The sequence below is a fragment of the Flavobacterium seoulense genome (assembly GCF_000695795.1).
Taxonomy (GTDB): domain Bacteria; phylum Bacteroidota; class Bacteroidia; order Flavobacteriales; family Flavobacteriaceae; genus Flavobacterium; species Flavobacterium seoulense.
Genome location: NZ_JNCA01000010.1, coordinates 1 through 53117 on the forward strand (window position 1 = coordinate 1; position 53117 = coordinate 53117).

53 protein-coding genes are annotated in these 53117 nt (G+C 33.2%); 32 read left to right on the plus strand and 21 right to left on the minus strand.

What is annotated here, in order from left to right:
• From FEM21_RS05490 to FEM21_RS05525, 8 genes are all read right to left on the minus strand, one after another.
• On the minus strand, positions 1-1116 hold a 1116-nt coding region (locus FEM21_RS05490), incomplete at its 3' end, for an aldose epimerase family protein (protein WP_035658754.1).
• A gap of 95 nt (positions 1117-1211) precedes the next feature.
• A complete protein-coding gene (gene araA, locus FEM21_RS05495) occupies positions 1212-2720 on the minus strand; it encodes an L-arabinose isomerase (protein ID WP_035658755.1) in 1509 nt (502 codons plus the stop codon).
• A gap of 91 nt (positions 2721-2811) precedes the next feature.
• The gene (locus FEM21_RS05500; protein ID WP_035658756.1) at positions 2812-3510 is read right to left on the minus strand and encodes an L-ribulose-5-phosphate 4-epimerase; all 699 of its coding nucleotides are present in this window, start codon (positions 3508-3510) and stop codon (positions 2812-2814) included.
• 9 nt (positions 3511-3519) lie between these two features.
• Positions 3520-5187 (minus strand): ribulokinase, encoded by a 1668-nt coding sequence (locus FEM21_RS05505; RefSeq protein ID WP_035658757.1) that lies wholly within the window; start codon positions 5185-5187, stop codon positions 3520-3522.
• 125 nt (positions 5188-5312) lie between these two features.
• Positions 5313-7298 carry an alpha-L-arabinofuranosidase C-terminal domain-containing protein gene (locus FEM21_RS05510; RefSeq protein ID WP_035658758.1) on the minus strand — a complete coding sequence of 662 codons (1986 nt, stop codon included), beginning with the start codon at positions 7296-7298 and terminating at the stop codon, positions 5313-5315.
• Positions 7299-7341: 43 nt separating this feature from the next.
• On the minus strand, positions 7342-8313 hold the full coding sequence (locus FEM21_RS05515) for an arabinan endo-1,5-alpha-L-arabinosidase (protein WP_035658759.1): 972 nt from the start codon (positions 8311-8313) through the stop codon (positions 7342-7344).
• Positions 8314-8317: 4 nt separating this feature from the next.
• Complete coding sequence (locus tag FEM21_RS05520; RefSeq protein WP_035658804.1) at positions 8318-9307, minus strand: glycoside hydrolase family 43 protein; 990 nt, start codon at positions 9305-9307, stop codon at positions 8318-8320.
• A 4-nt stretch (positions 9308-9311) separates the two neighbouring features.
• Positions 9312-10859, minus strand: coding sequence for an alpha-N-arabinofuranosidase (locus FEM21_RS05525; RefSeq protein ID WP_035658805.1), 1548 nt, complete (start codon positions 10857-10859; stop codon positions 9312-9314).
• Between the two features lie 324 nt (positions 10860-11183).
• On the opposite strand from FEM21_RS05525, the gene FEM21_RS05530 reads away from it, so the two are divergent.
• Positions 11184-11873 (plus strand): NUDIX hydrolase, encoded by a 690-nt coding sequence (locus tag FEM21_RS05530; RefSeq protein WP_035658760.1) that lies wholly within the window; start codon positions 11184-11186, stop codon positions 11871-11873.
• Positions 11874-11960: 87 nt separating this feature from the next.
• On the opposite strand, the gene FEM21_RS05535 is transcribed toward FEM21_RS05530, so the two are convergent.
• Complete coding sequence (locus FEM21_RS05535) at positions 11961-13541, minus strand: NADP-dependent glyceraldehyde-3-phosphate dehydrogenase (RefSeq protein ID WP_035658761.1); 1581 nt, start codon at positions 13539-13541, stop codon at positions 11961-11963.
• Positions 13542-13585: 44 nt separating this feature from the next.
• Entirely contained in the window at positions 13586-13897 is a 312-nt protein-coding gene (locus tag FEM21_RS05540; RefSeq protein WP_035658762.1) for a rhodanese-like domain-containing protein, read from the minus strand.
• A 322-nt stretch (positions 13898-14219) separates the two neighbouring features.
• Here FEM21_RS05540 and FEM21_RS05545 point away from each other — a divergent pair, with 322 nt between their 5' ends.
• Positions 14220-14897: a hypothetical protein gene (locus FEM21_RS05545; protein WP_035658763.1), complete on the plus strand. Its 678-nt coding sequence runs from the start codon at positions 14220-14222 to the stop codon at positions 14895-14897.
• Between the two features lie 3 nt (positions 14898-14900).
• Here FEM21_RS05545 and cydB read toward each other — a convergent pair whose 3' ends face one another.
• Both cydB and FEM21_RS05555 read right to left on the minus strand, forming a co-directional pair.
• Positions 14901-15977 (minus strand): cytochrome d ubiquinol oxidase subunit II, encoded by a 1077-nt coding sequence (gene cydB / locus FEM21_RS05550; protein ID WP_035658764.1) that lies wholly within the window; start codon positions 15975-15977, stop codon positions 14901-14903.
• A 3-nt stretch (positions 15978-15980) separates the two neighbouring features.
• Positions 15981-17312, minus strand: a complete 1332-nt coding sequence (locus FEM21_RS05555; protein ID WP_035658765.1) for a cytochrome ubiquinol oxidase subunit I — start codon at positions 17310-17312, stop codon at positions 15981-15983.
• Between the two features lie 182 nt (positions 17313-17494).
• Here FEM21_RS05555 and FEM21_RS05560 point away from each other — a divergent pair, with 182 nt between their 5' ends.
• The 9 genes from FEM21_RS05560 to FEM21_RS05600 all read left to right on the plus strand — a co-directional run bounded on the left by FEM21_RS05560 (position 17495) and on the right by FEM21_RS05600 (position 25433).
• Positions 17495-18913, plus strand: coding sequence for an MBL fold metallo-hydrolase (locus FEM21_RS05560; protein WP_035658766.1), 1419 nt, complete (start codon positions 17495-17497; stop codon positions 18911-18913).
• A gap of 81 nt (positions 18914-18994) precedes the next feature.
• The gene (locus tag FEM21_RS05565; protein WP_035658767.1) at positions 18995-19207 is read left to right on the plus strand and encodes a YgaP family membrane protein; all 213 of its coding nucleotides are present in this window, start codon (positions 18995-18997) and stop codon (positions 19205-19207) included.
• A 127-nt stretch (positions 19208-19334) separates the two neighbouring features.
• On the plus strand, positions 19335-19910 hold the full coding sequence (locus tag FEM21_RS05570; protein WP_035658768.1) for a Crp/Fnr family transcriptional regulator: 576 nt from the start codon (positions 19335-19337) through the stop codon (positions 19908-19910).
• A gap of 68 nt (positions 19911-19978) precedes the next feature.
• Positions 19979-20413, plus strand: coding sequence for a carboxymuconolactone decarboxylase family protein (locus FEM21_RS05575; RefSeq protein ID WP_035658769.1), 435 nt, complete (start codon positions 19979-19981; stop codon positions 20411-20413).
• Between the two features lie 286 nt (positions 20414-20699).
• Positions 20700-22082: a glycoside hydrolase family 28 protein gene (locus FEM21_RS05580; protein ID WP_035658770.1), complete on the plus strand. Its 1383-nt coding sequence runs from the start codon at positions 20700-20702 to the stop codon at positions 22080-22082.
• Positions 22083-22089: 7 nt separating this feature from the next.
• On the plus strand, positions 22090-23502 hold the full coding sequence (locus FEM21_RS05585) for a family 43 glycosylhydrolase (protein WP_081824647.1): 1413 nt from the start codon (positions 22090-22092) through the stop codon (positions 23500-23502).
• A 65-nt stretch (positions 23503-23567) separates the two neighbouring features.
• Positions 23568-23861 carry a type II toxin-antitoxin system HigB family toxin gene (locus tag FEM21_RS05590; protein ID WP_035658808.1) on the plus strand — a complete coding sequence of 98 codons (294 nt, stop codon included), beginning with the start codon at positions 23568-23570 and terminating at the stop codon, positions 23859-23861.
• 5 nt (positions 23862-23866) lie between these two features.
• Positions 23867-24223, plus strand: a complete 357-nt coding sequence (locus FEM21_RS05595; RefSeq protein WP_035658771.1) for a helix-turn-helix domain-containing protein — start codon at positions 23867-23869, stop codon at positions 24221-24223.
• Between the two features lie 268 nt (positions 24224-24491).
• The gene (locus tag FEM21_RS05600; protein ID WP_152547374.1) at positions 24492-25433 is read left to right on the plus strand and encodes a DUF4238 domain-containing protein; all 942 of its coding nucleotides are present in this window, start codon (positions 24492-24494) and stop codon (positions 25431-25433) included.
• 198 nt (positions 25434-25631) lie between these two features.
• Here FEM21_RS05600 and FEM21_RS05605 read toward each other — a convergent pair whose 3' ends face one another.
• Both FEM21_RS05605 and FEM21_RS05610 read right to left on the minus strand, forming a co-directional pair.
• Positions 25632-26675: an RluA family pseudouridine synthase gene (locus FEM21_RS05605; RefSeq protein WP_035658773.1), complete on the minus strand. Its 1044-nt coding sequence runs from the start codon at positions 26673-26675 to the stop codon at positions 25632-25634.
• The gene (locus tag FEM21_RS05610) at positions 26665-27285 is read right to left on the minus strand and encodes a PASTA domain-containing protein (protein WP_035658774.1); all 621 of its coding nucleotides are present in this window, start codon (positions 27283-27285) and stop codon (positions 26665-26667) included. The genes FEM21_RS05605 and FEM21_RS05610 overlap by 11 nt, the downstream gene beginning before the upstream one ends.
• Before the next feature lie 212 nt (positions 27286-27497).
• Between FEM21_RS05610 and FEM21_RS05615 the strand changes: the two genes are divergently transcribed.
• The 4 genes from FEM21_RS05615 to FEM21_RS05630 all read left to right on the plus strand — a co-directional run bounded on the left by FEM21_RS05615 (position 27498) and on the right by FEM21_RS05630 (position 30494).
• The gene (locus FEM21_RS05615; protein WP_035658775.1) at positions 27498-28469 is read left to right on the plus strand and encodes a D-alanine--D-alanine ligase; all 972 of its coding nucleotides are present in this window, start codon (positions 27498-27500) and stop codon (positions 28467-28469) included.
• Between the two features lie 176 nt (positions 28470-28645).
• Positions 28646-29338, plus strand: a complete 693-nt coding sequence (locus FEM21_RS05620) for a DUF421 domain-containing protein (RefSeq protein ID WP_035658776.1) — start codon at positions 28646-28648, stop codon at positions 29336-29338.
• Between the two features lie 9 nt (positions 29339-29347).
• Positions 29348-29803: a pantetheine-phosphate adenylyltransferase gene (coaD, locus tag FEM21_RS05625; protein WP_035658777.1), complete on the plus strand. Its 456-nt coding sequence runs from the start codon at positions 29348-29350 to the stop codon at positions 29801-29803.
• A 112-nt stretch (positions 29804-29915) separates the two neighbouring features.
• On the plus strand, positions 29916-30494 hold the full coding sequence (locus tag FEM21_RS05630; protein ID WP_035658778.1) for a PhnA domain-containing protein: 579 nt from the start codon (positions 29916-29918) through the stop codon (positions 30492-30494).
• A gap of 134 nt (positions 30495-30628) precedes the next feature.
• On the opposite strand, the gene FEM21_RS05635 is transcribed toward FEM21_RS05630, so the two are convergent.
• The gene (locus FEM21_RS05635; protein ID WP_035658779.1) at positions 30629-31981 is read right to left on the minus strand and encodes a DEAD/DEAH box helicase; all 1353 of its coding nucleotides are present in this window, start codon (positions 31979-31981) and stop codon (positions 30629-30631) included.
• A 190-nt stretch (positions 31982-32171) separates the two neighbouring features.
• Here FEM21_RS05635 and FEM21_RS05640 point away from each other — a divergent pair, with 190 nt between their 5' ends.
• Positions 32172-32699, plus strand: coding sequence for a superoxide dismutase family protein (locus FEM21_RS05640; RefSeq protein WP_035658780.1), 528 nt, complete (start codon positions 32172-32174; stop codon positions 32697-32699).
• Positions 32700-32817: 118 nt separating this feature from the next.
• A complete protein-coding gene (locus FEM21_RS05645; protein ID WP_035658781.1) occupies positions 32818-34017 on the plus strand; it encodes an LETM1-related biofilm-associated protein in 1200 nt (399 codons plus the stop codon).
• 30 nt (positions 34018-34047) lie between these two features.
• Here FEM21_RS05645 and FEM21_RS05650 read toward each other — a convergent pair whose 3' ends face one another.
• Both FEM21_RS05650 and FEM21_RS05655 read right to left on the minus strand, forming a co-directional pair.
• Positions 34048-35685, minus strand: coding sequence for a SulP family inorganic anion transporter (locus FEM21_RS05650; RefSeq protein WP_035658782.1), 1638 nt, complete (start codon positions 35683-35685; stop codon positions 34048-34050).
• 85 nt (positions 35686-35770) lie between these two features.
• The gene (locus FEM21_RS05655) at positions 35771-36055 is read right to left on the minus strand and encodes a hypothetical protein (protein WP_035658783.1); all 285 of its coding nucleotides are present in this window, start codon (positions 36053-36055) and stop codon (positions 35771-35773) included.
• 249 nt (positions 36056-36304) lie between these two features.
• Here FEM21_RS05655 and FEM21_RS05660 point away from each other — a divergent pair, with 249 nt between their 5' ends.
• On the plus strand, positions 36305-37246 hold the full coding sequence (locus FEM21_RS05660) for a LysR substrate-binding domain-containing protein (RefSeq protein ID WP_035658784.1): 942 nt from the start codon (positions 36305-36307) through the stop codon (positions 37244-37246).
• A 39-nt stretch (positions 37247-37285) separates the two neighbouring features.
• Here FEM21_RS05660 and FEM21_RS05665 read toward each other — a convergent pair whose 3' ends face one another.
• The 3 genes from FEM21_RS05665 to mnmD all read right to left on the minus strand — a co-directional run bounded on the left by FEM21_RS05665 (position 37286) and on the right by mnmD (position 38714).
• Positions 37286-37486, minus strand: coding sequence for a hypothetical protein (locus FEM21_RS05665; RefSeq protein WP_035658785.1), 201 nt, complete (start codon positions 37484-37486; stop codon positions 37286-37288).
• Positions 37487-37717: 231 nt separating this feature from the next.
• On the minus strand, positions 37718-37915 hold the full coding sequence (locus tag FEM21_RS05670) for a hypothetical protein (protein ID WP_035658786.1): 198 nt from the start codon (positions 37913-37915) through the stop codon (positions 37718-37720).
• Between the two features lie 139 nt (positions 37916-38054).
• Positions 38055-38714 (minus strand): tRNA (5-methylaminomethyl-2-thiouridine)(34)-methyltransferase MnmD, encoded by a 660-nt coding sequence (mnmD, locus tag FEM21_RS05675; protein ID WP_035658787.1) that lies wholly within the window; start codon positions 38712-38714, stop codon positions 38055-38057.
• Positions 38715-39013: 299 nt separating this feature from the next.
• Here mnmD and FEM21_RS05680 point away from each other — a divergent pair, with 299 nt between their 5' ends.
• On the plus strand, positions 39014-40081 hold the full coding sequence (locus tag FEM21_RS05680) for a branched-chain amino acid aminotransferase (RefSeq protein WP_035658788.1): 1068 nt from the start codon (positions 39014-39016) through the stop codon (positions 40079-40081).
• 71 nt (positions 40082-40152) lie between these two features.
• Here FEM21_RS05680 and FEM21_RS05685 read toward each other — a convergent pair whose 3' ends face one another.
• Positions 40153-40542 carry a pyrophosphohydrolase domain-containing protein gene (locus tag FEM21_RS05685; protein ID WP_035658789.1) on the minus strand — a complete coding sequence of 130 codons (390 nt, stop codon included), beginning with the start codon at positions 40540-40542 and terminating at the stop codon, positions 40153-40155.
• Positions 40543-40622: 80 nt separating this feature from the next.
• Here FEM21_RS05685 and FEM21_RS16680 point away from each other — a divergent pair, with 80 nt between their 5' ends.
• From FEM21_RS16680 to FEM21_RS05750, 13 genes are all read left to right on the plus strand, one after another.
• The gene (locus FEM21_RS16680; RefSeq protein WP_035658790.1) at positions 40623-40811 is read left to right on the plus strand and encodes a hypothetical protein; all 189 of its coding nucleotides are present in this window, start codon (positions 40623-40625) and stop codon (positions 40809-40811) included.
• 199 nt (positions 40812-41010) lie between these two features.
• Positions 41011-42153, plus strand: a complete 1143-nt coding sequence (locus FEM21_RS05695) for an SRPBCC family protein (RefSeq protein ID WP_081824648.1) — start codon at positions 41011-41013, stop codon at positions 42151-42153.
• 54 nt (positions 42154-42207) lie between these two features.
• The gene (locus FEM21_RS05700) at positions 42208-42750 is read left to right on the plus strand and encodes an RNA polymerase sigma factor (RefSeq protein ID WP_035658791.1); all 543 of its coding nucleotides are present in this window, start codon (positions 42208-42210) and stop codon (positions 42748-42750) included.
• Positions 42751-42784: 34 nt separating this feature from the next.
• Entirely contained in the window at positions 42785-43207 is a 423-nt protein-coding gene (locus FEM21_RS05705; RefSeq protein WP_035658792.1) for a hypothetical protein, read from the plus strand.
• Between the two features lie 17 nt (positions 43208-43224).
• Positions 43225-43683 (plus strand): hypothetical protein, encoded by a 459-nt coding sequence (locus tag FEM21_RS05710; protein WP_035658793.1) that lies wholly within the window; start codon positions 43225-43227, stop codon positions 43681-43683.
• Positions 43684-43862: 179 nt separating this feature from the next.
• Positions 43863-45236, plus strand: coding sequence for a hypothetical protein (locus tag FEM21_RS05715; protein ID WP_035658794.1), 1374 nt, complete (start codon positions 43863-43865; stop codon positions 45234-45236).
• Between the two features lie 119 nt (positions 45237-45355).
• Positions 45356-47332, plus strand: coding sequence for a KUP/HAK/KT family potassium transporter (locus FEM21_RS05720; RefSeq protein WP_035658796.1), 1977 nt, complete (start codon positions 45356-45358; stop codon positions 47330-47332).
• 197 nt (positions 47333-47529) lie between these two features.
• A complete protein-coding gene (locus FEM21_RS05725; protein WP_035658810.1) occupies positions 47530-48204 on the plus strand; it encodes a TIGR02117 family protein in 675 nt (224 codons plus the stop codon).
• A gap of 311 nt (positions 48205-48515) precedes the next feature.
• The gene (locus tag FEM21_RS05730) at positions 48516-49058 is read left to right on the plus strand and encodes a LemA family protein (RefSeq protein ID WP_035658797.1); all 543 of its coding nucleotides are present in this window, start codon (positions 48516-48518) and stop codon (positions 49056-49058) included.
• Positions 49059-49229: 171 nt separating this feature from the next.
• Positions 49230-50099, plus strand: coding sequence for a hypothetical protein (locus tag FEM21_RS05735; RefSeq protein WP_035658799.1), 870 nt, complete (start codon positions 49230-49232; stop codon positions 50097-50099).
• A 171-nt stretch (positions 50100-50270) separates the two neighbouring features.
• The gene (locus tag FEM21_RS05740; protein ID WP_035658801.1) at positions 50271-51032 is read left to right on the plus strand and encodes a hypothetical protein; all 762 of its coding nucleotides are present in this window, start codon (positions 50271-50273) and stop codon (positions 51030-51032) included.
• 171 nt (positions 51033-51203) lie between these two features.
• A complete protein-coding gene (locus FEM21_RS05745; RefSeq protein WP_035658802.1) occupies positions 51204-51686 on the plus strand; it encodes a hypothetical protein in 483 nt (160 codons plus the stop codon).
• Between the two features lie 106 nt (positions 51687-51792).
• Positions 51793-52710, plus strand: a complete 918-nt coding sequence (locus FEM21_RS05750; RefSeq protein ID WP_201448273.1) for a sugar phosphate isomerase family — start codon at positions 51793-51795, stop codon at positions 52708-52710.
• Positions 52711-53117 lie beyond the last annotated feature (407 nt).

Sequence of the window (53117 nt, forward strand, 5' to 3'; positions counted from 1 at the left end):
TGATGGGAAAGATTTTTGATTTGGCGAATCAGGATAATGCTGTGTTTCTAAACAAAGCCCTGTTCTGTGTGCATACGTTTTACCATCTCTTGTTGGCAAAGTTCCATCTAAGAAGTTCCCTGTGTATAATTGGATTCCCGGCTCATCAGTAAATACCTCCATAACTCTTCCGCTGGTTGGCTCGTAAACTGAAGCCGCTAAACGGAATCCTTTGTCCTGATTATTCAACACCCAGCAGTGATCGTAACCTTTACCTCTTTTCAATTGCTCATTGGCAACTTCAATATCTTTTCCAATTGCTTTTGGTTTTCTGAAATCAAACGGTGTATTAGCCACATCATCTAATTTACCTGTTGGAATCAATGTTTCATCAACCGGAACTAATTTATCAGCATCGATAGTTACTTCGTTATCCAAAATTGTTTTAGAAAAATCTCCCGAAAGATTAAAATAAGAGTGTTGCGTTAAATTCACTACCGTTTTCTTATCAGTAGTAGCTTCGTAATCTACTTCTAAAGTATTATCAGCAGTTAAAGTATAGGTTACAAAAACAGTTAAGTTTCCAGGAAAACCTTCTTCCATATCTTTAGAAACATACTTTAATTTTAAAGTAGCATTCGCACCACCTTTAGCTTCTTCAGCCGTCCAAATTGCTTTATGAAATCCCATTGGTCCTCCGTGTAAACTATTTGGTCCATCATTAGCAGCTAATTTGTACTCTTTTCCGTCTAAAGAGAATTTAGCCTTAGCAATACGGTTTCCGTATCTTCCAATTAAAGCCCCAAAAAACGGATTATCCTTAGTATATTGTTCGAAATTATTAAAACCAAGAACTACATCTTCTGAAACCCCTGCTTTGTTAGGCACTTTTAAAGAAGTGATAATTCCACCATAAGTCATGATATCTACTTCCATGCCTTTTTGATTTTTCAACTTGTAGCTGTAAATCTTTTCACCTTTAGCAGTAGTCCCATACTCTAATTTTTCAATAGTCAAACTATCTTTTTGAACAGCAACCTGCTCCTGATTTTCTTTTTTATCACCTTTACATTGAACAGAAAGTCCGGCTGTGGTAATAACAGCTAATCCTAAAACGCAACTTTTTAATAAATTCATACTTTTTATTTTTATTGGTTAATAGAGAAGTCATAAAGTCAAAAGATACAATAACTTTTGACTTTATGACTTGGTAAATTTGTTTCTAAAAAAGATTACAATCCAGTTTGAAATAAATGGTAATAAGCTTCATTTGCATTCAAAGTTTCTTTGAAAGAACGGATTTTTGTATCATTATCAATAACTACTAATTCGATTCCTGCAATATCAGCAAAATCTTCCATAAACTCAGTAGTAACCGCCTGACTGTATACTGTATGGTGAGCACCACCAGCTAAAATCCAGGCAGTAGCAGCGATATCCAAGTTAGGTTTACAATCCCAAAGTACACGTGCAACAGGTAATTTTGGTAAATCAGCCATAGGCTTTACAGCAGTTACTTCGTTTACGATTAAACGGAAACGAGTTCCCATATCTACTAATGACACATTGATAGCATCACCAGCAGGCGAATTGAATACCAAACGAACAGGATCTTCTTTTCCACCAATTCCTAACGGGTGAATTTCACAAGATGGTTTTCCGTCAGTGATAGAAGGACAGATTTCTAGCATGTGAGAACCTAAAACGTATGATTTCTCAGGTGTGAAGTGGTAAGTATAGTCTTCCATGAAAGAAGTTCCTCCTTCAAGACCGATGTTCATTACTTTCAAAACACGAACCATAGCAGCTGTTTTCCAGTCACCTTCTCCACCAAAACCATAACCATCAGCCATTAAACGCTGAGTTGCAATTCCTGGTAATTGTTTTAATTCTCCTAAGTTTTCGAAAGTATCAGTAAAAGCACCAAAACCACCTTCTTCTAAGAAAGCTCTCATACCTAATTCGATTCTTGCAGCATCTCTTAATGATTCTCTTTGCTCTCCTCCTTTTTGCAATTTTGGAGCTAAATTATAAGACTCTTCGTAAACTGCTACTAAAGCATCAACATCTGCCTCAGAGAATTGTTTCATTTTGTTCACAATATCAGAAGAATCGTAACCGTTAACAGCAACACCAAAACGAATTTGAGCCTCAACTTTATCTCCACAAGTAACTGCAACTTCACGCATGTTGTCTCCAAAACGCGCTACTTTTAAGTTTTGCATTTCGTCCCAACCTAAAGCTACTCTAGACCAGTTTCCTAATTTAGTCTGAACTCTCACGTCTTCCCAGTGACCTACAACCACTTTACGTTTTTTACGCATTCTTGACATGATGTAACCAAACTCTCTGTCTCCGTGAGCTGATTGATTCAAGTTCATGAAATCCATATCAATAGAAGCCCATGGAATTTCAGCATTGTATTGTGTATGTAAGTGACATAATGGTTTTTTAAGAATACTCAAACCATTAATCCACATTTTAGCCGGTGAAAAAGTGTGCATCCAAGCGATGATACCGATACAGTTTTTGCTTGAATTAGCCTCCATGCAGATATCAGTAATCTCTGTTGGTGACTTAGCCACAGTTTTGTAAACCACTTTTACAGGAACTTTACCAGAAGCATCAATTCCTTTTGCAATTGCCTGAGAGTGTACCGCAACCTGCTTTAAAGTTTCTTCACCATATAAGTTTTGGCTTCCTACTACAAACCAAACTTCTTTTTTAGAAATATCAATCATTATTTTTTTGTTTAATTGTTTAATGTTTATTTGTTAAACTGTTTAATCGTTGAACTGCTGAATCGAATAAACGATTCCCCGAATAAACTTTTTATTGTCCGTAATAAGCATCTTTTCCATGCTTACGATCGTAATGTTTTTTAATCAAAGAATCTTTCAATCTTGGAGCTGCCGGATTAATTTGTAATGTCAAATAAGCCATTTGAGCCACAACTTCTAATACTTTAGAATTATAAACTGCTTTAGCAGCATTTTTCCCCCAGGCAAATGGACCGTGGTTCCCTAACAAAACCATTTCTGTTTCTTCATAAGAAAGATTTTTTTCTTTGAAACAATCCAAGATTTGGATTCCTGTATTGTGCTCGTAGTTTCCTTCGATTAAATCATCAGCCATTGGCGCAGCACAAGGAATATCTGAAGTTAAATGATCGGCGTGAGTTGTTCCAAAAATTGGAATATCTCTTTGCGCCTGAGCCCAGGCTACTGAATAAGTAGCGTGAGTATGAGCAACACCGCCAATGTTTGGCCAGTGTTTGTACAAATAAGCATGAGTTTTAGTGTCAGAAGAAGGACGTTTATCCCCTTCAATAATATTATTATCAAAATCAACAATAACAATATCCTCAGCTTTCAACTCTTCATAAGGTACACCACTTGGTTTTATCGCAAAAACGCCATTTTCTCTATCAACAGCACTTACATTTCCAAAAGTATATACTACTAAATTCAATTCATTTAGTTGCATATTAGCTTCGTAACATTCTTGTTTTAATGCTTGGTATTTACTCATTTTACTTAATTATTTTGTTATAGATTCAACGAATTGACTTAATACAGAATACGAATCCATCAATTCCTGGTATTTTTCAATTTTATCAGCCTGTGGGAAATATTCGCTTTCAAAATCACTTCCCATTTTTTTAGCCGCTTCAATTACATTTGGATAAATTCCCGCAGCAACCGCAGCATAAATAGCAGCTCCTAAAGCTGGTGCCTGATCAGAAGCACAAACTTTAATTGGCTTGTTCAACACATTAGCCAAAGTTTGCATGATAAATGGTGATTTTCTGGCCACACCACCAATTCCGATTACAGAATCAATACGAACACCTTCTTCCTCAAAACGATCTACAATTTTCTTAGATCCAAAACAGATGGAGTTGATTAAGGCTTTGAAAATATGAGGCGCTTTTGTTCCTAAAGAAAGATTAGTCATCGCACTCTTCAATCCTTGATTAGCATCCGGAGTTCTACGGCCATTTACCCAGTCCAAAGCAGTTGGGATACTTTCTGACAACGGAATTGCCTCAGCTTGCTCTGTTAAAGTCTTGATGAAATTAGATTCTACTTCTTCTTTTAATTGTGCTTTTTGCTCTTCAGATAAAATAGTTGAGTTGTAAACCAAATTATCTAACGGCCAAGATAAAGTATCTTTAAACCAAGCCAAAACATCTCCAAAAGCAGATTGTCCGGCTTCTAAACCGATGTATCCCGGAATTACAGAACCATCTACTTGTCCACAAATTCCTTTTACAGTTTTGCTTCCTACAGCTTCATTAGAAGCTACGATGATATCACAAGTTGAAGTTCCCATTACGCGAACTAAAGCGTGCTCATCAATTTTAGCACCTACAGCTCCTGAGTGAGCATCAAAAGTTCCAACAGCAATGATTGTATCGGTTGTTAGTCCTAATTTTGTTGCCCATTCCTGGTTTAATTTACCGGCAACTAAATCAGATGTATACGTTTCATTGTATAATTTCCCTCTCAATTGAGCTAAATAAGGATCTAACTTAGTTAAGAATTCTTCAGCTGGTAAACCATTCCAGTCCGCATGCCACATCGCTTTGTGTCCTGCTGCACAACGGCTTCTTTTGAAAGTAGCTAAATCTTTGTCGTCAATCAATAAGAAAGTCATGTAATCACAGTGCTCCATCCAAGAGTGAGCTGCATTTTTTACAGCCTCATCTTCACGAACAATGTGTAAAATTTTTGCCCAAAACCACTCAGAAGAATAAATTCCTCCTTCGTATTTAGTGAAATCCTCACCACCCCATGAAGCAGCCAATTCATTGATTTCGTTAGCTTCGTTGATAGCAGTGTGATCTTTCCACAAAATCATCATCGCATTTGGATTGTGCTCAAATTCTTTGGTTAAAGATAACGGAGTACCATCGGCATTTACAGGAATTGGTGAAGAACCTGTAGTATCGATACAAATACTTTTTATTTCTGACGGATTAACATTTGCCTGAGCAACAACCGATTTAATTGTTGATTCCAATCCTTCAATGTGATCCAAAGGATGCTGACGGAATTGATTAATTGATGGGTTACAATATTCATTGTTTTTCCATCTCTTGTAATGACAAACATCTGAGGCTAATTCCTGCCCATTTTCGGTATCAATTAATACGGCGCGAACTGAGTCTGACCCGTAATCTAAACCTATTACATAATTTTTCATCTTCAGTATTTAAAATATGGCTACAAATATAGAATAAAATAACATGAAGTGTAACACTCACACTTCATATTATTTTATTAATTTTTGATTTATTTAGTTATAAAAATATTTCTCTAAAAAACTTCTTATTTCATTTTCAATTTCAACACTACAAAAGAATAAGCAGGTAAGCTTACTGCTGCTTTTTTCCCTGTTAGTTTAAAATCTTTTTCGCTAGGAGTAATTTTTGTTGGCTCAGCCAATGTGTTATAATCTTCTAAATTTTGATGAGTCAACAAAATCATTTTTCCTTTTGAATCAACATTTTTTCCTGATAAATTCACTTCAAGATCTTGTGCTTTTCCTGAAGTATTTACTAATTTTAAAATCAGTTCTTTTTTATCAGTGTCTTTTGCTGCTGTAGCATACAATTCCTCTTGTCCAGTTAACGGTTTTCCATCCTTCGTTATTGCCAATACATCAGTACCTCTATTATTAGAATACATTTTTTGCACATAATAGTTAGCCGTTCCATAAGAATTTAAATTGTCAAACCAAATCATATCCGGAGCCCATTGAAATGCATCTACGTGAGCCATTAGAGGCGCATACGAAGTTAAATGAACCACATCAGCATTACGCTCTAAACCGGTCATAAATGCTGCTTCAGAAACTGCCGATAACCAGTTATTTTCTTTCAACCCATCTTCAACTCCTTTTGGATGTGCTGCATATTCTCCAGCAAAAATCTTCGGTCCTTTTCTATCGTATTTATCATAACGTGCCGCATTTTCTTTAAACCATTCCGGATTTTTGTAATAATGCTCATCTACGATTTCAGCATTTAACTTTTTAAGTTCTTCCCATCCGTAATCAAACATTGCCCCGTCAGGCGAAGGTCCTGAACCGGAGACAATAGTCATGTTAGGATATTTTTCTTTTATCGCTTTTGCAAAAATCTTATATCTTTCGATATATTGTGGTCCCCATTGTTCGTTTCCAACTCCAATAAACTTCAAATTAAACGGTTTTGGGTGTCCCATATCTGACCTTAATTTACCCCATTTTGTAGTTACAGCTCCATTGGCAAATTCGATTAAATCCAATGCATCCTGAACATAAGGATCTAATTCTTCTAACGGAACCAATTCTCCTGAATTGTACTGACAAGCAATTCCACAGCTCAAAATAGGCAATGGTTCTGCTCCAATATCTTCCGAAAGTTGGAAATACTCATAAAATCCTAAACCAAAAGACTGGAAATAATCTGGGGCTTGCTTGTTTTTAAACTCCACATTCCAACGGTTAATCATTGTTTCTCTATCTTCAACAGGACCAACGGTTTTTTTCCATTGGTATCTGTTTTCCAAAGTTCTTCCTTCAACAATACATCCTCCCGGGAAACGTACAAATCCTGGTTTTAAATCATATAATAATTGTACAATATCTTTACGTAAACCATTTTTTCTATTTTTCCAAGTTTCCTCAGGAAACAACGAAATCATATCTAAATCAATAGTTCCTGTTCCTTCAAAAGTGATTTTTAATTGAGCCTTAGCCTCAGTTCCAGTAGCGACAATTTGTGTCGAATAATCTTTCCAACCAGTTGATGAAGGAACAATCGAAGTTTCTCCCAAGACTTTTTTGTTCGCATCAACAAATTGCACAATGATTTTTTTGATCTCATTATTATGATTAGCCGCTTTTAAAGAAAGATTGTATTTAGCATCTTTCTTAATTCCCATACCTCTAAATCCTTCGTTTAAAATTTGGTATCCTTTATCATTATTGATAATTACTCTGCAAAAATCAGGATTATTAGGATTTTCAGAAGTACGCATAGGCGTTGCAATCCCGGAATCTTTATTAAAAGAATGTACATTACTATTAGGCTGCAGCCATCCCATTAATGGCGCATCAAAACCAAAAGTTCTGTTCTTAACCATTTCGGCATACAAACCTCCATCGGCAGCAAAATTGATATCTTCAAAAAAGACACCATACATTGTCGGCTGAATTTTAGTAATCGATTTAGTTAAATCTACTTCTAATTTTGTTTTTTGGGCTGTTGCCAAGAAACTACTTAATAGTAAACCGCAAACGGTACTTTTAGTCATTAAATTTAATTTCATTTCTTTATTTTAGTTTGGTTAATGTCTTGTGTTATTCTTTCAATTATTCTGTTATTACTGGCCATAAATCAGCATCCCATTGCAACTCTTTTACTATTAGCATAGGCTTTCCATTTTGCTGTGCATCATAACCATGATAAAAAAGATAATCTTTTCCATCAAAAGTATAAGCGCTGTTATGGCCTACGCCAAAATAGTTTTCATTTCCTTTAGTTACAATGCTTCCGCCTCCCTGAGCCAACAAATTCCCTTGTTTGTCAACATAAGGACCAGTAACATTTTTAGCTCTTCCTACTACTACTTTATAAGTACTTTCTTTTCCTTTGCAACACAAATCCCAGGAAGTAAACAAATAATAATAACCATTTTTCCTGAATATAAAAGGCGCTTCGATTGCCGAACTTCCTCCGGACAATGGCGTATTTTTTCGTTTTGCAATGCTGTGCCATTCTTGCGGCTCAGCAATCGATTTTAAATCGGGACTTAATTTAAACATTTTTATTCCATCCCAAAAAGAACCAAATGAAAACCATGCGGTATTATTTTCGTCAATAATTACATTAGGATCAATGGCGTTCCATTCGTCTCTGTTTGAATGAGACTGCACTACAATTCCATGATCTGTCCATTTGTAATTTTTGTCTTTCGGATTTAAAGTAACATTTGTAGCGACACCTATTGCCGAAGTATTTTTACCAAAGGCGGAAACCGAATAGTACAAATAATATAAATTGTTATAGAATAGAATATCGGGAGCCCAAATATGATTATCAAAATTTGGAACCACTGATGTTGCCCAAACTGGTTTTTCTGTAAAAACTGCTGGTTCCGGTTTCCAATTTTTCAAATCCTTAGAACTATACGTCTTAATTCCTTTTCCTGTACAAAAAAGATAATAAGTGTCTTTTTCTTTGATTACCACTGGATCGTGTACCGAAATATTTTGTGCATTTGATTCGAAAACAATCAAAAACAGCAATAAGAACGAGCTTAACTTAGTTTTAAAAAACGGCATTTTCTTATTTTTGAATTCCTTCTGATGTCATCACCACACGTTTCATAGTTCCGTCCGGATTGTAATACAAACGGTCTACACAAACTGATCTTCTAAAACTTCCGCCATCGGTAGGAATAGATCCATTATGGTAAATAAAATACCATTTGCCTTTAAATTCAATAATCGCCTGATGATTTGTATTAGAATTTCCGGCAACTTCATTCAAAATACCCTTATATTCCCAAGGTCCTGTAATCGATTTACTCATGGCATAAGCAATTTTTTCAGGAAATTGATACGCATAAGACAAATAATACCAGTCTTTACGTTTATGAATCCAGGGTGCTTCGGTAAAATTAGGTAAGTCTATAGTTTGAATTGGTCCATCCATTTCAATCATGTTATCTTTTAATTTCACATAATTACAAACCGTATTTCCCCAAATTAAATAAGCCTGACCGTCATCATCTACCATTACTGTTGGATCAATATCATCCCAACTAATTTTAGTTTTAGTAGTCATATCATTCGTAATTAATGCTTTTCCTAAAGCATCTTTAAAAGATCCTGTTGGACTATCAGCAACTGCAATTCCGATGGATTTTCCATGAATCGTTCCGTGAGAAACGGTTACAAACCAATAGAATTTTCCGTTTTTTTCAATCACTTGTCCTGCCCATGCATCACCTTTAGCCCAGGAAAAATCAGTAGGTTTTAAAGGAACTGGATGTTCCTGCCAATTAACCATATCTGAAGACGAATATACTAGCCATTCGTTCATTCGATACGAATTCACATCTTTTGGCGGTACATCGTGTCCTGCATAAAGATACACCTTGTCTTTGTACACAATGGCAGCCGGATCAGCAGTATATTTATCGGTAATAATAGGATTATTCATTTTCAGCGAAGGCTGATTTTGTTTAGCAACTGTATCTTTTACAGCAGCTGTTTTACAGGAAACAACTGCTGATAAAAGACTCACACTAAATAATAGAGTTCTGATTTTCATAAATTTATTTCCCTTCAAATACTACAACAGAAAACGCAGGAATAGTTATTTCTAATTTCCCTTTAGCATTTTTAAAGCCTTTGAATTCCTTAGGTTCAATTGCATTTGGTTTATCAAATGAATTATAGTCCTGTAATTTTTTAGAAGTCAAAATGGTTGCAGTAACATTTTTCAATCCCAATTCAGCCAAATCAATTTCGATTTTATTTTCTTTCTTAGAATCAACATTTACTAATGAAATATGTACAAAACCGCTTTTATCTTTTGATGCCGAAGCCGAGATTGCAGGCAAACTTTTACCTCCTAAAGTGTACATTGGCGAAGTAAAGTTAACAGGCAACAACTCAGCGTCCTGATGCACACGGTACATTTTCATAACATGATAAGTTGGCGTCAAAATCATTTTAGCCTTATCAGTCAAAATAACTGCTTGCAATACATTGACACATTGCGCTAAATTAGCCATACGAACTCTATCGGCATGGTTATTAAAAGTATTCAGCGTTGTCCCAGCAATCATAGCATCACGCATAGTGTTTTGTTGGTACAAAAATCCAGGATTAGTCCCTTTTTCTACTTCATACCAGCCACCCCATTCGTCTACAGCCATGGTTACTTTTTTCTCAGGATCATATTTATCCATGATAGCAGCATGCTTAGCAACTAATTCTTCCATTTTTAAAGCCGATTTCATAGTTTCGAAATATTGACTTTCGGTAAAATCAACTGCATCACCTTTTTTCTTCCAATTAATTACAGCATAATGATGTACTCCTAATCCGCCCAACATATTTGTTGGAATGTTTTTCATCAAAACTTCTGTCCAGTTATAATCGGCACCATTTGAACCAGATGCAATACGTGTAATTCCACCTGTATTTTCCCAATCTGACATAAAAGTGGCATATTTACGATACTCTCCTGAATAATATTCCGGTGTCATATTTCCTCCGCATCCCCAGGCTTCATTTCCTACTCCCCAGAATTTCACTTTCCAAGGTTCGATTCTTCCGTTTTGTTTACGCAAATCACTCATTGGACTTTTTCCTGCAAAATTTACATATTGAACCCAGTCAGCCAATTCCTGAACTGTTCCGCTTCCTATGTTTCCAGCTAAATAAGGTTCTGCACCAAGTACTTCACATAAATTCAAAAAATCATGAGTCCCAAAACTATTGTCTTCAGTTGTTCCTCCCCACCATTGATTTACAATTGTTGGTCGGTTTTCTTTTGGACCAATACCATCTTTCCAATGATAAGTATCGGCAAAACAACCTCCTGGCCATCTTAAATTTGGAATTTTTAATTCTTTTAATGCAGCAATAATATCATTTCTAACACCGTTTGTATTTGGAATTTTAGAAGTGTCACCTACAAAAAAACCTCCGTAGATACATCTCCCTAAATGTTCTGCGAAGTGACCATAAATATTTTTATTGATAACAGTAGGCTTCTCAGCTTTTTTAATACTAAGAATTGTGGTTTCTTTTTGTGAAAAAATAAGTTGACTACAAAAAGTAAAAATCAACAATAAGAACAGATTTTTTTTCATTCTGGTTGCTTTTTTATTGGTTATAAGTGTATGTTTAACATTTGTAAATATAAGTAAAATAAAAAGATAAAAACAAACTAAAAGAAAGAAATAAGTATCAAATACTAAGGTATTTATTAACAAACTGACAAGTAAATTGAGACGTCACAACGAAAATAAATATTGTAGCAAAATAGACTTAAAATTATCTAAAGTTAAATCATTGAATTATCAATAATGATTTTAAATAAATCGACTCGTTTTTTGTAGAAAAATGAAAATTAATTAAATTATGATACTTTTTTAGAAAGTGACTATATTTACCCAAAAAATAAACAAACTAAGATGTTAAATAATTATAGCGCCGAGGACAAAGTCTTACTATCTGTCGATTGCATCATTTTTGGTTTTGACAAAGAAGGCTTAAAGATATTATTGATCAAAAGAGATTTTGCTCCCGAGAAAGGAAAATGGTCTTTAATGGGAGGTTTTTTAAAGAAAAGTGAGTCTTTAAATGGTGCTGCAATTAGGGTTCTAAATCGTTATACCGGACTTCAGGATATTTACATGGAGCAATTGTATGCTTATAGTGAAGTAGACAGAGACCCGGTTGACCGAACTATTTCGGTAGCTTTTTATGCACTGATTAATATTGAAAATCACGATACTGATTTAATAAAAGATCACGAGGCCGAGTGGTTTAGCATTTCTAAAATGCCTAATCTAATTTTTGACCATAACGAAATGGTAAATCATGCTGTGAGAAGATTACGCTACAGAACCTCAACAAAACCGGTAGGATTTGAACTTTTGCCTGAAAAATTCACCATGCGCCAGTTACTGGAATTGTATGAAGCAATTTTAGACAAAGAATTAGACAAAAGAAATTTCATTAGTAAAATCAATTCCTTAGACATTTTAGTGAAACTAAATGAGAAAGACATGCTTTCGTCCAGAAAAGGTTCTTATTTATATATGTTTGACAAAGAAAAATACGAAGATAAATTGCTCAATCATTTTGTTCTGAATTTATAATTTTCATTTACTTTTTCGAAAATCAAAATAAAAAACCCGCCTCAATGAGACGGGTTTTCCTGTTTTTAGATTGTTTTTAGTTAAGTACTACAAGATATAATCGGTATTAATAAAGTTAGATTCTTTACTATTCAATAATTCTTGTAATATTTCGTTATTGTAAGCATTGTCTTTAGAAGCTACAAAAGTTCTAATTGAGAATGAACGTAAGGCGTCAAAAACACTTAATGTACCTACAGCAGAATCTTTACGACCTGTAAACGGATACACATCCGGTCCACGTTGGCAAGAGCTGTTCAGGTTTACTCTACATACTAAGTTTACTAAAGCATCAATAAGCGGCGCAATAGTTGTGATATTTTTACCAAATAAACTTACTTGCTGACCATAATTAGACTCAGCCATATCGTTTAATGGTTCCTGAATATCTTTGAAAGTCATAATTGGCACCACTGGTCCAAATTGCTCTTCGTGATACAAACGCATTTCTTTATTCACAGGGAATAAAACTGCTGGGAAAATATAATTTTCAGAATGTTGTCCACCTTTTTGGTTGATGATTTTAGCTCCTTTTGCAGTAGCATCATCAATTAAACCTTGAATATAAGCTGGTTTTTCTGCTTCCGGAAGCGGAGTCAATGCAACTGATTTGTCCCAAGGATTTCCAAAAACCAATGCATCTACTGCCTGAGAGAATCTTTTATTGAATTCTTCAGCAATTGATTCGTGAACATATAAAACTTTTAAAGCCGTACAACGTTGCCCATTGAAAGACAAAGTTCCTGTAATACATTCTGAAATAGCCAAATCTAAATCGGCATCAGGTAAAATAATAGCTGGATTTTTAGCTTCTAAACCTAAAACAAGACGTAATCTGTTTTTATTTGGATGTTGATCCTGCAAAGCAATTGCTGATTTACTGTTTCCAATTAAAGCCAAAATATCTACCACTCCTGATTTCATGATTGGAGAAGCAATTTCTCTACCTCTACCATACACGATATTAATAGCACCTTTTGGAAAACTGGTTTTAAAAGCTTCTAATAATGGCGAAATTAGCAATACTCCGTTTTTAGCAGGCTTAAAAATTACTGGATTCCCCATAATTAAAGCAGGAATCAGTAATGAAAAAGTTTCATTCAAAGGATAATTGTAAGGTCCTAAACATAAAACTACTCCAATAGGTCCTCTACGAATCATAGCATTTACACCCTGGCTTTTAGTAAAACGAGCATTACTTCGGTCTAATTGTTTGTAATGTTCGATAGTATCGTAAATATAATCTACTGTTCTGTCAAATTCCTTTTCAGAATCTCCTAATGATTTTCCAATTTCCCACATTAACAATTTCACTACTTCCTGACGGGTAGTTTTCATTTGTGTAACGAAATTCTCCATACATTTAATACGATCGGCTACTTTCATAGTTGGCCATAATCCCTGACCGTGATTAAAAGCATTTTTTGCAGAATTAACAACCTCAGCAGCTTCTTCCTCTCCCATAAAAGGAATAGTTCCTAATAAAGTAGGAGCATATTTTTCGGTAGAAGAAATAGTAGAATAAACTTCAGTTGTTTTTCCTGTCCATTTTTTTAATTCGCCATCAACTAAATAAGTATCCTGGTGTATTAATTTTGTTATTTTAAATTCTTCTGGTATTGAATTCATCTAGTTTTAATATTTTAGTTAGTGTTAATAAATGCAGTAGGATTTTAAGGAGTAACTACTTCTCCATCCCAATCTAACATACCTCCCAATAAGTTATAGGCATTATCAAATCCTAATTCATTCATGATTTCGCAAGCCTTTGCACTTCTAGCACCAGAACGGCAGTAAACATAGTAATTCTTACTTTTGTCTAATTGTTCAATTTCAGAAATAAAGCCCTGACCTTTGTGAATATCAATGTTTATGGCATTAGGAATAATCCCTTCATCACATTCGTCTTCAGTTCTTACATCTAAAATTACTGCATTCTCATCTGCTTCGAGTTGAGCAATCCAATCTTCTTGTGTCAAATTCATAATAATCAATTATTGTGTTTTTGTAAAATTACGATGTTTTAGCATTAAATAAACGTGATTCATTTGATTTAGAGAATAATTTAAAGAAAACGTTTTAGTGGGGTTGAAATAATCAACGTTTTTTACAATCACTTAATTTTTTGTTAAAAACTCAGTGGTTATTTCCCTTAAAAATGCACTTTCTTCAATTTGGTATTTTAAAAAACTGACTTTTATTCTTAAGAAAACAGCAAATAGCTACTATTTTATTTCTGTTTCTTTTACCAAAGTCTTAGAATTTTATCTAAAAAACTACTATATTAACAACATAAATACTTTTTAAATGAGATACTTATTTTTAGCATTACATCTATTTATTTTTAGCTGTAATTTTCAAAAGAAAAATCAAGAGATAAATACAATTAATAATTCTACAAACAAGAATGAGATTGACACATTATTAAATGATAAAAAATATTTTGCTATTGGCAACAAAGGAGCTACTCTAAAAATTATAGATCTTAAAGATTCAATAAAATTCAAAACTTTTGATGTAATTGATAGTAAAGACTCTATTTTAGTAATAGCAAAAAAGCTTGACACTTTAAATTTTAAATTATTCCTAAAAATGAATTCAGATTTAAAATTTGAAAATTACAAAGTTGAAGTTTACAATGGAAAATTAGCTGATCCAAATTTTGAATCACTCCCATCTGCTAAAAGATATGTCACTCGAATAAAAGAAGGAATTAAAAACGGGATTAATTTTGCTGGTAAGTTTACCCTAATAACTTGGGGATGTGGCTCACCTTGTCAAGGAGGTGTAATAATTAATAGAATTAATGGAAATATTTATGATGATTATTCTACAGCATACGGTTCTGACTTTAAAAAAGACAGTAAACTAATAATAATGAATTCTGGCATCATAGATACAGAAACTAAACTTATTCCATTTCATACCATTGTTAATTTAGAATATAAACTTTGGGAAGAAACGAAATTTATAGATTTGGAATAAAAATCAATGTTCCCCATACCCCACATCATCCATTTTACCATTGAATACTTTGTACTGGATAATAAAATAACCAATTACCAGAGCCAAAGCAATAACAAACCAATATACGCCCACTGATAAAGCATATTCTCCATTAGCAACATTATAAATAGTTAGCGAAGGGTTAACAGTATTAGTAGAAGGCAAAACAACTGGAAAAATAGAAGCTGTTGTAGAAGTGAATCCGCCCACGAGGAAAAGAGTCGAAAATAAAAATCCGGTTCCGTCTTTTTTGAAAGTTCTAATTTTGAAAAGTCCAAACAAACCCACAAACGTAATTATTGGAAAAATAAAAAGTATCGGGTTATCAATAAAATTATGAAATGGTTCTTTTTCAATAATATGCCAAACCGATAATGAAACAATAACTAATCCTAGCAAAACAAAATTCATTCTATAAATCATTTGTCTCAATTGGAAATTTAAAGAAGAATTGGTTTTGTAAATAATCCAATTCGCACCATGAATCATCAAAGCTACCACACTTACAACGCCAAGAAAAAGCGTAAACCAATCGATAATTCCCAGCTCGGCAGCTTCAGGACTAAAAGTGGAATTCCATAATGGTAAAAAGAAAAAATGAGGTTCCTGAGTAGAAACACCATTATTAACCATCCCCAGATTAACGCCACGAACAACATTGCCTAACGCCATTCCGAAAAACAATGCCAGTAAAAAACTCGCTATCCCGAAGGCTTTGTCCCAGACTGCTTCCCACATTCTGTTGTGAATTTGCCCTCGCAATTCTAAGCCTACAGCCCTAAAAATTAGCAGCCACAAAATCATCATTAGTGGCAAATAAAATCCACTGAAAGAAGCCGCATACAAGGTAGGGAAAGCGTAAAATAAAACACCTCCTGCTGCAATTAGCCAAACTTCATTTGCATCCCAAAAAGGACCAATTGCATTTGTAATTGCTTTTTTATCTTTCTCTGTTTTGGCAAAAAATAAATGAATAATTCCTGCTCCAAAATCGTAACCATCCAGCACTAAATAAGTAGCCAAAATGCCTATTAACACAACATACCAAAAGAATTCCATACCTTAATGTTTTTCTGGTTCCGGACCGTTATAAATAATTTTTCCAACTAACAAGGCGTACAACATACCTAATAAAGCATACAAACCGACGAATCCCATCAAGGTAAACAAGGTGTTTCCTGAAGAAACTGTTGGCGAAGCTCCATCGGCAGTGCGTAATAAATCATAGACTAACCACGGCTGACGTCCTAATTCTGCGGTGTACCAACCCGTAATATTTGCGATATAAGGAAATGGCATCAGGAATAAAAACGCCCACAATAACCATTTGGTTTTATACAATTGCTCTCTGCTTAACTGAAAAGCCGACAATAGCATCACTCCAATAAAAAGCGTACCTAAACCTACCATAATATGATAAGCATAGTACAATCCTGAAATATTTGTTGGATGTGTATCTTCCGGAAATTGGTCTAAGCCTTTTACTTCGGTATCCCAGTTACCATAGGTTAAAAAACTCAACACATTAGGCACTGCAATTTTATTATCCAGTTTTTTGTCTTTTACGTCTGGCTGACCAATTAATACAATTTCGGCTCCTTTTTCTTCAGTATGGAAAATTCCTTCCATAGCAGCAAAAGTTGCCGGCTGATGTTTTACAACATTTTTAGCCAATAAATCGCCTGTAGGCATCGCAACAATAATACTCGAAATCAAACCGAAAATAACTCCGGTTTTTAAAAACAGTTTTCCATAAGAAACATTTCTGTTCGATAAAATATAAAAAGCACCAATTCCTGCTACAACAAAAGAACTCGTGACCATCGATGCGGCCTGATTGTGTAAATACGAAGGCCAAAGCCAAACATTAGTAAACAAAGAAGAAAAGTTAGTCAGTACAAATTTTCCGTTTTTCAATATTTCATAACCTACCGGATGCTGCATCCAGGAATGCGTTGCGATAATTAAAAATCCGCTGGCCCAGGATCCTAAACAAATTAATAATCCGGTTACAAAATGCCATCGATGTCCCAGAATTTTTTCGCCAAATAAGAACATTCCTAAAAAAGAAGATTCCAGAAAAAACGAAAACATACCTTCCATTGCTAAAGTCTGTCCAATAATTCCCCCTGTTAATTCCGAAAACTTAGCCCAGTTAGTCCCAAACTGAAATTCCATTGGAATTCCGGTAACCACACCCATCGCAAAATTGAGGGCAAAAATCCGCATCCAAAAATGGGTTGCTTTGTTGTAATGTGTATCATTTGTTTTTAAGAATCTCCATTTAAAATAAACAATGATTAACGAAAGTCCCATTGTTAACTGCGGAAATAGGTAATGAAAAGTAATGGTAAACGCAAATTGCATTCGATCATAAAAGAGCATTTCTTCCATTGGGCAGGATTTTTTTTGATAGTGCAAATTTAACCCAAACAGCCCGAAAACTCCCTATAAAACTAAAGCAAAATTTATTATTTTCTGTTTTCGAATTAAGCAATTAAAATTCTTTACGTAACTTTAATGACCAACCGTCTTGAAGTAAACAATTTCATTACCTCTGACTAAAAAATAATGATATGAAAATCGAACAAATATATACAGGTTGTCTTGCTCAGGGAGCTTACTACATTACTTCAAATGGCGAAGCTGCGATTATTGATCCTTTGCGCGAAGTGCAACCTTACATTAATCGTTTGGAACGTGATGGCGTAAAATTAAAATACATTTTCGAAACCCATTTTCATGCCGATTTTGTTTCGGGACATTTGGATTTAAGTAAAAAAACCGAAGCCCCAATTGTTTTTGGACCTACAGCTGATCCCGAATTCAAAACAATAATCGCTACTGATGGTCAGGAATTTAAAATTGGAAACATTACTTTAAAAGCCTTGCATACTCCCGGACACACAATGGAAAGTACCTGCTATTTATTGCTGGATGAAAACCGCAAAGAGCATGCGCTTTTTTCTGGAGACACCTTATTTGTAGGCGATGTAGGAAGACCTGATTTGGCACAAAAAGCCGCTCACATGACTCAGGAGGAATTAGCTGCAACTTTATTTCATTCGTTACGAAATAAAATCATGCCTCTGCCTGACGATGTAATTCTGTATCCTGCACACGGCGCCGGAAGTTCTTGCGGAAAAAATATAGGCAAAGAAACGGTTTCAACTATTGGCGAACAAAAAGAAAGCAATTATGCGTTGAGAGCCAATATGACCGAAGCCGAATTTGTAAAAGAATTAATTGACGGATTATTACCTCCACCCGATTATTTTAAAATGAATGTAGCCATGAACAAAGAGGGTTACGAAAATTTCGAAACGATTTTAAACCACGGAATGATTCCTATTCCTGTTAATGATTTAGAAGCTGTCGCTGAAAAAACAAATGCCGTAATTCTGGATACCAGGAAGAATTCAAAATTTGCCAAAGGATTTATCCCGCAATCTATTAATATAGGTATTGACGGTGATTTTGCTCCCTGGGTTGGAACTCTAATTGCCGATGTCAAGCAGCCCATTATTCTGGTAACTGAAAAAGGAAAAGAAGAAGAATCTGTAACCCGATTAAGCCGTGTGGGTTTTGATAACGTAATTGGTCACTTAAAAGGCGGTTTTAAAGCATGGAAAAAAGCAGACAGGACGATCGATACAATTGATAGAATTTCAGCTAGAAAATTTACTAAGGAATTAAAAATTACTAAAAACAAAGTGATTGATGTTCGAAAAGAAGACGAATTTTGTAAAGGACATGTTCAGGGAGCGCATTCTAAACCTTTGGCTTACATTAATGACTGGATAAATGATATTAACCCAAAAGAGGAATTCTACATCCATTGTACCAGCGGTTATCGCAGTATGATTGCCGCTTCAATTTTACAAGCGAGAGGTTTTAGTAATTTTAAAGAGGTTGAAGGAGGTTTTAAAGCTATCGAAAAAACAAGCGTTCCAAAAACTGATTTTGAATGCGAAGAAAAACCACAAAACAAATAATTAATTGATTTTCAAATATTTAATTCGTAAATTTATACTACATTATCTGATTGTATTTTTAACTTTTAAATTTTAGAAATCATGAAACATAATATAGGAACTACAGATAAAACAATCCGCGTGATTGTTGCCCTCACACTGGCAACATTGTATTTTACAAATGCAGTTACCGGAAATTTAGGAATCTTTTTATTGGCATTTGCAATCGTATTACTAATTACTGTATCAATCAATTTTTGCCCTATGTACACGCCTTGGGGCATAAATACCTGTAAAAAGAAATTCACTCACTGACAGTTTACAAAACAAGCTCTTAATTGACTAATTAATGAGCTTGTTTACTTTTTTAAGTCTGTTGTAATTTATTTTATACCTAAATTTGAAATCTCAATTGATAACATTTTAAGTACCATAAAAAATAATGCACGAAATTTTCAGAACACATTTAGATAAATTCGTATCAATAAACGACGAAGAATTTGCTACAATTACTGCTTATTTTAAAATAATAAGTGTTCGAAAAAAAGAAAATTTACTTATTGAAGGTGCTGTTTGCAAATCGCATTATTTTGTATTAGAAGGTTGTTTGCGGAAATTTTTCATTAATAATAAAGGCGTCGAACAAACTACCGAATTTGCTATCGAAAACTGGTGGATTACTGATAATATTGCTTACGAGCGTCAATTACCTACTTCATTTTACATTCAGGCAGTAGAGAAATCACAAATACTCGTTATCAATCATGAAGCTCAGGAAAAATTATTATCCGAATTTCCTAAAATGGAGCGCTACTTTAGATTTGTTTACCAACGCGCTTATGCTGCTTCCCAAATGAGAATAAAATACCTGTATGATTTTACAAAAGAAGAGTTTTATGAACAGCTTTGTAAAAAACAGCCTGAATTTGTTCAGCGTATTCCACAATACCTCATCGCTTCTTTCCTTGGTTTTTCTCCGGAATATTTAAGCGAAATCAGGAAAAAAAAGCGTTCTTAAACCAGTTTAAGTTTTTAGTATTTTTTATTGCCCAACTTTGCTCTATTAAAATATAAAAACTTAAAATCATGAGAGTAAACATCAACGAAACAGAACCGCAAGCATTCAAAGCAATGTATGCATTAGAAGGCTATTTAGCAACTACACAATTAACACAAAGCCAAAAAGAATTAATTAAAATTCGTGCTTCACAAATCAATGGTTGTGCTTTTTGTATTGATATGCACACTAAAGATGCATTAAAATACGGCGAAACCACACAACGTATTTTCCTTTTAAACGCCTGGCGCGAAACTCAATTATTTACCGAAGAAGAAAAAGTACTTCTAGCCATTACCGAAGAAATCACCTTAATTACTAACAAAGGATTATCTGAAGAAACTTATGCTAAAGCCGAACAATTTTTCGACAAAAACAAAATTGCTCAAATTATCATGGCGGTAGTAACTATCAATGCATGGAACAGAATTGCGATAAGCACACAACTAGAACCGGCACAATAACAAACCTCAACCGACTCAAATCTGCAAGCATATTTTTTATTAGCCACAGATTAAAAAGATTATCACGGATTAATCTGTGTGAATCTTTTTAATCTGTGGCTAAACTATTTTCAAAAAACTAAAACGAAATACTATAAATTAGTTTAAAAAGATCTCTTATAAAATTATATCAAGGTATCTGTTTTCAATCAGGATACTTAGAAAAAAACGCTTTTATATATTTGCCTTTAAGCTTTTATTTAGCTTTATTTCGAAATGTATTTTACCAACCAAAATAATCAACTCAATGAAAAAACTGATTCTGTGTTCTTTTTTGACTCTTTCGCTTTCTATTTATGCTTTCAAAATTGAACCTCCAAAAGTTACTCTGAAAGAAACAAAAGTAAAAGCACCTTTTGGAACCACAAAAATAAAAACTCCTGATTTTAGCAAATGTGCCTCTTTTATAATTACTGATTTTGGCGCTGTTAAAGGCGACCAAAACAAAACTTCGCAAGCCATTGCTCGAGCCATTGATGCTGCTAACAAAGACGGAGGTGGGACAGTAATTATTCCTGAAGGCGAATGGTTAACAGGAAAAGTACATTTTAAAAGCAACGTTAATTTACATTTAAACAAAGGAGCTTTACTGCTTTTCTCTGATAATCCAAACGATTATTTACCAGCTGTTCACTCTACCTGGGAGGGACTGGAATGTTACAATTATTCGCCATTAATTTATGCTTATAAATGTAAAAACGTAGCAATCACCGGCGAAGGAACTATCAAAGCCAAAATGGATTTTTGGAAAAAATGGGCTGGACGTCCTGCAGGGCACATGAACAGTTTGAAAAGATTATACAATATGTCCGGTCAAAATGTTCCTGTTGAACAGCGAGTGATGGTAAATGATACTGCCAATTTGCGTCCGCAATTAATTCAGTTTAACCAAAGCGAAAATATCCTGATTGAAGGAGTTAGTATTAGAAACAGTCCGTTTTGGACGGTTCACACCTATCTTTCAAAAGATATTGTACTTCGAAATTTAGATATTTATGCTCACGGTCACAACAATGATGGTTTTGATCCTGAAATGAGTCAGAATATCTTGGTTGAAAACGTAACTTTCGATCAGGGAGACGATGCTATTGCAGCAAAATCGGGTAGAAATCCGGAAGGATGGCGTTCTAAAACTCCAACCAAAAATTTAATTATTCGAAATTGCACCATTAAAAACGGTCACCAATTATTAGCCGTAGGAAGTGAATTATCAGGCGGAATCGAAAATGTTTTTATAGACAATTGTGAGTTATTAGAAGGCTCAAGCACATTCAACCTTATTTTCATCAAAACAAATGAGCGTATGGGCGGTTATGTAAAAAATATTTATGTCCAAAACATTAAAGGAGACAAAGTAAGAGACGGAATTTTAGGTATTGAAACCGATGTTTTATACCAATGGAAAAATCTGGTTCCAACAGTTGAACGTCGCCTGACTCCTATTTCGGATGTTTATTTGACCAATGTTCAGGCTAAAAACGTTCAATTTATTTCCCGAATTAAAGGCGAAAAAGAATTACCTATAAAGAACATTAATCTTAAAAACGTAGCTGCAGAAAGTATTAGTGGCAAAGAAAAATACATTAGCGAAAATGTAGAAAACTTTAATGTATCTACTAAAACCAAATAATTGAACTATGTTTTTAAAAAATTATAAAAACGCATTTTTAGCCATCACTTTTATTGCGATTTCTTCTTTGGCTACAGCCCAAAAAGGAAAAATTGATGCTATTTATTCGGGGATTCCATGTTTTGATAACAACAATAACGTGGTAAGTGCTCACGGTGCCAATATTGTAAAAGATAATGGAAAATTTTATCTTTTTGGCGAATTCAAATCAGATACCAGCAATGCTTTTAATGGTTTCAGCTGTTATTCTTCAACGGATTTATACAACTGGACATTTGAGAGAATCGTTTTGCCAGTACAAAAATCGGGCGCTTTGGGTCCGGATCGTGTGGGCGAAAGACCGAAAGTAATGAAATGCCCAAAAACAGGCGAATACATTATGTACATGCACGCCGATGATTTAAAATACAAAGACCAATATGTGGGTTATGCAACTTCTAAAACCATCAATGGCGAATATACTTTTCAGGGACCAGTTCTTTTTGAAGGCAAACCTATCAAAAAATGGGATATGGGGACTTTTCAGGATACTGACGGCAGCGGTTACATTATTACACATTCCGGAAATTTGTATAAACTAAGCGATGATTATAAAAGTGTGACTGAGCAAGTGGTAAAAGACATGACATCGCATTGCGAAGCACCGGTAATCATCAAAAAAGGCAATACGTATTTTTGGTTAGGTTCTGAATTGACTTCTTGGGAACGAAATGATAATTACTATTTTACAGCACCTTCGTTAAAAGGGCCTTGGAAATCTCAGGGGATTTTTGCCCCAAAAGATTCTTTAACCTGGAATTCGCAATCTACCTTTGTACTTCCTATTGTTGGTTCAAAAGACACCACTTATTTATTTATGGGTGACCGTTGGGCTTATCCACGTCAAAATTCGGCGGCAACTTATGTATGGCAACCGCTTTTAGTAACTGAAAACAGTATTTCTCTGCCTGATTATAAACAAAGTTGGCAAATTGATATAGCAAAAGGCACTTGGTCTCTGTCAAAAATAAAAGGTATCGAAATTGAAAATACCGACACCAACGCAATCCAATATTCAGGGAATTGGTCAGAAGATAATTCGTCTAAAATAAGCCAATCAAATATTAAAGGAAATTCTTTTTCAGTTGATTTTAAAGGAGCGCAAGTTGGTTTTTACGGAACTTCAAAGGTTGATGGTGGTTATGCTGCAATAATAATCAAAAATAAAAAAGGAAAAACAATACTTTCCTCTACCATTGACATGTATTGCAAATACACCGAAAACTCTCTAAAATTCCTTAGTCCTGTTTTACCAAAAGGAAATTATAATATAACGGTTACCGTAGTGGGAGAACACGGAAACTGGTATAAAAAAGACGGAACAGGTTTTGGTAGTACCGGAAATTTTGTTGCTTTGGATAAAGTAATTATAAAAAAATAAAAGCTGTTTAAAAAACAATTCCCGTATTGGGAACTTTTTATTATCTTTGTCAAAATTTCAGAGCCTTGAGAGTTATTGCAAAAAAAATATTAAGGGATTTTTGGGAATCACATACTGATTGCGAACAACAATTAAAGTCATGGTTTCAGGAAGCTAGTAAAGCTACATGGGAAAGTCCTAATGAAATTAAGCAAGAATTTCCAAGTGCAAGTATTTTGAATGATAATCGTGTTGTTTTTAATATTAAAGGAAACAATTACAGATTGATTGTGAAAATAAATTATGATTATCAAATGATTTGGATTCGTTTTATTGGAACGCATTCTGAATATGATAAAATTAATGCTAACAAAATTTAAGAGTTATGGAAATTAAACCTATAAAAACGGATACCGATTATAATCAGGCTCTTGAAAGACTTGAAATAATTTTTGATGCTAAAACCGGTACACCTGAAGGTGACGAACTTGAAGTTCTGGGAATTTTAATTGACCAATATGAAAATGAGCACTTCCCTATTGGCTTACCTGATCCCATTGAGGCAATTAAATTCAGAATGAAACAAATGGGCTATAATCAAAATGATTTAGCCAATATCGTAGGATTAAAAAGTCGTGCCAGTGAAATTTTAAATCGCAAAAGAAAACTATCTCTTGAAATGATTAGAAAATTACACGAAGCCTTACATATTCCTACTGATGTTCTAATTCAATCCTATTAATTGCTACATATTAAAATAACTCAAAGTCCCTCCCGATAGCTTCGGGAGGGATTTTTTTTATACTTTAAATTAGATTCTTTTTCTCAAAAATAAGCATGTTTGTGAGATTATTCAGTGCGTAATAGAATTCTTTTTTGTAGTATTGTAACCACAATAATTTAATGTAAAAACAACATAAACGCAATAAACTTTCGCCAATCTGCCCGATTTTGGATATATACGAAAGTTTATTGTGTGTACTTATGTAATAGCGGCTATTTTAGAAAAAATGTGTACTAAAAGAAAACATCATTATGTTTGGCGAGAATATTTACGGTCTTGGAGCTGTAAAGAAAAAATCTATTCATACATAAAATCTGAAAATAAAATTGTAGAACCAAACTTAATGGGTGTTGCTCAACAAAGATTCTTTTATTCATTAGAAGAATTTTCTATTGAAGAAGAATTAATACTCAATGAATTAGTCAGACAATACAGTAATAGCGAAGCATCCTTAAAAATTAATCTTGAATTATTAAACATTTACACATCATATTCACGATTAAAAAGATTAGATAAGGAAAATACATTTGAAACTAATTCAGAAAAAGAAATTGAGAAGCTAGCCAAAATATTAGAATTAGTAAGAACAAATTTATTTGAAGAATTTCACTCAATTATTGAAAATTATGGAAAGAAAGTTGTTAAAATAAAAAACTTCGAAGACATTCAAATGTTTGAAAATGATGATGATTTATTCTTCACAATGATTTTTTTATGTTCTCAATTTTTAAGAACTAAGAAAATGAAAACTAGTTTAGAATTAGTTTTCAATAAAAGTGAATTTATCATACCAAAATACACAAACATTCTATCATTAGTTTTTGCAAACTCATTAGCTATTTCTTTATCACAAAATGAAAACATTAAATATATATTCTATGAAAATGAAACTGAAATAAAATTTTTAACATCAGACCAACCGTTAATGAATTTGTTAATTAATGACAAAGATGAGAATGGAAAAGTAAAAAACTTTGAATTATACTATCCAATAAATCCAAAAGTCGCAATTGTTATACATTTTGCCAATCAAAATTTGAAGTACGAAAGAATAAAGATTGATACACAAAAAGTAACAATTCTAAATGATTTTTTATTTGAATATGCAGAAGAGTTTGTATTTGCAGATAACGAAGAACAACTAATTAAATATAAAAATAGACGTTAACAGACATTTGGCAAGATTTCGAGTTTTTATGTAAAATTACATTCTCGTTTCGCAAGAAATTTTATCTTTAACAGAAAAAAAATCAGTTTCGAAGTTAGCAACAGTCGCAAAGCCACGGCACGTTACTCACTAACTTATCAAAAAACAAAAAGTCCCATCCCGATAGCTATCGGGAGGGACTTTTTATACTTTAAATTCTTATTCTTCCTCGTCAGTATGATGCGACTTCGAATAATTACGCCATTTTTCAATACAATCCTGAAAATCCTGTGGCAATTCAGTATCAAAACGCATTAGTTCTCCCGTATTTGGATGTACAAAACCAAGTGTTTTTGCATGCAAAGCCTGTCTTGGTAAGGCTTTAAAACAGTTTTCTATAAACTGCTTGTATTTGGTAAACGTAGTTCCTTTTAGAATCAAATGACCTCCATAACGTTCGTCATTAAACAACGGATGTCCTATGTGTTTCATGTGGGCTCTAATTTGGTGCGTTCTTCCTGTTTCCAGAATACAGGAAACCAAAGTTACATAACCAAAACGCTCCAAAACCTTATAATGCGTAATCGCTGGTTTTCCTATCTCAGGATCGGCAAAGACAGCCATTTGCATACGGTCTTTTAAATGACGGGCCAAATTCCCTTCGATAGTTCCGCTTTCTTCGGCTACATTTCCCCAAACTAAAGCTACATATTCCCTTTCGGTAGTTTTAGCCTCAAATTGCTTGGCCAAATGCGTCATAGCCGCTTCAGTTTTGGCAATTACCAATAAGCCCGAAGTATCCTTATCAATTCTATGAACTAATCCCGGACGCTCGCTGCTGTTCATTGGTAAATTTTCAAAATGAAAAGCCAATGCATTCACTAAAGTTCCTGTGTAATTTCCGTGTCCCGGATGCACCACTAATCCCGGTTCTTTGTTAATCAATAACAAAGCCTCATCTTCATAAACAATATTCAACGGAATATTCTCAGGAAGCACATGATTTTCAAACGGCGGATGCGACAACATAATAGTCACCACATCAAACGGTTTTACTTTATAATTCGATTTTACCGTAGCATCATTCACAAAAATGTTACCATCGGTAGCGGCATTTTGTATTTTATTTCGGGTAGCATTTGGGATTAATCCCATTAAGTATTTGTCAATTCGCAACAACGCCTGCCCTTTAGGAACTTCAAATTTATAATGTTCAAATAATTCCTCTTCGTCTAAATCAATCGGCTCAATATTATTGTTCATTTGGCATTTCTTCTGTTGCTGGATTTGCAATTATCGTATCGGTTACTTCTTCTTCATAACTCGCTTTTCCATCACCTAAAACCAAATCAATTTTAGACGATTTCAACACTCTGTCTCCCGGTTTTATATTTCTTCCTTTGTAACGCATTTCAAGAACCATATCTTTTCCAAGATTTGGAATATAAGTAATGGTTCCTTCTTCAAGACCTAATGCCTTTAATGTTGGCACTGCCTCGCGGTATGTTTTCTCAATCAAATCAGGCACTCTAACTGATGAAAAACCAGAACTATTAATCTTAATATATACCTTTCTTCCTTCCTTCACCTTTTCACCTGGTAATGGATCCTGCTGTACCACACTGTATTTAGGATAATTGCTTCTATAATCAACACTATCCAGCAAAACATAAGACAAGTCTAATTCGTCCAGCTTCTCTTCTACCTGTTCTTCGGTCAATTTGCTCAAATCAGGAACTGTAATTTCATTTCCGTGATCAGTAGTAAAAGTCAGCCAATGCATAAAAAGATAACCCAAAAGGGCAATGATTAAAGCGGCTAGAAAAACCTGTGTGAAAAACGCGCGACTAGTAAGATATTTACGTAAACTCATATAATATTTTTTTGAAAGGTGACAAAGATAAAGCTATTTCGTTTCAAAAAAAATGATAATTTTGTTTAATCTAGCTTCCGCTCTAGCTTATTTTATTTCAGGAGCTATTTCCCGCTGTTCACTCTATCTTTTTCCCTGTAAAGAACAGGAAAAAAGGATGCCGTTACCATCGGGGCTAAAAAAACCATTTTTTACAATACAAACGAAACTAAATGAAAAACATTGCCATCATCATGGGCGGCTATTCCAGTGAATACAAAATTTCACTTATTAGCGGTAACGTAGTTTACAAATTCTTAGATAAATCAAAATACAATGCTTTTCGCATCCATATTTTTAAAGAGAAATGGGTTTATGTAGACGATGCCGAAAATGAATTTCCAATAGATCGAAACGATTTTTCGGTAACTGTAAATGGCAACAAAATCAGTTTTGACTGCGTTTTCAACGCTATTCACGGAACTCCGGGCGAAGATGGTTTAATGCAGGCTTATTTTGAATTATTAGGTATTCCGCAAACTTCTTGTGACTACTATCAAGCTGCTTTAACATTCAATAAAAGAGATTTACTTTCAGTTTTAAAACCATACGGAATCAAAACCGCTATTTCTTATTATTTAAACAAAGGTGATGAAATCAACACTAGCGAAATCATTAATAAAGTAGGATTACCTTGTTTCGTTAAACCCAATAAAGCAGGATCAAGTTTCGGGATTTCGAAAGTAAAAACCGAAGCCGAATTACCAACAGCCATTGAAACCGCATACAAAGAAGACAACGAAATTATCATAGAGAGTTTCCTTGACGGAACCGAAGTTTCTGTTGGAGTTATCAATTACAAAGGCGAAATCATCGTCTTGCCAATCACCGAAATTGTTTCAGAAAATGACTTCTTCGACTATGAAGCCAAATACCAAGGGAAATCACAGGAAATCACTCCTGCCCGACTTTCTGACGAAATGACTCAAAAAGTAGGAACCATTGCAAAACGTGCTTACGAAGTATTGAAAATGAAAGGATTCTCCCGTTCAGAATTTATCATCGTTAACGACGAACCACACATGCTGGAAATGAATACCATTCCGGGATTAACTACTGAAAGTTTGATTCCGCAACAAGCTGCCGCAGCAGGAATTTCATTAGAAGATTTGTTTACTAATGCGATAGAATTAGCTTTAGCATAAAAGTTATTAAGATACTTTAGGTGTTAAGATTTAAAGATTTTAGCACCTTTAATTTTTATAATAATATCAAAAACTAAATGATCTTGTCATTCCATTGAAGTAGGGATGAGAAAAAAATAAACACAGAAAGAAAAACATAGTAACTTAGTATCTCAGAACCTTAGCAACTCAAAAGCATGAAAGATATCTTTGAATGGAACAGGCTCTTATTTAACGAAATGCCGGAAGTTTTTCTTTTGGAAGTTTTATTTCGTTCAACAGTAATGTTTATCATTTTATTGTTGACCTTAAAATTAGCTGGAAAAAGAGGTGTAAAACAATTATCCGTTTTCGAAACCGTAATTATTATCGCACTAGGATCTGCAGCTGGAGATCCTATGTTTTATGAAGATGTTGGGATTATTCCCGCTGCAACGGTATTTGTTGTTATTATTGTTTTATACCGTTCAGTCACCTGGCTAACTGGAAAAAGCAAGAAATTTGAAGAATTTGTAGAAGGAAAAACCGAATGTCTTATTATTGATGGAAAATTTTCGGTTACTTCTTTTGAAAAAGAAAGCCTTGCTCAGGATGAATTTTTCTCTGAACTTCGTATAAAATCTATAGAACATTTAGGACAGATAAAAAATGCCTTTATTGAAACAAGCGGAGAAATAAGTGTGTTTTATTATGAGGATAAAGATGTGAAATTTGGATTACCTATTTTACCTTCTTTGTTTAATCAAAAAAATAAATTTATTCCAGCAAACGGTATTTATTCCTGTACATTTTGCGGACATACCGAAGAGCAAAATTCAGCAACTGCAACCTGCACTATTTGTAAAAAAGACGAATGGGTTGCTGCAATAAATACCAAAAGAATTACTTAAAAAATAAAAATGAGAAAAGCTATATTTCCGGGATCTTTTGATCCTATTACCTTAGGTCATGAAGACATCATCAAAAGAGGAACTCCACTTTTTGATGAAATCGTTATTGCCATTGGGGTGAATGCTGAGAAAAAATACATGTTCCCTCTGGAAGAAAGAAAACGTTTTATTGAGGAAACTTTCAAAAACGAACCAAAAATTTCGGTAGTTACTTATGAAGGTCTAACCATTGATTTGTGTAAAAAAATTGGCGCTAATTTCATTCTTCGTGGTTTGCGTAATCCTGCCGATTTTGAATTCGAAAAAGCCATCGCTCACACCAACAGGGAATTATCTAAAATAGAAACTGTGTTTTTATTGACTGCAGCAAGTACTTCTTATATCAGTTCGAGTATCGTGAGAGATGTACTTAGAAATGGCGGAGAATATGAATTGTTAGTTCCAAATGCAGTTCGAGTAAAATAAATTCAGTAGAAAGTGATCAGTTTTTAGTATTCAGTAAACGAAATTTAGATCGCAAAATAAAAACTAAGGACTCGGGACTAAACACCAAGGACTAAAAAACTTAAATAAAATAATGAGCATAGACAGAGAATTAAATAAACGCAGTGGCGGAAAATGTGAACTTTGTGGAGCAACAGAAAACCTAAAAGTTTATGAAGTGCTTCCTACTAAAAAAGGTGGAATTGATGAAGCTATTCAGGCTTGTGCTACTTGTGTTGACCAAATTGAAAATCCAGGTAACGAAGATCTAAACCACTGGAGAAGCTTGAATGACAGTATGTGGAGCGAGCACATTCCGGTACAGGTAGTTGCCTGGAGAATGTTGAGCCGTTTGCGTGCTGCGGGTTGGCCACAGGAATTACTGGATATGATGTATCTTGACGAAGACACTCTGGAATGGGCAAAAGCAACCGGTGAAGGTGAAGACGATGAAAATAAAATCGTTCACAGAGACAGCAACGGAGTGATTCTGACACACGGAGACTCAGTTGTTTTAATCAAAGACTTAAAAGTAAAAGGTTCCAGTATGGTGGCTAAACAAGGAACTGCTGTTAGAAACATCCGTCTTGATCATGAAAATGCCGAATATATTGAAGGAAAAGTAGACGGACAACAAATTGTAATTATTACACAATACGTAAAGAAAATTTAGCCTACAGAAGGCAGTTGACAGACAGAAGAGTTTAGACTATAAAAAAAGAAAGCAGATTTCATATTAAGAATATTAAAATTCTAATTTGAAATCTGCTTTTTGTTTTCTGCAAACTGCCTTCTGCTAACTGATCACTACTCCTCCACTTTCTTAATCACATTTCGGGCAACCTGAATTTTATATTTTTTACCCTTCATTTTTTCGTCTTTAATATTATGCAGTAACTCTTTTACTTTAGCATATTTTACGGCGGCAAACGAAATAAAATCTTTTACTTCGATTAATCCTAAATCGCCTTTTTCCAATTTCCCTTTTTGGGAAAAGAAACCTACGATATCTATTTTGTTCAGCTTATTTTTCTTTCCTCCGCTGATGTAAATCGTTTGAAATTGTGGTGCTTTTGGCAAAGACTTAGCATTTTCGACTGAAAAAACTTCGGTATTTTCATAATCTAAATAATCCATTTTTTTCTCAGACTCATTTATAATCAGATAAGCCGTTCCCGTAGCCGTCATACGTGCCGTACGTCCGTTTCTATGGGTAAATTCATCTTCCTTTAATGGTAAATGGTAATGAATTACATGATTCATTTCGGGAATATCGAGTCCTCGGGCTGCTAAATCAGTGGTAACTAAATAACTCACACTACCATTTCTAAACTGAATCAAAGCACGTTCACGCTCTTCCTGATCCATTCCGCCATGATAATAAGTCGAATATATTCCTTTTTCATTCAACGTATCACTAATACGCTCGGCAGCATCACGATGATTACAAAAAATAATTGCCGATTCTGATTTCAATGAACAAATCAACTGAAACAAAGTATTAAGCTTATCTTTTTCTTTCGAAATCACCAATTTAACCGAAAGATTAGACGACTTTTCTTCCTCTTCAGGAATAAAGTCCAGAATCGTTGGATTTACCACTCGGGTGTATTTTGGAATCTCAATATCAGAGGTTGCCGAAACCAAAACACGTTTATTTACTTTCGATAATTTACCAATGATGAACGACATTTGCTCATGAAATCCCAATTGCAAAGACTTATCAAATTCGTCCAAAATCAAGGTTTGAATTTTATCCAGACGAAAAGTTTCTCTTTCGATATGATCAGCAATTCTGCCCGGCGTTCCTATTAAAACTGCTGGTGGATTGCTTAAATTTTTAATTTCGGTATCAATCGAATGTCCTCCATAACAAACATTAACCTTATAATCAGTTCCCATTTTTTTCCAAACCTGCTCAATCTGCAATCCTAATTCGCGTGATGGAACTAAAATTAAACATTGTACCGAAAGGATTTCCGGCTGTAGCATTTCTAAAATGGGCATTAAAAAAGCTAATGTTTTCCCGGAACCTGTTGGCGACAACAACAAAACATTATTTTCATTCAAAATGACTTCCTGAGCGGCTTGCTGCATTTCATTCAGGCTTTCGATACCTAAATTTAGAAGTGTATTATTAGCGTGTGGTTTCTTATTCATGCGGCAAAGGTAATTAAAAAGAGGACAGTTTTTAAATTGCTAATTTGGGTCAGTAATTCCTTTTTTCGAATAAAATAGTTTGGTACAAACTCATTTGTGCTAAAAAAAATAGCCATAGAAATACTAATAAGCCTTGATTTTCGGTCTTTTTATAGTATTTTTATACTTTAAATTTTATTCCAAAAAAATCATGAAAAAATTCATTCTATTTACACTCACGATTAGTGCTGTCTTTGTTGGTTGTAAACCTCAAAATAAATCGGCAGATACTAAAAAATTAAATATCGCATTAGAAGCTAAAAGTAACAGCAGCGTTACAGGAACCGCTACTTTTATTGAAAAAAACGGAAAAGTAACTTTTGAAGCTAAAGTTTCAGGCTTAAAACCAGGTGTTCACGCGATTCATATTCACGAAAAATCAGATTGTTCAGCTCCTGATGGAAGTTCGGCTGGAGGACATTGGAATCCAACCTTTAAAAAACATGGAAAATGGGGTGTTGGCGAATACCACAAAGGTGATATTGGTAACTTTACAGCTGATGATAAAGGAAATGGTTCTATAAAAATCACAACTGACGAATGGTGCATTGGTTGTGGAGACCAAACTAAAGATATCCTAGGAAAAGGTTTAATTGTTCATGATGGAACTGATGATTTTACTTCTCAACCAGCAGGAAATGCAGGTGCAAGAGTGGCTTGTACAGCGATTATCAAATAATGCCTAGAACAAAATAGCTTAAAACCATCTTAATTTAACAAAATTGGGATGGTTTTTTTATTTTTAGATAACACCAAAACTATAAAAAAACATAGCTTTGTAACATCAAAAAAATACAATGATTAACCCTTCTGCATCTGGTTGGATTGATAAATTTTTTATCAAACAAGAATTCAAGAAAGAACATATTTTCCTGAATACTGATTCTTTCTATAAAAAAACCAGAGCTACCGGATTTATTTACGGTCATATTATTTCGTTTGAAACTCCTGTAACTGTTGACACTAAAGGCTGGGTGCAAAATGAAATTCCGAAAGTTGCATTATTGAATGCTTTATACGGAGTTTATGGATTAATTACTAATGATGCCGAACCTTCTAATTTTATAAAAAAATTACTGGATTTTTATGACGAAATGCATCCGCAGGGTTTTAATTTATTTAAGAAAGTCTTACCGAATGGCGCTCCATCCTTAAATTTGGAAAAATTTATTGATACCCGTGTACAAACCAATGTGGATATTATCAATAAAAATTTCTCTCATATTGTAACTAATGCTTTGCTCTTTATTGATGTTTTAGCTTTTAGACAATATTTAATTAACGGAAAAATCCCAGAGAAATACCTCAAAAAAATTGAAGAAGCAGTAATTAATGTGGTTACACTGGCTTTAAAAATTAAGACTACTAAATCTAATTATGACGATTTATTAATTAAACTTTTTGAAGCTTCTGTTCGCTACAGCAAATTTTCTAAAATTAATGCTCAGAATTTAGACGAATTCAATTTAGATTATTTCAGTTCTGATTTAGAGAAATATTACCTCATCGATATGGCAGGAATGGCATTATGGAGCGATGGTGAAATCGAAAATGAAGAAATTTACTTTTTACATAAATTAGCTCAAAACCTTAAAATTTCGGGTGATTTTGTGACCGAAAGTATTAAAAACACAGATACTTTTATAACCACTTATAAAAAGGAAATTCCGTATTTTAATTATTCGAATCCGGTAAAACATTTTTACGATCAAACGACACAAAATGTTATTACACTAATTACGCGTAATAAAAACCGATTAGTTAAGGAAATTATTCAGAGTAAGGAATTGATGGTTTTATTAGCCTATTCTACACGAAGGGATTTAAGCGAAAAAGAAAAAAAGAAAGTAAAAAAACAGCTGTTGGAGGTTTGTAAAACAATACCATCTTTAACTATTTTTTTACTTCCCGGAGGAAGCTTATTACTTCCTATCCTGATAAAATTTATCCCAACTTTACTTCCATCGGCTTTCAATGAGAATTTAGATAACGAATAAAAAAATCGTATTCAGATTTTTATTTGTTGATTAAGATTGCTCTTTTTTAACCAAAACTCTTTTAGTAACATCATAATAATGTTCAATAGTTACATGATTAGGAGTTTCATCTGAGTTTTCTAACTGATATTCTTTTTTAAATCCTTTTAGAACAACTATAATATTTTCATCTATAGCACGAATAGTTTTAAACTCATGAATTAAATCTAAAATATCATGGGCAATATATACTGTATCTTCGGCAGAAATGATAACTTTTGAGTTTTCAGGAATGGATTTCAAGGTATTTTTTATTGCTGCTTTATTTAAAAACGAAACTTCCTGAGCTAAATCGATATGAATAATATCACCATCGGCATATTCTTCTTTTTTAAAAGTATAAGCTCGTTTTAAATTTCCTTTTAATACAAAAATGATACTGATAACAATTCCTAATAATACTCCTTTTAGCAAATCAGTAGCTACCACAGCAACCATCGTAGCAATAAATGGTACAAACTGATATTTTCCTTTTTGCCAAAAATGCTTGATTGTAGCCGGTTTTGCTAATCTATATCCCACCAAAATTAATATTGTTGCTAATGTTGCCAGTGGAATTTTATTCAAAATAACCGGAATTACCAAAACACTTATTAATAACATTACACCGTGAATAATAGTAGACATTTTAGACTTAGCTCCAGCATTGTTATTCGCCGATGTACGAACCACCACAGAGGTCATAGGTAAACCACCGATAAGAGAACTCACTATATTTCCTATTCCTTGTGCTTTTAACTCAACATTTGTATTAGTATATCTTTTTTGAGGATCCAATCGATCCGCAGCTTCAATACACAATAAAGTTTCAATTGATGCAACTATTGCTATTGTGATACCATTAGTCCAAACATCAGGATTTGTGATAGCTGTAAAATCAGGAGTCACAATAATTCCTTTTAAGTCATCGAATGAAGTTGGAACTGGCAAGGATACTAAATGACTTTTAGTAATCACTATAGCACTTCCTGTTTGAATGAAAATTTCATTAATTATAACACCGCAAATTACTGCAATCAAAGCTCCGGGAATAAGTTTTATTTTCTTTAAAAAAGGAACTCTTTCCCAGCAAATCAACACTATTAAGGAAACTAAGGAAACAATTATTGCTCCTAATTGAAAATGATTTAAAATATTAAGCAGTGACGAAAAAGTATTATTTCCATCAACCTGAAAAAAAGCTTCATCACCTTCAAAATTAGCATCATACCCAAAAGCATGAGGCAATTGTTTTAGAATAATAATAATTCCAATTCCTGCAAGCATTCCTTCGATAACATTGGTTGGAAAATAATTAGATATACTTCCAGCTTTAATAAAACCCAATATCAGCTGAAATATTCCGGCAACAAAAACCGCCGATAAGAAAATTTCGAATGTTCCTAAATCAGATATTGCTGTTAATACAATAGCTGTTAAACCCGCAGCCGGACCACTAACACTAATATGTGACTGACTTAAATATCCTACTACTACTCCCCCAATGATACCCGCAATAATACCAGAGAACAAAGGTGCGCCAGAAGCCATTGCAATTCCTAAACACAATGGTAAAGCCACCAGAAAAACCACTAAACCTGAGGCAAAATCAGATTTTAGGTTGGCAAAAAGATTCATTTTTTTTGACATAATACTACAATTAATTACATGTAACAGTATTCTTGACTACATTTAAAATGTGGTCAGAAATCTTAAAAGTCCTTTTTAGAATACATTATACAAAATTGGGAGGAGGTGAAAATATTCGTTTTGAAATATTTTCATGTTTAGATAGATTTTCAGAAAGAATTAAACTTCCTATTATGATTCTTTTCAATTCAAAAACAGAAGTTATAGCTTCAGTACAAAAAATATTTTTCATTTCCTCTTTAGCATGTTCTTCTTCTGAAACATTAAAGAACATAGCAGTATCAGTAGATTTTTCAATCAATTTTACTATAGCCGGAGTTGATAAAAAAGCTATAAAGAGGATCATGAAGAACGGCGCTATGACTTTCATACAAACAAAAATAATCTTTAATGAAGATAATTTATAAAAAAGCAGCTATTTTTTTGAAAAAAATTAACTTTCAAAAAAGAGCTATTGTAATAAACAAACGATTAGCAAGAATTTAAAGAATTCTTTGAATTTTTAATAATTTAAAAACAACCACTTTGAGTATTATTTTCAAGTATTATCTCAATTAACATTTTTTAAAGCCATAAATTAAATTGATTGTTTTTATATTTACATCAAATTATTCTATTTATGACAATTACACAACTTAAATACGTCCTAGCCGTTGCCGAACATAAAAATTTCACATTAGCTGCCGAAAAATGTTTTGTAACCCAGCCTACGCTAAGTATGCAAATTCAAAAAATCGAAGAAGAACTCAATATTCAAATTTTCGACAGAACAAAAAAACCAATCCAACTTACTGATATTGGTCAAAAAATAGTCAATCAGGCTAAAAATATCGTTAACGAAGCCGATAGAATTCAGGATATCGTAGAACAACAAAAAGGTTTTATAGGTGGCGAATTCAGATTAGGAATTATCCCTACAATAATGCCTACTCTATTACCCATGTTTTTGAATAACTTTATCAAAAAACATCCAAAAGTAAAACTGATTATTGAGGAATTAAATACCGAAGAAATCATTACAAAACTAAACAACGGACATCTTGACGCTGCAATTGCTGCAACACCATTGATGGAAGAAAAAATCAAAGAAATTGTTTTGTATTTCGAACCTTTTGTGGCTTACATTCCTGAAAATCATCATAGTTTTCAAAAAAAGGAAATTGAAGTAGATGATTTGAATCTTGATGAAATTCTATTATTGCAAGATGGACATTGTTTTAGAGATGGCATTTTAAATCTTTGTAAAAATAATACCAGAAACGAAGGAAGTCATTTTCAGATAGAGAGCGGAAGTTTTGAAACATTAATAAAATTGGCCGATGAAGGTCTTGGAACCACGCTTTTACCTTATTTACACACTTTAGATTTAAAGGATTCAGATAAGCTTAAATTACGCCATTTTACAGAACCAAAACCTGCGAGAGAAGTAAGTCTTATTTATCCAAAAAGCGAACTAAAAATACAAATTATCGAAGCTTTAAGAAGTACAATTGCCGGAGTGATTAAAGGCGCTATTGTTTTTCAAAATGTACAAATAATAAGTCCGCTACAAAAAAAATAGAGTCAGGATTTTTTAATTTCCTGACTCTATTTTGAGTTATTAATTTCTTTCCACTATAAAAAGGTATTCTTGTAATTCGGGCTTTTCTTTTGTGTAATAAGAAAGCCAGTTTCTAAGATGATCCATCTCATGTGGTAATAAATTTCTAACTGCTTTTTTAAGTTCTTTTACAAATAAATCTGGTGCAAAACTTACCCTTTCAAGAATCGATTTGGTATAATCATATATCATTCGTGGCATAATATAATGTTTTAAAGTTATCTAATTTTAAGTATTCCAATTTACGAAAAACTAGCCTGAACCCACAACTAGCAAGTAGTTAAAAAACACATAAAATAGAACCAAATACATTTTCTTAATTTTTTTAAAATATTTAACTTAGAAAGAAGTTTAAAAATTTCAAAATAGTACCAACATCAAAAACGAAAGAAAAACATATAAAAAAAAGGAACTTCAATGAAGTTCCTTTTTTTATATACTTATTATCATTAATGATGATTCCAATTCGGGTTTCTCTATTACAAAAGAAGCCAGCCATTCTTTTAACTGCTCTAATTCATACGGTAAGAGCGCTTTAATGGCTTTTTCTAATTCCTTACTAAAAAGTACAGGATCAAAACTCACTCTTTCTAATATCGATTTAGTGTAATCAAACATGATTTTTGACATAATAGATTAACGGTTTATAAGGTTAAACAATAATTTAAGGCATTGTAAAAATAGTGATTTTGAAACACATTTTACATTTTAACGCTATTTTTAAATTATTATTATTTTAACAACTCTAAAAAAAGATTTTAATTGTTTTTTACTTAAAAGCTCTAAACATTTCTCTTTTTCCGGGTGGACCTTCCAGTTTTTCGACTCTAAAACCTACCTCAATCATACTTCTTTTCACTACTCCACGTGCTGCATAAGTAACTAAAACTCCATTTTCTTTTAAAGCATCGTACATTTTTTTAAAAATTTCAGTACTCCACAATTCAGGCTGTACCCTGTAACCAAAAGCATCAAAATAAATCAAATCAAATTGATTAACATCGTCAATATCCTGAAAAAATTGTTGCCTTTTGGTTAACGAAAAAGAATCGCTTAAAATTATTTTTTCATTCCAATTCGACTGATGCATTTTTTCGAATACTTCTAATTGATTTTGAGCGTTCAATTCCTCAACATAATTCATAGAAAGAATTTCTTCCGGAGCAACAGGATAGGCTTCTACACCTACATAATCTATATTTTGCTGAAATTCTTTCGCCTCCAGAAAACTAATAAAAGCGTTTAAGCCAGTTCCAAATCCTATTTCGAGAATTGAAATAGTTTTGTTTTTAAACAGCGAAAGTCCGTTCTTTATAAAAACGTGTTTCGCTTCCTGAATTGCGCCGTGTTTAGAATGATAACTCTCATTCCATTCTTCTAAATGAATTGTTGTAGAACCATCCTGAGTTTGTATAATTTCTCTTTTCAATTTTCTAAATATTTTATTGATTCGACATCAATGAGTAACCAAAATTAGTCAAAAAAGGACATACAAAACCTTAAAAAACTTTGATTTATTGCATATTTCATATAAATGCTTGTCTTTTTTTTTATTTTTTTTTGAATATATGAAAATCGTATTCAATAGTAACAATTATTAAAATTTTAGCAAGTTTTATGTCCTTTTTTATTTAATTTTGTCAAGAATTAAAGTTAAGTTCATCATATAGTGAAATTTCATACTTAAACTTCATTTATACATTCAAAAAAAACAAAAAAAATATTATTATGAGTACCACTCAAGCCAACAAAATTGAAATTATAAAAGCCCCTACTACAAAAATCAACGAAGTAGATTTTGAAAACTTAAATTTTGGTTCTGTTTTTACTGATCATTTATTTGAATGTGATTTTAAAAATGGAGAATGGCAAAACCCAACTATTAAACCTTATGCTCCATTTATGATGGACCCTTCATCAAGAGTTTTCCATTATGGTCAGGCTATTTTTGAAGGAATGAAAGCTTATAAAGATGATAATAATGATATTTGGTTATTTAGACCAGATGAAAACATCAAACGTTTTAATAGTTCTGCTGTTAGAATGGCAATGCCTGAAGTTCCTGAACAATTGTTTACTGAAGGATTGAATCAATTATTAAAATTAGACGAAGCCTGGATTAAAAAAGGTTTAGGAAATACACTTTACATTCGTCCGTTTATGATTGCAACTGGTTTTGGAGTTGTAGCTAATCCATCTGATGAATATAAATTCATGATTATTTTATCTCCTGCAAAAGCATATTATTCAGGAGAAGTAAAAGTACTTATTGCGGAGCATTTTAGTAGAGCTGCTAATGGTGGTATTGGTGCTGCAAAAACTGCCGGAAACTACGCAGGACAATTCTATCCTACTAGTTTAGCTAATAAAGAAGGTTTTCAACAAGTTATCTGGACTGATGATGCAACGCATACTAAGCTGGAAGAAGCCGGAACAATGAATGTATTCTTTAGAATCAATGATACTTTAGTAACCGCTCCTACAAGCGAAAGAATTCTAGACGGAGTTACCAGAAAAAGTCTTATTGATATGGCAAAAAGAGAAGGAATTGCTATCGAAGAGCGTTCAGTTTTAGTTTCTGAATTAATCGAAGGAATTAAAGACGGAAGTTTAAAAGAAATCTTTGGAGCAGGAACAGCTGCTGTAGTTAGTCCTATCAAAGGATTTGCTTATAAAGAAGAATATTTTGAATTACCTAAAATCGAAGATTCTATTGCATTACAATTGAAAGAAAAACTAACAAATATGCAACACAAACTAACTGAAGATCCTTTTGGTTGGACTGTAAAAATATAATTTTGTTATTTTCAGGATATAAAAAAGGCGATTTTCAAATTGAAAATCGCCTTTTTTCTTGATTCTTATTTTTAGAATTCGCCTAATATTTTTGAAAAATTCGGTTTAAAATAATTTGGTCCTTTCATTACTTTTCCGTCTTCTCGGTAAATAGGTTTTCCATCTTCGCCTAGTTTACTCATATTACTTTTCTGGATTTCGTCAAAAACTGCTTCAATTTTATCCTGAAGTCCGTGTTCGATAATTGTTCCGCACAAAATATACATCATATCTCCTAAAGCATCAGCAATTTCTACTAAGTCATTATTTTGAACAGCTTCCAGATATTCCTCATTTTCTTCTTTCATTAAATGATAACGAAGTGTATTCTTAGTTTCTCCTAAATCGGCAATGGGAGTTTCACTATGCTCTATCCCGAATGCGGTATGAAATTCTTTAACAGAATTAATTTGCTTTTGCATAACTATTATTGATTAAATGAAATGCAAATTAGCAACTAATCTTAAACATTTCCGTATTTTTGCAATAAATTTTTTCAATTATGTTTAGTCAGGGACAATTAGTATTTGCGCTTTGTTTTTTTATTGCTTTTGTTATCGTTATGATTTTTTCTTATCGAAAAGACATTAAAACCCACAAAATATTTTACAAAGGGAATTACAAAATTCTAATAGGTTTCTTTATTTTCATCGGATTATTATTTGTCATTAAAGTTTACTTTAGACACTAATAAAATAATTACAGTCTGGTTTTTTACACGGCAAATTAAAACTTATCATTTTCGCCAGTTGAAATATAATTAAAAGATAAAATACTTATCTTTTTTTTTCGGTTTTTATCATAAACCAACATTTTTTATATTTTTTGCACTCATAGTCTTGCATATTGATAAAATTTCTAACTTTACAACAGAAAATAATCAATTAATTATGAGAATTTTAAAATATATCTTTCTTTTATTACTACTTAGTCTAGTTGCCTTATCCATATTTATAGCTACTCAAAAAGGGGATTTCCTTGTAGAAAGAAGTAAGATTATTAATTCTCCTAAAGCCTCTGTTTATAATTATGTTAATGATTACAGAAACTGGAGCGACTTTGGTTCCTGGACTTCTGATGATCCAGATGCAAAAATAAATTTTCCTCAAAATACTATTGGAAAAGGAGCTTCTTACTCTTGGGAAGGCAAAGATGGAAGTGGTGAAATGCGTACCATTGCTGTAAAAGAAAACGATAGTATTTCACAAAGTATGGAATTTGAAGGCACTTCTTCTACAGTTTCATGGCATTTTAAAGACACCATTGGCGGAACAAAAGTAACCTGGAGATCGAAAGGAAAAATGAGCTTTTTCTTCAAAATCTATTCGGCAATAAATGGCGGAACTGATAGAATTATTGGTGCTATTTACGAAAAGAGTCTGACTAATTTAGACAAAGCTTTAGATTATGAAATCAATACTTTCTCTACTATTGATAATGGAATTGTAAAAAAACCAATCATGAATTACATTGGTCATACTTTTACAAATGAACTGACTAAAGTGAATAAAAACTTCAAGATTGTGATTCCGAAACTGATTACTTTTTGCGAAAAGAACAATATTGATGTCAACGGAAAACCATTTATCATTTATCATACTTATGATACTTCCAAAGGACTTGCCAAAGTTACTATTGGACTTGGAATACGAAATGAAATATTTTTAAGCTCAGGAAGTGATATTGTATCCGGAAAACTGGAAGCTTTTGAAGGTGTTAAAACTACTTTAACCGGCGATTATTCGCATTTAAAAACGGCTTTAACCAAAACTAACAATTACTTAAATCAACATACATTAGTCGCAAACCCTGTTTTTTCTCATTTAGAAATATATGCTACAGGAAAAACTGACGTTAAAAATCCTTCAAAATGGGTTACTGAAGTTTATGTTCCTATTGTACCAAAAGTAGTTCCACAGGAAAGAACTTATTATCCGACAGGATCAACACCCCCTACACCAGCATCGGTGGCTCCAGTAAAAAAAGCAGCTACCGAAGAACCAAAAGCAATAGATGACGAATTTGAATTTTAATTCTCTCATTCGTTAAACCATTCTGTTACTTTTATATCTAATTCAACAAAAGCTTTGCTGGACGAAAAGGAATTCATACAACAATTATTAAACCCGAAAACTCAAAATGAAGCTTTTCAGCAATTGTTGCATACTTATCAAAAGCCTTTGTATAATCATATTCGAAATATAGTTTTGAATCATGATGATACTGATGATGTTTTACAAAATACCTTTATTAAGGTTTTTCAAAATCTAAAAAACTTTAAAGGAGAAAGTAAATTATTTTCCTGGATGTACCGCATTGCAACTAATGAAGCTTTGACTTTTTTAAATCAAAAAGCCAAGAAAAGCGGCATTTCATCTGAAACATTACAAAACAAAGCAATAGACAATCTAAAAGCCGATGTTTATTTTGATGGAAACGAAATCCAGATTGCTTTGCATAAAGCCATTGCAACGCTTCCTGAAAAACAACAATTAGTTTTTAAAATGAAGTATTTTGAAGAATTAAAATACGAAGAAATCTCAGAAATTCTGGGAACATCAGTGGGCGCATTGAAAGCATCTTATCATCATGCTGTAAAAAAAATTGAAGCACTTTTATCCACTAATTAAACCTTTTGCATTTCATTTAGTCTAAATAGGTATCATGAAAGAATTTAAATTAAATACAATCCCTAAAATTGAATCTGGTTTTAAAACACCGGAAGATGCTTACTTCGAAAAGTTTTCGGCTAATTTATTAGAGCAATTACCTAAAAACGAACCAAAAACGGTATCATTATTTCAAAAAAGGAAAACAATTATAATGATGGTAGCAGCCGTTTTTGTTTTGGCTTTAGCTATTCCTTCGCTTCTTAATAATGCGAGTCGTTCTAACGAAATTGATACTACAACTTTAGAAAATTACATCAGTTATCAGTCGAATGTTAATCAATATGATTTAATTAATGAATTAGACGAAGAAGACATTAGCAACATCAATATCACATCTAATATTGCTCTTGAAGACACCACTATAGAAGATATATTAGTAACAAACAATAACCTAGAATACTATATTACCGAATAATATAAAAAATGATGAAGATGAACTTGAAAAAAATTTTACCATTATTACTATTGTTTTCCTATAGTTTTTATGCTCAGGAAAGTATGAATGATAAAAAAGAGCAAATTAAATCTATGAAAGTAGCATTTTTTACTACTGAACTGGATTTAAGTTCTCAGGAATCAGAAAAATTCTGGCCTCTTTATAATGCTTATGATAACAAACAGTTTGAAATAAGACATAAAAAAATGAAAGCTTTTAAAAGCAGATTAAACAATGATGCACTTGACAAAATAAGTGAAAAAGACGCTTCAAATTTTCTGAACCAAATGGAAGCTGCCGATGAAGAATTATTTTGGTTACGAAAAAAATTCACTAAAAGTTTAAGAACTGTTTTACCCGATGTAAAAGTTTTAAAATTTAAAAAATGTGAAGATGATTTCTATCGAAAATTACTTCAACAATATGGAGACAGAGGCCGAAAAGACAAAAGATAATCTCAAATAAATATATCATAATAAAAGCCGTTTCATTCAAAAAATGAAATGGCTTTTGTGTTTATACTACATTCTGATTCTATGCGTTATAACATTGCATTTTCAAAGTACAAGAGCACATAAAATTAATTGGCACAGTAATTGAATATGGCAAAATATCACTAAACAATTCAGTAGCCATGAAAACTAAAATAATATTTTTAAGCCTTGTAGCCTTGTTTTATTTCACACAAACAGAGGCTCAAAACAGAACTACCGTAAATGCAATGAATAACGAAATTAGCGATAATCTCGATTTAAGAGCCGTTGCATCTATTTTTGGAGAATCTAAAAATTTAGAAGATTTTGAAAGACGCTTAAACGATCCTGAACTTCAAATTTCTAATTTAGATTTGAATAATGATAACGAAGTAGATTATTTACGCGTAATAGAAACGGTAGAATACAATACCCATGTGGTAATTATTCAATCGGTTTTAGATCGTGACGTTTATCAGGACGTAGCAACAATAGACATTGAAAGAGGTAGTAACAACAGCGTACAAGTACAATTTATTGGTAACGAATACATGTATGGTCCTAATTATATTTATGAACCCGTTTATTATTCTACCCCTTTAATTTATGCTTCATTCTGGGCTACAAATTACCGTCCGTATGTATCAAACTGGTATTGGAACTACTATCCTTCGTACTATTATGCCTGGAATCCGTATCCAATATACAGATACAGAAACAACATTCATTTGAGCTTGAACTTCAACAACAGCTACAATTATGTAAACTACAGAAGAAGTAATATTGCCATTTCTCTTTACAATACCAGACGTACTTATGCTTATGAAAAACGTTATCCGAATTATGCTTTTGCAAAAAGATACAATAACAATTATGCAAACCGTTATGAACTAGATCAAAAAAGAGGTCGCAGTTATAGTAACAATTATTCGAATAGTCGAAACACAACTTCGAGACAATACAGTAATAGTAATAATACCCGAAGAGACAGCCGAGATTATTCTACTAATAGAAATACTCCTTCGAGAATAAACACTACGCCTAGAACAAACTCAAGAGATTTTACTGATAATAAATGGAATAATTCAAGAACGACTCCATCAAGAAATTTTAATCAAAACGAGGCTGCTAATTCGAGAGAAAACACAGCTCCCAGAACATCTGGCAGAGAAAATAATCAAAATAATACCAGTCCTAACAGAGAAAACAGAACATTGGGCAGAGAATACAATAGAAGTAATAACAATTCTAATAGTTCAAGAGAAAATACAAGTCCGAGAACAACAAACAGAGATTACAATCAAAACAGATCAGAAAGTGCCAGACCAAATCCGGCACAACAAACGCAGCCAAGTAGAAATTATACTCCAAGACAGGAAAATAATATACAAAGAACACAAAGCCCTAGAGAAAACAATTCTAACAGCCGTTCTTTTAACAGACCGAGTGCTCCTTCACAACGTTCAGAGTCACCTAGAGGCAATAACAATAGTCAGGAAAACAACAATTTTTCAAGAAATAATAGAAGAATTTAACAAAACAAAAGCAATTTTCAGCAAGCACGATCAATTGGTCGTGCTTTTCTGTTTTTTAAAGATAATACCATTTGAATTGTTTAAAAATGAGTAAATTTGACGCGTTTATAAAATATAAAATGAGCGCATCTAAAAATTTACACAGCAAGTTAACGCTAGGAGGTTTATTGATTTCATTGGGAATTATTTACGGAGATATTGGTACCTCGCCATTATACGTAATGAAAGCCATATTAGGAACTCACACTATTGATGCCGATATCGTTCTGGGAGGAATATCTGCAGTGTTTTGGACTTTAACATTACAAACTACTATAAAATACGTCATCATTACTCTAAATGCTGACAATCACGGCGAAGGAGGTATTTTTGCACTGTATGCTCTGGTCAAGAAAACAAAAATTAAATGGCTCATTGTGCCAGCTATTATTGGCGGTAGTGCCTTATTAGCCGACGGAATCATAACACCACCCGTTTCGGTATCTTCTGCCGTAGAAGGAATCAGAACTTATTATCCCGAAATAAATACAGTTCCTATTGTTATTGGAATTTTATTTATACTGTTTACCATTCAGCAATTTGGAACCAAACTCGTTGGGAAATTCTTTGCCCCAATGATGTTTATCTGGTTTAGTATGTTAGGTATTTTAGGTGTAATCCAAATTATAGAGCATCCTGAAGTTTTTAAAGCTTTCAATCCTTATTATGCTTATCATTTATTAACGATACATCCTGAAGGTTTCTTTGTTTTAGGTTTTGTATTTTTATGTACTACTGGTGCCGAAGCCTTGTATTCTGACATGGGGCATTGCGGAAGAAAAAACATCCGAATCAGCTGGATTTTTGTAAAATCTACTTTAGTTCTTAACTATTTCGGTCAGGGAGCTTACCTGATTCACCACGAAGGAGAAACATTGCAAAGTTTAGGTGGTAAAAACGGAAACCCATTCTATTTGATTATGGAAGACTGGTTTCAGCCATTCGGAATTGTTATTGCAACTATGGCAGCGGTAATTGCTTCGCAAGCCTTAATCAGTGGTTCGTTTACATTAATAAATGAAGCCGTACGATTGAATTTCTGGCCAAAAGTAAAAATCAAATATCCTACTGAATTACAGGGACAATTGTACATTCCGTCCATCAACTGGTTGTTATTCTTTGGTTGTGTGGGCATCGTGCTGCACTTTGAAGAATCCAGCAACATGGAACATGCTTATGGTCTGGCAATTGTTTTATGTATGATTATGACCACTATTTTACTCAATTTTTATTTGATCATGAAAAGAGTAAAATTGTATTTCATGGTGCCGTTAATCACTATTTATTTATTAATCGAATTGAGTTTCCTTGCTGCCAATATCACTAAATTCTCTGATGGAGGTTACGTAACTTTGATTATTGCAGTAGTATTGATTTCGATAATGTCTATTTGGTACACCGCTAAAAAAATTACCAAAAGCTATACTAAACTTGTAAAAGTTCAGGATTATAAAAAAGTATTGAGCGAATTGAGTGTCGATATGAGTATCCCTAAATATGCCACGCACTTAGTTTATATGACTAATGCCGGTAAAGTGGATGAAATAGAAGAAAAAGTAATGTATTCTATTTTACAAAAAAGACCTAAAAGAGCTGATATTTACTGGTTTGTACACGTAAACATTCTGACAGAACCTTATAAAACAGAATACCGCGTAACCGAAATTCTTAAAGACGATTTATACCGTGTCGATTTTAATTTAGGTTTTAGAGAACCTACTAAAATCAATCTTTTGTTTAAAGAAGTGATTAAAGACATGGTTAAAAAAGGCGAAGTCGATATCAGAAGCCGTTATGAATCATTGAATAAAAATAACATCATAGGCGACTTTAAATTTGTACTTTCAGAGAAATTTTTATCGAATGATAACGATATCAAATGGCATGAAAATATCATTATGAACTCTTATTTCATGATCAAAAAATTAAGTTTATCTGAAGAAAGTGCCTTTGGATTAGACAGTAGTTCGGTAAAAATCGAAAAATTCCCAATGATTCTTCATACTCCCGAAAACATTGGCTTAACCCGATTAGACGCAAGAGAAATTCAAATGTAATTTTACTTATATTACAAATAGAAATAGCGATTGTGGAATATAATTTTCTGCAATCGCTTTTTTGTTTTCGCAAAAAATTGATAAACCAATTCCAATCTGCTTTTGTATTTGAAAAATTTTACTTACTTTTTTTTCTAATCGTTTTGACAAGAACTTTATTTATTAAATTTGGCAGAATAATCACCAATAAATTAAACTTGAAAAACGCATTTAAAATTCTTTTAAAAATAGTTCTGTTCGTTCTGGGACTTCTGCTAGTCTATGTAATCATTGCCTACCTACTTTCGCTCATAACAATTGAAAAAGAAGCCAATACCAAACCTGAAGTTGAAATTTTCATTCTGACTAATGGTGTCCATACTGATATTGTAATGCCTGTAAAAGGCGAGCAAATCGACTGGAGTCAACAAATTCAATTTAAAAATACCCAAGCCGCTGATTCTACATACCACTATATTGCAATGGGTTGGGGAGACAAAGGTTTTTATCTGGAAACGCCTGAATGGTCTGACCTGAAAGCTTCGGTGGCTTTTAAAGCCGCTTCGGGATTAAGCACCACTGCTATTCATGCTACTTATTACAAAAAGATGAAATTAGTCAACAACTGTAGATCAATGTTTATTAGCAAAGAACAATACCAGCGATTAATCAATTACATTAGTGATAGTTTTCACAAAGATGCTAATGGTAATTTTATCCCAATTAAAACAGATGCTAATTATGGTACAACCGATGCTTTTTATGAAGCTAATGGAAGTTACAGCATTTTTAAAACCTGTAACAGCTGGGCGAATAGCGCGCTGAAAGCCTGCGGACAAAAATGCTGTTTATGGACAGCAACCGATTCTGGAATTTTTTCGAAATATAATTAATACTAAACATCGAAAATCCATTTTGTAGCTTAAAAAAAGCTACAGACGAAAATTAGGAATCATGGAGACGGAAGCACTTATCAGGGCATTATTTTCTCTTCGGACACCTAATTTTACTGAGCGGAGCACAAAAACGGCTTAAATAATCAAAAAGACTAAAGTTAGGGTTTGTAAGATTTAATTTCTATATTTGAAAAAAAGTCTGATTATCGTCAGACCTATCCACCCAAAATTAGGATGATAGGTCTGATAAAATCAGACCTATATACAAGTTACCAGTAATTGCAGAAAAAAAACGTAAAAAACAGAAAATGAAATTTCTAAAAGGTTGTTTAATTACATTGATGATATTTATTGGAATATGTTTCATTGGCTATTTTTTATTTAAAAATAGTGTTGTAAATAACTTGGAAAGTTTAAATAGCAATGTAAAACGGAGTTGGACTAATTATACAGAAAATTTAAAAGAACGAAACGCAGAATTATCGAAACAGAATTTTAAAAACGATAGTCTGAAGTTTTATTGGAATAAAGCTAAATCCATTACTTTGTCTGAATGTTCAAAAGAACTTGAATTTAATGAATACAAGATAAATCAATTCGTTATGTCGGACAGTTTAAACTCAACACTAAATGAAAAAATAAATTTGAGTTTAGATAATTATAATCAAGACGTCAGAGAATATAATACATACAGAGTTAGGTTTCCAAATTCTATAATCGCAAGAAAAACAGACTTTCCTAAAGATTTTAATTACTTTGATTATAGATATGGAGTTGACAATGAATCGAAAATGATTAGAAAGAAAAAAGTAGAAAATTGGATTATTAACGGAGGCAATTATCCTGAATAGCAACTACTGGTAACAGCCGTTACACGAGATTTGGGCATTAGATTGAATTTAAATATGGTTTTGTACTTGGAAAATTTGTGTTTAACCGAAAAACCTCGCATCTTTAATCCCAAACCTCGTGTAGCGCCAGAACGTTATAGGGCATTTTAAGACAGAACCACAACAATAGACATGGGAACTTGGGGAACAGCAATAAAAGATAACGACACATTCGCAGACATTTATAGCGAATTCTTTGAGCATTATGACAAAGGTGCAAGTCCGCAAGAGATTTCCAAAAAACTTTTTGAGGACAACAAAGAACTAATTAATAAATCTGACGACAGTAGTAACTTTTGGTTTGCTATAGCTTTAGCTCAATGGGAGACAAAATCTCTTGATAATAAAGTATTTTCAATCGTTGAAAACATAATTCTAACCGAAAAAGACCTCCAAAGCTGGAGAGAACTTGGCGCAGATGAAGATGACATCAAAAAAAGAAAAACTGTCCTCGAAAAATTCCTAGCAAAACTTAAGACAAAGAAGGCAAAAGCAAAACCTCGAAAAAAAGCAAAAAATATAAAACCTATTTTTGAGACTGGCGACTGTATTTGCTTTAAACTAAAAAATGGTAACTACGGTGGAGCTTTAGTATTATCGACAAATTTAGACCCTAAATTTGGACTTAACTTAATTGCTTCAACCACTATAAACCAAACTACCAAGCCAACAATAAATGATTTTAAAAATGCGGATGTCTTAATTTGTTCGTTTGCAAACTGGAAAAATAATCCAAAAATCACTTGGTACTTTCCTCCTTTGCCTAAAAACAATCCTCCTTCATTTGAAGTAATTGGGAAAATAGAAATTGAAATCAACTATGAAAGTAAAGAAACCAGAAGTAATGTATATAAATTCCATCCATCTTTTTCGGGAGGTTGGGATCAAATTATTGAGGCCGTTAATATGCAAATTGAACACGAAAAGGCAAATTCATTACCAAAAAACAGATTGAAAATTTCACAAGTGACCAAGAAAAGAAAGTGGTGGAATATATCCTAGGTGCAAAAAAAACGCCCTATAACAGCCGTTACAAGCGATTTGCCGATTTAGTGGAATTAACGTTTTTATTCATATATTCGTTTAGCAGAAAATACTCTGCTTCTAACCTCCCCAACCACTACAAGCGCCAGAACGTTATGCGTCAACATAAAACCAAAATGAACCAAGACAATGAAATCAATAAAGGAATTGGGAAATAAGTTTATAAACCTTTACGGAAATTTGACTAATGATGATTCAAGTTGGGAGAACAGACAATATGACTTTTACTTAATTTTTGGACAGACTGAAGAAAACAAATCTCCCTGGATAACAACGAATTGGAAATCGGATTTTGAACCATATTTTGACATGCTAATAAATCAGAATGTAATTTTAAAAGAGACAGGAATCAGGGCAACAAAATACAAGCCCGAAAAACGAATTTCTAAAAAGGAAAACGAGGAATTTGTATATCATTCAGACATAAAGCTTGGACGACTCAAATGGGATGAAAAATCACACGAGAAGTGGACAATGCCTAATAACACTGAAAACTACTTTCTTAATTTTGAACTTTGGTCGCCTATTTGGACAATTTGCGAAAAAAGACAATCACCACCAGAAATTTATATTTCAATATCTAATGAAAGAGATTTTGAAAAGAAACGTGATATTAAATTCGGATATTTCATTGTAGTTGCAATTGCCAAGAGTTTAAAATTTGACTCCAAACCGATTATGAAAGAGTTGTCAGAAAGAATAAACTCGAAAGCCACAATCTTAAAAACGAGAAGATGGGGCAAACCTGAAAAAGCAGGAAATTGGACTTTTGTAAATTGGATACAAGACACTTTTAGCAAAGGTATCTATAAAGAAAAAAATTTACATTCGTTAGAATTCGACAAGTTAGAATTTGAACCTATATGGGAAGTAATATATCGAAATAAATAAAATGCCGAACGCATAACAGCTACTACAACTGATTTGGTCAATAGGCTTAATGGAAAGTTGGTTTTTGCATTTGGGATGTTTGGCAAATCCGAGAATAGGGCTTAATTTAGTCCCAAACCCTCTGTAGTACCAGAACGTTCAGTTTAATATAATAACAGAAATTAAAAAACTATGCTTAAACTCTATAAACTGACGGATAATCAACTTCATTATTGGGAAACTTGGAATAAAGATCAAAAAACAGCAATTGTGCATTGGGGAATTGTTGGACAACGTGGACAAGATAAAGAAGTTAAAGACGGACTTTTCTCAAATTTCAGAAAAACAGTTCAGAAAGAAATTAATAAAAAACTAAAAGATGGTTACACTGAATTTAACGAAGACAAACTTTTTTTTTTAGAAATCGAATATAAAATTGAAGGTTTTGGAACAGAACAAGACCTCGATAAAAGACACAGACTTGAAAGTAAACTGGACGGAATATTAGGATGGACAGGACTTGGTCACACCGACGGAGGAAGTATTGGAAGCGGAACAATGGAAGCAGGCTGTATAGTAGTTGATTTTGAAATTGCAAAAAAAGTAATTGAAGTAAATTTAAAGAACACAGAATTTGCCGATTACACAAGAATTTACAAAATCGATAATCAATAAAAGCCAAACGCATAATAACCTTTTGGTAAGATTGCAAGTTATAGGATAAGTTCACCCACAAATTTTGCAAGATTTTTTATCTTTAGCCCGCATAAACAATAATATAATGACAATCAACTCAAAATTTACGAGATACGAAGACAACAATAATGTATGGTTGTCTCAAAACAACGAACAGGAATTTAATTTTACAGATCATGGCATCACTCCTACTGTTCTTAGTACTGAAGCCGAAGTAGGACAGGCAATGTTAAACGAACTTTACAGCACTGCAAAATCAAAAGAAGGCGATATTAATATTGCGCTTCTGGGCGGTAGAGGTGCTCAGGAATTGCATCGTTTGCTGGGAGAGCTGGCTAAGTCATCAGAACAGGACGAGCTGCTTGGCAGACTGAATGTTTTTACCCAGGATGCTCTTGCTCCTTTGAGCATGGATAACAGTTTTAGTTTTGTCAGGGATTTTGAACGTATTTTAGGGGATGCTTTTTTCAAAAAAATAAAAAGCTTTACACCAATGCAAACAGATACCAAAGATATCGAGTCGGCACTTATCGAATATTTGACAAAATTGGAAGGATTAGGAGGTTTAGATATCTTTTTTATTGGTCATGGCCCGGAAGAAAATCAGGCATCACACCTGGCTTATATCAAACCATTTTCGGGAGCACAAAGCCATCATATTGCAGGAATTATTCCAATATCGAGTACTATTTTAGAACACCATATTAGCAAGTTTAAAGCAGGTGGAAGCATTGTAAGCGAAAGTGATGAAAAGGAATGTCGCTCTGCTGAGTATATTCTCACTTTAGGACCAGCTGCAATTTTACAAGCCAAAAAGATAGTTCAATCCGTAGTCGATGCTGATTCGGCTCCTGCTAAAGTTAAAACGTATGCCAACGTGCTTAATACCAAGCTGAATTCAGATAAAGAGGAAGCAGCACAGCAATTAAATAGCAATCCGGGGCTGTGGATACGATTACATCCTAATACTAAATCTTTTGTGTTACCTAATTTAGGTTTGTAATGCAGAAGATAAAGAGTGAGTCATTAACAATATTTTTATGTTATCACAAGAACATATAGACAATTTTAGTTCAACACTAACAACAATTCTAAATCGAGAAATCGAACTTGGAAATGAAATAATTGAAACTTCACAAGGTTGGCCAAACCAAGGAACAATAATTATTTTTCTTAAAAAGCCCTTTTTAGGAAACTATAAAATAAAAAATACAGAATATAGAAATGTTAATGATTCCCATTATTGGAAAGCAGAATATTTTGACAGTTCGACAAATCATGTTCTAGTTTGCAAATTCTAAAAAGACTATCAAATTCCGATAGTGCGAATTTATAATCCGTACTATAATGAAGAACTTTGCCAAGTTACTTGATGAGATTGCTTCGTTCCTCGCAATGAACTGTGCTAAA

Excerpts from the sequence above, each read along its gene's own strand:
- FEM21_RS05530 (WP_035658760.1), top strand. The coding sequence starts at position 11,184 with ATGTTAAATAATTATAGCGCCGAGGACAAAGTCTTACTATCTGTCGAT.
- FEM21_RS05745 (WP_035658802.1), top strand. The coding sequence starts at position 51,204 with ATGCTTAAACTCTATAAACTGACGGATAATCAACTTCATTATTGGGAA.
- FEM21_RS05750 (WP_201448273.1), top strand. The coding sequence starts at position 51,793 with ATGACAATCAACTCAAAATTTACGAGATACGAAGACAACAATAATGTA.
- FEM21_RS05740 (WP_035658801.1), top strand. The coding sequence starts at position 50,271 with ATGAAATCAATAAAGGAATTGGGAAATAAGTTTATAAACCTTTACGGA.
- FEM21_RS05645 (WP_035658781.1), top strand. The coding sequence starts at position 32,818 with ATGATTAACCCTTCTGCATCTGGTTGGATTGATAAATTTTTTATCAAA.
- FEM21_RS05630 (WP_035658778.1), top strand. The coding sequence starts at position 29,916 with ATGAGCATAGACAGAGAATTAAATAAACGCAGTGGCGGAAAATGTGAA.
- FEM21_RS16680 (WP_035658790.1), top strand. The coding sequence starts at position 40,623 with ATGTTTAGTCAGGGACAATTAGTATTTGCGCTTTGTTTTTTTATTGCT.
- FEM21_RS05620 (WP_035658776.1), top strand. The coding sequence starts at position 28,646 with ATGAAAGATATCTTTGAATGGAACAGGCTCTTATTTAACGAAATGCCG.
- coaD (WP_035658777.1), top strand. The coding sequence starts at position 29,348 with ATGAGAAAAGCTATATTTCCGGGATCTTTTGATCCTATTACCTTAGGT.
- FEM21_RS05730 (WP_035658797.1), top strand. The coding sequence starts at position 48,516 with ATGAAATTTCTAAAAGGTTGTTTAATTACATTGATGATATTTATTGGA.
- FEM21_RS05685 (WP_035658789.1), bottom strand. The coding sequence starts at position 40,542 with ATGCAAAAGCAAATTAATTCTGTTAAAGAATTTCATACCGCATTCGGG.
- FEM21_RS05720 (WP_035658796.1), top strand. The coding sequence starts at position 45,356 with ATGAGCGCATCTAAAAATTTACACAGCAAGTTAACGCTAGGAGGTTTA.
- FEM21_RS05585 (WP_081824647.1), top strand. The coding sequence starts at position 22,090 with ATGTTTTTAAAAAATTATAAAAACGCATTTTTAGCCATCACTTTTATT.
- FEM21_RS05660 (WP_035658784.1), top strand. The coding sequence starts at position 36,305 with ATGACAATTACACAACTTAAATACGTCCTAGCCGTTGCCGAACATAAA.
- FEM21_RS05515 (WP_035658759.1), bottom strand. The coding sequence starts at position 8,313 with ATGCCGTTTTTTAAAACTAAGTTAAGCTCGTTCTTATTGCTGTTTTTG.
- FEM21_RS05570 (WP_035658768.1), top strand. The coding sequence starts at position 19,335 with ATGCACGAAATTTTCAGAACACATTTAGATAAATTCGTATCAATAAAC.
- FEM21_RS05650 (WP_035658782.1), bottom strand. The coding sequence starts at position 35,685 with ATGTCAAAAAAAATGAATCTTTTTGCCAACCTAAAATCTGATTTTGCC.
- FEM21_RS05520 (WP_035658804.1), bottom strand. The coding sequence starts at position 9,307 with ATGAAAATCAGAACTCTATTATTTAGTGTGAGTCTTTTATCAGCAGTT.
- FEM21_RS05715 (WP_035658794.1), top strand. The coding sequence starts at position 43,863 with ATGAAAACTAAAATAATATTTTTAAGCCTTGTAGCCTTGTTTTATTTC.
- FEM21_RS05680 (WP_035658788.1), top strand. The coding sequence starts at position 39,014 with ATGAGTACCACTCAAGCCAACAAAATTGAAATTATAAAAGCCCCTACT.
- FEM21_RS05560 (WP_035658766.1), top strand. The coding sequence starts at position 17,495 with ATGAAAATCGAACAAATATATACAGGTTGTCTTGCTCAGGGAGCTTAC.
- FEM21_RS05605 (WP_035658773.1), bottom strand. The coding sequence starts at position 26,675 with ATGAACAATAATATTGAGCCGATTGATTTAGACGAAGAGGAATTATTT.
- FEM21_RS05595 (WP_035658771.1), top strand. The coding sequence starts at position 23,867 with ATGGAAATTAAACCTATAAAAACGGATACCGATTATAATCAGGCTCTT.
- FEM21_RS05615 (WP_035658775.1), top strand. The coding sequence starts at position 27,498 with ATGAAAAACATTGCCATCATCATGGGCGGCTATTCCAGTGAATACAAA.
- FEM21_RS05545 (WP_035658763.1), top strand. The coding sequence starts at position 14,220 with ATGAGATACTTATTTTTAGCATTACATCTATTTATTTTTAGCTGTAAT.
- FEM21_RS05665 (WP_035658785.1), bottom strand. The coding sequence starts at position 37,486 with ATGCCACGAATGATATATGATTATACCAAATCGATTCTTGAAAGGGTA.
- FEM21_RS05500 (WP_035658756.1), bottom strand. The coding sequence starts at position 3,510 with ATGAGTAAATACCAAGCATTAAAACAAGAATGTTACGAAGCTAATATG.
- FEM21_RS05505 (WP_035658757.1), bottom strand. The coding sequence starts at position 5,187 with ATGAAAAATTATGTAATAGGTTTAGATTACGGGTCAGACTCAGTTCGC.
- FEM21_RS05635 (WP_035658779.1), bottom strand. The coding sequence starts at position 31,981 with ATGAATAAGAAACCACACGCTAATAATACACTTCTAAATTTAGGTATC.
- FEM21_RS05535 (WP_035658761.1), bottom strand. The coding sequence starts at position 13,541 with ATGAATTCAATACCAGAAGAATTTAAAATAACAAAATTAATACACCAG.
- FEM21_RS05575 (WP_035658769.1), top strand. The coding sequence starts at position 19,979 with ATGAGAGTAAACATCAACGAAACAGAACCGCAAGCATTCAAAGCAATG.
- FEM21_RS05710 (WP_035658793.1), top strand. The coding sequence starts at position 43,225 with ATGAACTTGAAAAAAATTTTACCATTATTACTATTGTTTTCCTATAGT.
- FEM21_RS05600 (WP_152547374.1), top strand. The coding sequence starts at position 24,492 with ATGTGTACTAAAAGAAAACATCATTATGTTTGGCGAGAATATTTACGG.
- FEM21_RS05510 (WP_035658758.1), bottom strand. The coding sequence starts at position 7,298 with ATGAAATTAAATTTAATGACTAAAAGTACCGTTTGCGGTTTACTATTA.
- FEM21_RS05580 (WP_035658770.1), top strand. The coding sequence starts at position 20,700 with ATGAAAAAACTGATTCTGTGTTCTTTTTTGACTCTTTCGCTTTCTATT.
- FEM21_RS05640 (WP_035658780.1), top strand. The coding sequence starts at position 32,172 with ATGAAAAAATTCATTCTATTTACACTCACGATTAGTGCTGTCTTTGTT.
- FEM21_RS05655 (WP_035658783.1), bottom strand. The coding sequence starts at position 36,055 with ATGAAAGTCATAGCGCCGTTCTTCATGATCCTCTTTATAGCTTTTTTA.
- FEM21_RS05705 (WP_035658792.1), top strand. The coding sequence starts at position 42,785 with ATGAAAGAATTTAAATTAAATACAATCCCTAAAATTGAATCTGGTTTT.
- FEM21_RS05565 (WP_035658767.1), top strand. The coding sequence starts at position 18,995 with ATGAAACATAATATAGGAACTACAGATAAAACAATCCGCGTGATTGTT.
- FEM21_RS05540 (WP_035658762.1), bottom strand. The coding sequence starts at position 13,897 with ATGAATTTGACACAAGAAGATTGGATTGCTCAACTCGAAGCAGATGAG.
- FEM21_RS05525 (WP_035658805.1), bottom strand. The coding sequence starts at position 10,859 with ATGAAAAAAAATCTGTTCTTATTGTTGATTTTTACTTTTTGTAGTCAA.
- FEM21_RS05670 (WP_035658786.1), bottom strand. The coding sequence starts at position 37,915 with ATGTCAAAAATCATGTTTGATTACACTAAATCGATATTAGAAAGAGTG.
- FEM21_RS05555 (WP_035658765.1), bottom strand. The coding sequence starts at position 17,312 with ATGGAAGAAATGCTCTTTTATGATCGAATGCAATTTGCGTTTACCATT.
- FEM21_RS05695 (WP_081824648.1), top strand. The coding sequence starts at position 41,011 with ATGAGAATTTTAAAATATATCTTTCTTTTATTACTACTTAGTCTAGTT.
- cydB (WP_035658764.1), bottom strand. The coding sequence starts at position 15,977 with ATGGAATTCTTTTGGTATGTTGTGTTAATAGGCATTTTGGCTACTTAT.
- FEM21_RS05610 (WP_035658774.1), bottom strand. The coding sequence starts at position 27,285 with ATGAGTTTACGTAAATATCTTACTAGTCGCGCGTTTTTCACACAGGTT.
- araA (WP_035658755.1), bottom strand. The coding sequence starts at position 2,720 with ATGATTGATATTTCTAAAAAAGAAGTTTGGTTTGTAGTAGGAAGCCAA.
- FEM21_RS05735 (WP_035658799.1), top strand. The coding sequence starts at position 49,230 with ATGGGAACTTGGGGAACAGCAATAAAAGATAACGACACATTCGCAGAC.